Raw genomic sequence first — 57,671 nt, 5'->3', positions numbered from 1 at the left:
CCAGCGATCGCTGAAGCTACTCCGCCAAGTCCAAGATGCCGAAGGAGAATCCACGGTTCTCAACAACATTGGGTTGATCTACGACGACCTGAAACAACCCCAACTCGCCTTAACTTATTACAACCAAGCGCTAGCGATCGCCCAAAAGACTAAAGACCCCGTTGGGGAGGCGACCACGCTGATCAATCTAGGACGGACTCATTACACGCGACAGGATTACGCCAAAGCCGCTAGCTACCAAGCTAAAGCCGCCACTCTAGCGCAGAAAATTGGCAATCAACGCGTTGCAGGCTATGCCCTCGGCAACCTCGGTCGCGCTCAATTGGCTGCCAAGCAATTAACAGCCGCAGAAACCAGCCTGCTTGCTAGTGCTCAAGCATGGGAATCTTTGCGCGCCAGCCTAGGAGATGACGACCGCAATAAAATTTCCCTTTTTGAAGAGCAAACCAGCACCTACCGCCTCTTACAAAAGGCTTTAGCTGCACAGAACAAACCAGAGGCAGCTCTGGAAGCGGCTGAGCGCGGTCGGGCCAGAGCATTTGTGGAACTTTTAGCCGAACGCTTACCTGCTCAAGCGGACGCCGTCGCCAAAATCCAGCCGCCTAATTTGGCTCAAATCCAAGCGATCGCCAAGCAGCACAACACCACGCTGGTCGAGTACTCCGTCATCGACGACGACGAGAGGAATGTGAACGGTGAACCTCTGCGCGAGTCAGAATTATTCATTTGGGTGATTCAACCCAACGGCAAAGTGGACTTTCGTCGGGTGGACTTGAAACCGCTGTGGCAAAAAGGAGTATCTCCAACTTCAACCACCCAACCCCTCAAGGAGTTAGTCGCTCGCAGTCGCAGTTCCATCGGAGTCAGAGGGTTAGTGTTTCAGGAAGATGCCGAGGCGATCGCCCGTGCCACGGCGGATGCGAATGCTGCTGAAGCTGAAAACAAGCGCTTGCAACAACTGCATCAACTGCTGATCGAACCGATCGCCGATTTGCTGCCCAAAGACCCTGATGCTCACGTCACCTTCATTCCCCAGCAGTTTCTCTTTCTCGTCCCTTTTGTCGCTCTACAAGATGCCAACGGCAAATACCTGATCGAAAAACATACTGTTTTGATCGCTCCCTCAATTCAAGTCCTAGACCTCACCCACCAACAACGCCAACGCTTACAGGCGGCAAGGGACAAGAAAACTGATCCACTTTCATCCTTTCTCCCTTCTCCTTCATCCTTAATTGTCGGCAACCCCACCATGCCCAGCATTCGTCCAAAGTTGGGCGAACCTGCCGAGCAACTGGCTAGCCTACCAGGAGCCGAAAAGGAAGCCAAAGCAATCGCCACGCTTCTCCGCACCCAAGCCCTCATCGGGGATCAAGCCACCAAAGCCAAAATTTTGCAGCAACTTCCGCAAGCTCAGATTGTTCACTTAGCGACACATGGCTTGTTAGATGATTTCAAAGGCTTGGGTGTACCGGGAGCGATCGCGTTAGCGCCTTCTGGCCAAGATGACGGCCTCCTCACTGCCAGCGAAATTCTCAATTTGCAGCTCAATGCAGAACTGGTAGTTTTAAGTGCCTGCGACACTGGGCAGGGAAGAATTACAGGCGATGGTGTGGTGGGACTATCCCGCTCCTTAATTTCTGCTGGTGTACCGAGTGTGATCGTGTCGTTGTGGAAGGTGCCCGATGAACCCACTGCTGCCTTAATGACTGAGTTCTATCGGCAACTGCAACGCCAACCCGATAAAGCCCAAGCGCTACGGCAAGCAATGCTCGTGACCAAAGCCAGCTACCCTGACCCGCTAGATTGGGCCGCTTTTACGCTGATGGGTGAGGCTGAATAGATCATGCTGAACCCACTCATGATTCGCCTTTGTAGCATGAGTCTTAGTGCGATCGCTGCCACTTGCTGCTTTGCCTATTCCACCCTAGCCGCCCAAGTTCCACCCACCCAGCCTCCACTAGAACGACCCAACTCAGCGATCGCCCGGATTCTCTCAGGTCATGCAGCCGTAGCCATTAGCGCCGATGGCAAAGTAGTAGCAGGGGTGAGCCATGACAAGCAAATCAAGTTGTGGAACTCGCAAACTCAAGCAGAAATTCGCACCTTAGCAGGGCATCCATTACCCATTCTGGCGATCGCCTTCAGTCCCAATGGTCAAATTCTCGCCAGTGCCAGCCACGACAAAACCATCAAACTTTGGAGCGTACCCACCGGGCAACTGCTACAAACATTGACGGGGCATACCGATTGGGTAGAAGCGATCGCCTTCAGTCCTAATGGTCAAGCGTTAGTGAGTGGTGGTGGCGACAAAACCATTCGAGTTTGGCGTGTGGCTGACGGAGGACAGAAGTTCAAGCTGAAGCGAACTCTGACGGGGCACCAAGACTCGATTTACGCCTTAGCGATTAGTGCTAACGGGCAAACTTTGGCGAGCAGTAGTTGGGATACGATTAAGCTGTGGCAACTGAGCAACGGTCAAGCGCTGCGTAGTTTGACAGATAACGCTTTTGGCATTAATGCCTTAGCCATTAGCGTCGATGGTCAAACACTTGTAACTGGTAATGGCGATCGCACCATCAAAGTCTGGGATTTATCAGCAGGTCAAGTAAGACAAACTTTAATGGGTCATCAATCCGCCATTAGCGCTTTGACGCTGAGCCGCAATGGTCAAACGCTGATTAGCGGCAGCAGCGATAACACGATTAAGTTGTGGCAGTTAACCACCGGACAACTCACCCAAACTCTACCTCGCCAATCCAGTAGTATCGAGGCGATTGCTCTCAGCTCCAATGGTCAAACGTTAGTCAGTGGCGGTTGGGGCGACATCATCAAACTTTGGGATCTCCAAACAGGCCGTGACGTGACTCTTAGTGCCCCCGCTTCCAAAGAACAGAGACAGGCTCTGGGCATTTCATGATTACGCCTTAGAAAGCGATTGCGTATGCGGTGAGGATTGCTGAGATCTGCTAGCGTTCACCCTAATAGGCGAAGCGGAATTTGCCCGAAACAGACCCTAATACTTTAGAAGTAGGGTTTTGATTCCCCAATTAGGCTGTCTATATTTGGGGTATCTTCCGCTTCCATCTGGGTGTAGTAGATCAGTTAAGGTTTTACCAGTTCTTCGGTTCTGCTTTGTACAGCGTTCTAGCGACTGCTCTTGAATGACTGTGTTTTGCCCACAACCTTCAGCCTGGGTTGAGCGAATGCAGTTAGATACGTGTTCAGCGATCCCATTCATCAGCCGCCCTTCCTCAGCCCATGACCTTGAAAAATCGTTTGCGATCGCCCCACCTCGGGGTGAGCTTGTTGCTAGTCGCATTAGTTTTGGCCGCAGTTTTTCCGCCCCAATCTAGCCATGCTGGTGGGATTCCAGACGGCAAAGCCTTACCAATCCTTCCTGCCCCAGATGATACAGGGACGCTCGTCACCCCGGACGGTAGCCGCTTTGATATTACAGGGGGCCAGCGATCGCAAGACGGAGCGAACCTGTTTCACAGCTTTACTCAGTTCATTCTCGAAACAGGCTACACGGCCAATTTCCTCGCTGATCCCGCCACGCAAAACATTTTGGCACGGGTGGTAGGCGGCAACTTGTCGGCGATCGATGGCTTAATTCAAGTTACAGGTGGCAGTCCCAATTTATTTCTCATCAATCCTGCGGGGATCGTCTTTGGTGCCAATGCCAGTCTCAACATTCCTGGCTCTTTCACCGCTACCACTGCCAACGGAATTGGCTTTGGTAAAGAGTGGCTGAACGCTTCTGGCCCTAACAGCTATGAAGGCTTAGTCGGCACACCAGATTTATTCGCCTTCAGCATGAGCCAACCCGCCGGGATCATCAATACCGGGAATCTAGAAGTTGCCGCTGGACAGAATTTAACGTTGCTCGGTGGCACTGTGATTAGCACAGGTCAACTCACCGCTCCCGAAGGACACATCACCGTCGCGGCGGTTCCAGGTAACAGTTTGGTACGGCTGAGCCAAGCCGAAAGTTTGCTGACTCTAGATATTCAGGCGATCGCTCCTGACACCTATCAACCCAACCCCTGGGACTTCCCGATTGTGGATCTCCCCGATCTCCTTACAGGCGGTCTCGGCAAAAATGCTACGAATATCACCACCAACCGAGACGGGCAGCTAGTTTTATCTGGCTCTGGCCTCACCGTTTTGCCAGGAGATGTAGTGGTGCAAAATGCTACGGCTCGGAGTGCCACGCTTGTGGCTGCTGGCAAAGTCACGCTGGGCAATACACCTCTCCCGCTACCTGACAAAGGTGTGCACGACAGTATCGGCAATCCTTTAAGCATTCAGCCTGATGGCAATACCTATCTCGTTACTAGCCCCACTGGCAGCACCTTCTACATTAGAGGCAACATCGAAGTTCTCATTGACCCTGGTGATAGAGTCAGCAACCCTGGAACTGGTGGCAAAATTTCTCCTAACCCTCTTCCAGATATAGACATTCCCTTTCCGATTGATAAAGAGATGGGCATTACATTCCCCCCATCCATCCCAGAAGTTGACCTGCCACCCATTCCAGAAGACCCAGGAGCTAGCCTACCAGCTATTCCAGAAGTTCCAGGGGACCTTCCACTTATCCCCTCCGAGAAACCCACTCAACAAGCTGGGCCAGTACCCCCTGATATTCCGATTAATCCTGAACCAGGCTCACCTGAAGGTATAGGTACACCAGCATTAGGGGTTTCTCCCGATCCTTTACCTGAACCATCAAGTGGAATTCCGCCCTCGCCTCAGCCTGAAACAGGCATTGGAGCCACTACAGGGGTACCGCCTTCACCTCCACCGGAAGTTCCCAGTGCAACGCCTGGAGCTACACCGCAGCCCAAATCGGGCACGATTCGACAGCAAGACATTGCCCTAGCTAGCGATCGCCCCCGCTCCAATCCCCCTCTGGGAACTGCTGTTGGAGGGCAACAAATTGCGATCGCAACTATTACCCAAGACTGCTTGCGAGTTGGGCAAATTGTAGAAAATCAGGGCACGACTTACCGAGTCATCACCGATCAGGGGCGGGTGATCCAGTGCTACCAGCAGCAACTTGCTCTAGCGCAACAGCAAAACCAACCTCAGCAACAACGACAAACCCTGCATAACTTAGGCAGCATCTATTTTATCGTAGGCAACTACGCCCAGTCGATTCAGCGCTATCAGCAGAGTTTGGCGATCGCTCAGCAACTACAGAACCGAGCAGGTGAAGCAGAAGCATTGAGCGGGTTGGGTGCCGCTTACAGTGCTGTGGGTAACTACACGAAGGCGATTCAGTACTACGAGAAAAGTTTAGCGATCAGCCGCACGCTGGATGCTCCAGAACTGCAAGGCATGACCCTGCGGAACTTGGGGATCGCTTATCTCGCCCAAGACAACCTTGCCAAGGCACTGGAATATCCACAGGAAAGTTTAGCGATCGCTCAAAAAGCTCAGGACCGCCGAGGCATTGGTCAATCGTTAGGCAATTTGGGACTGGTTTACTTTACCAAAGGGGATCACGCCAAAGCGATTGAGCATCTGGAGCAACAATTGGCGATCGCGCGTGAGCTGAAAGATCGCCTAGCCGAAGGGCGAGCCTTGGGCAACTTGGGGCTGGCTTACTATGGCCTGGAAAACTACCAACAAGCGGCTGACTATCAACAGCAAAGTTTAGCGATCGCGCAGCAGTTGCAAGACCGTCCTGGAGAAGGCCATGCCTTGAACAATCTAGGTGATGCTTGGTTACGCCTGGGTAAATTGGCTGAAGCAGAGCAAGCGCTTTTTGCAGGGATCAAGGTTTGGGAGTCGCTACGGGCACAACTCGATCAAAACGATGATGCGACGAAGATCTCCATCTTTGAGACTCAAGCAACGACTTACAGCACGCTCCAAGAAGTCTTGATTGCCCAGAATAAGGCGCAGGCAGCATTAGAAGTGGCAGAACGCGGTCGAGCCCGTGCTTTTGTGGAATTGTTGGCAAAGCAGTTGCCCACTCAGGGCAGCAAAAGTTTGGCAGGCGCTGCTAATCTAGAACCTCCCAGCATTGCCCAGATTCAACAAATTGCCCGCGCCCAAAATGCCACCTTGGTTGAATATTCGATTATTCAAGAAGCTTTTCAGGTCGAGGGGCAGCGGCAAATTCAGGACAAAGCTCTCTACATCTGGGTGGTACAGCCCAACGGCGAAGTAACGTTCCGCCAAGTAGACCTCAAACCCCTGTGGCAGCAGCAAAAAACCTCTTTAGATGATTTGGTTGCTAGTACCAGAGCCTCCATCGGGATTGAAGGGCGAGGGCTGGCATTTAACCAAACCACTGAGGCTGTCACCAGTGCCTTGGAGCGACTCCAACGTTACCAAACGCAACAGTCACAACTGAAGCAACTGCATCAACTGTTGATTCAGCCGATCGCGGATCTGTTGCCGAGCGACCCAACTGCTCGTGTGGTCTTCATTCCTCAAGGTTCTCTCTTTTTGGCTCCTTTCCCCGCTTTGCAAGATGCCGCCGGAAAGTATCTGATCGAAAAACATACGATGCTGACGGCCCCAGCAATCGAGGTTTTGGCACTCACCTACCAACAACGGCAACGCCAAGGGATAGCGCAGCCGTCTCAGCCTACCCAGGTTGCCGCCACAACACTACCGCGATCGCCTCAGCAGTCTTTAATTGTGGGCAACCCCACGATGCCCAACTTGCCGAGTGAAAACGGTGAGCGATCGCAACCCCTTTATAGCTTGCCTGGATCTGAGCGGGAAGCCAAGATGATTGCTTCGCTCCTCAACACAGAGGCAATTACGGGCAGTGCGGCAACGAAAGCAACGGTGATGGCAAAGATGGGAGATGCTCAGATTATTCACCTAGCAACTCATGGTTTGTTGGATGATTTCCGAGGGCTAGGCATTCCAGGTGCGATCGCCTTAGCACCGTCAGGTCAGGATGATGGCTTGCTGACGGCAAATGACATTCTCGGCTTGAAGCTGAATGCGGAGTTGGTGGTGCTGAGTGCTTGTGGCACAGGACGCGGCAAGATTACGGGCGATGGGGTAGTAGGGCTATCGCGATCGCTGATTTCAGCGGGGGCTCCCAGTGTGGTGGTGTCGCTGTGGCAGGTGCCCGATCATCCAACGGCGGCTCTGATGACGGAGTTTTACCAAAATCTGCAACGTCAACCGGATAAGGCACAAGCGCTACGGCAGGCGATGCTGGCGATGCTGAAGCAGCACCCAGATCCTAGAGATTGGGCGGCGTTTACTTTGATTGGTGAGGCGGAGTGACAAATTTGTTACTTATGGGTTGAAGTTCTACGGAGTAGGGCAGGATTGAGATGAAGTTTTTTGGGGTGTTCTTCGTTATTTCTAGCTTGGTTTAGGCTTTGAGAACCGAGCCATTGGGGGCGTTTGCCCCCAAACCCCCGCTGAGGGACGGTTGCGTCCCCCAGACCTCCTCCAAAAATGCTTGTTTCTCCCAGTTTTCATCTTGCTTTCCTTCCATCTTGCTCCTCTTGCTCAGTATTGGAAGAGAGGCTGGGGGAGAGGGCTGACCCTACTCACTATCTGAAATTCTCACCATGTCCTATCACCGCCGATCGCTTAGCCTCGTTATTGCTGCTTTATTACTGGCAGGTGGCACGCCGTTAGGCCGTTTCAATCCTTTGGGGGCTCCGGTGGTGTTGGCGCAGTCAGAAACAAGTCAGGCGCAGATTACTGAGGCGGTTTATCTGAATCAGCAGGGGTATGACCAGTTTCGTCAGGGTCAGCCGCAGGAGGCGTTGGTGACGTTGCAAAAGGCGATCACGATTTTTAAGGCGACGGGGGCTAAGGCGGGGGAGGCGCAGAGCCTGAATCACATTGCCAATGTCTACCACTACAGTTTGGGGCAGTACCCGAAGGCGTTGGAGTTCTATCAGCAGGCGCTGAAGTTGCGGCAGCAGATTGGCGATCGCGAGGGGGAATGGGCGACGCTGGATGACATGGGGATGGCTTACGGGGAGCAAGGGCAGTACACCAAGGCACTGGAGTTCTACCAGAAGGCATTAGGGATCATTCGGCAGTTGGGCGATCGCAACAGTGAGAAGCTGCGGCTGAATGAGATTGCTAGTGTTTATTTCCGGTTGGGGCAATATCCGCAAGCGCTGGAAGCCTATCAGCAGGTGCTGAAACTGCAACGGGAGGGGCGCGATCACGAGGGGGAAGGCACAACGCTGGGTAATGTGGGTGTGGTCTATGTGAATCTGGGGCAGTACGCCAAGGCACTAGAAGCTTACCGCCAGGCTTTGACGATTTTTGATTCGCTGCCTGCTTACCAAGGGGCGAAGGCGACGATTCTGAATAATATGGGCGGGCTGTTTTTCAGCATTGGGCAGTACAAGGAAGCGCTGGATTCGACTCAGCAAGCTCTGGCGATTTTCAATAAGTTTAGCGATCGCCCGGATGCAGCCACCGCGTTTACTGAGTTGGGACTGCTATACGAGATCGTGGGGCAATATTCCCAGCCGTTGGAGTTTCAGCAGTCGGGCTTGGCGATGCGGCGGGATATTGGCAATGCTCTCAACCAGGAAGCGATTACCAAGGTGGGCCAAGCTGCGACGCTGAACAATATTGGGCGAGTCTATGTCAGTGTGGGCAAATACGACCAAGCGCTGAAGCTGCATCAACAAGCGCTGGCAATTTATCAAGAACTTGGCGATCGCGCTGGAGAAGCCACGACACAGAATAACTTGGGCCAGGTTTACGACAACCAGAAGCAAACAGATCAAGCGCTGAAGCTTTACCAGCAGGCGTTGCAGCTCTACAAACAGGTAGGCGATCGCACCGGGGAAGGGGTGGCGCTGAGCAACTTGGGCCACGCCTATGAGCAGCAGGGACAGAATGCTCAAGCTTTGAAGTTCTATCAGCAAGCGCTAGCAGTGCATCGGGAGGTGGGCGATCGCGTCAATGAGGGCGTGACGCTGAGCAGTATTGGGCGGATTTTGCATCGTTCCGGGCAACAATCGGAGGCGGAGAAAACGCTGCGACAGGCGATCGCGATTTTGGAATCTTTGCGTCCGGGGCTAACGGATGCGGAGAAGGTCTCGATCTTTGAAACGCAACAGAAAACCTATGGTACATTGCAGCAAACGCTGATCGCCCAGAAGCAAACCAACCCCGCTTTAGAAATTGCTGAACGCAGTCGTGCCCGTGCCTTTGTGGAGTTGCTCGCTCAACGCCTCAGCACCAACTCAACGACAACTCCTGCTCTCAATCCTCCAACTCTGGCGCAGATCAAGCAGATTGCCAAAACTCAAAATTCAACGCTGGTGGAATATGCGATCGTGCAGGATATCGCTCCTTCGCAAGCTCCACAGCTATTCATTTGGGTGATTCAGCCCACGGGAAACATTAGTTTTCGCCAAGTCGAGTTAAAAGGTTTGCCTCAGCCAGGAATTAATGCAGCGGATACTGCTTCCCCCTTGGAAAGTCTAGTCACGCAGGCAAGAGGGGCGATCGGCATCAAGGGTCGAGGATTGGCGTTCCAAGAAGACACGACGACGGTGGCGAGAGCGATCGCCAAGGTGAACAACCAAACCAATCAACCACTGCAACAACTCCACCAATTACTGATTCAGCCGATCACAGATCTCCTGCCTACTGACCCTAACGCCCACGTTACCTTTCTGCCCCAAGAAGCCCTGTTTTTGGTCCCTTTTCCTGCCTTGCAAGCCAGTAACGGTCGCTACTTGATCGAGCAACACACTGTTCTCACCGCACCTTCCATCCAAGTCCTAGACCTGACGCATCAGCAACAGCAACGCCTACAGCAAGCAAACCGCCAGAGAGGAAATCCTACCCTAATTGTTGGTAATCCAACAATGCCTAAGGTCAGCCTACCTCTCGGTGCCACCCCTCAACCGCTCCCCAGCCTCCCTGGGGCGGAGCAAGAAGCCAAGGCGATCGCGGCCCTACTCGAAACTCAAGCGCTAACTGGCAGCCAAGCAACGAAAGCTGCCGTTTTGCAGCAGATGTCTCAAACACGACTGGTTCATTTAGCTACCCACGGGCTATTGGATGACTTCAAAGGTTTGGGGGTCCCGGGTGCGATCGCCTTAGCTCCTTCTGGTCGAGATAACGGCCTCCTGACAGCTAGCGAAATTCTTGACCTGAAGCTCAACACTGATTTAGTGGTTCTCAGTGCTTGCGATACTGGGCGTGGTCGCATTACTGGAGATGGTGTGGTAGGTCTCTCGCGCTCCTTTATTGCCGCTGGTGCCCCCAGCGTCATGGTCTCCCTCTGGCAAGTACCTGATGCGCCTACAGCAACTCTGATGACGCAGTTCTACCAGACACTGCAACAGCAACCAGATAAAGCCCAAGCTCTTCGCCAAGCCATGTTAGCCACGATGAAACAACATCCTGACCCGAAAGATTGGGCAGCCTTTACCTTAATTGGTGAAGCTCAATAGCTCCAATCGTTAACTAGAAGTGTCGATCACGGCGAGTAGGGTTTCGGCTTGAGCGCAAATTTGAGTGTGGCAAGTACCATTGCTGGCGAGGATACCACCCCACTGGCTGACATCTACCTGGTTATACTGCAACAAACTGCCATCAAAGCGAGTGACTTTGCCGCCTGCCTCGGTCAAAATCAATTCTGGAGCCGCTAGATCCCAATCCTTGGGCGCTGATTTACCTGATAGAGAAATATATAAATCTGCTTGCTGCTCCACGATCGCCGCAATTTTGCAGCCAACACTACCGATCGCCCGTTGGTTTTGGCAAGGCAGTTGGCGTAAAAGCTGGACCAACCTTTCCCCACGATGGCTGCCGCTGACAACGACTGACAGATCTTCGATGCGATCGCGCTCAGCCACTCGTAGCTGCGTCACCACACCATCACGAGTTTCTACAAACGTGCCACCACCCAAAGTTGCGTAGTAAAGTTTGCCAAGTTCTGGACAAACTACCACTGCCAATACTGGCCGTCCTGCATGAGCTAAAGCAATGTGAACCGCGTATTCTTCGGTGCGCTTGATAAAGTCTTTCGTACCATCCAGGGGGTCCACAATCCAGACCCAAGTATGCTGCAACCGCTCAGCGGGATTCTGCGCTTTGAAGGTTTCCTCGGTCAGGTAGCCGAACTCGACCGTGCCAAACGCAGCGTGCAGATTATTCAGAATGTAGTGGTTGGTGGCGACATCCGCAGCGGTGACAGGTCCATCCCCCTGGTCTTGAATATTTAAGTCTAGAGCTGACTCCCCCGCAACTGGATGGGGGTGGTAATAGGATTGCAGGATTTCAGCCGCACCCCAGCCAATAGAGCGGGCAATCGCTAAGACAGATTCGACCGGAAAGCCAGCAATGGATTGCAAGTTTGCCACTTAGGATTCCTTCGCCACGTCGATTGCTGCACCTTGAGCCGAAGCGATCCAATAACGACGACAGCTCCACATCAGGGCAGCTCCGACGGCAATGTAAATCAGACCCCGAATTTCAAAACTCACTCCCGCCAGACGTAAGCCTACCCCAATTCCCATCATGGCGAGAATCAGCGCGATCGTTTTGGCTCCAAACATCTGGAAGATGCTTTTAAAGGGGTTTGGCTCCTGTAAACTATCCACGCGATCGATTACCCGATTCGCAGTCCGATCCAGAACCACTTTTCCTTTCAACAAACCGATACTCAAGGCAACCGCTCCCCAGCCTAGATGCTTGGTATCCAGAAAGCCCAGATAGGGCAGGTGAAACCAGAACACCAACCCCATCGTAAACAGACCAATCCCTACCAAAGTCCAGATGCTCGCTGCAATCCAGAGGTGTTGCCTGCGAGTAAGGCCGCCAGTCGTTTCAGTGCTTTCCATAACCTAGATGGGAGTCGCGCAATATCAGCCCTCATTATAGGACGGAGACAGAGTCGCAACGGATCTCTGGTAATGCCTCGTAGCAATTGCGGCAGTTGCCCCAAATAGCACAGCGCCAGAGCTTAGGAATCAGCCTCCTGTCAACTCTGGCGCTGGTGTCTGTGATTGAGCGTTTCAGGGGCTAGGTAAAGCTACTGGCTAGAGTCACTGCTCGAACTGTAGCTGCACCAAGAACTTAACCCGCTCAAAGGTCGAATTTAGCAGCCGCCGATGGCGCTACCGCTGTTGTACTGGCTGCTGGAGCTAGAACTGCTGGGGCCAACTCGATAGATAGAGTTGCTCTGGTTGTCGAGGCTCTGGCTAACTTCTGCGGTCATCTCGTCAGCAGGACGGTTGCGATCGGAACTCATGGAACCGGGCAAAGGACGCATGGTATTGCTGCCACTGTATTGGTTCTCACCCGATTGGTTCATCGCCATGCTGTTATTCATCGGCATGTTGTTGTTATTCAAGCTGTTTGCTGTATAACCACCCGCAGGGCCTGCTGTGGCACCTGCACTAGGGGTAAAGCGGTTAGCTTGATAGTTAGATTGGTAAGACGAGTTGAAGGACTGAGTTGTATTACGCATGTCAGCGCTAGCAACACGCTCGCCATCTAATTCCCGCAAACGCTCCATTGTGTATCCACCTGCGGGGCCATAGGTTGGAGCCACCTCAGCACTTCTATAAGACATGCCTGCAGCAGAGGAATTACCACTCATGTTTGACTGATTTGCTTGCAGATTCTGCGAACCCAGGTAGCTAGAGTTAGCTCGCTCAGACCCACTGTAAGGTGAGCTCATGTTGATGTTGGACTGATCCATCGATTGAGTGCCACTTGCTTGCATTTGCTCCATCGTGGCTCCACCCGTGGGGCTATCGCTAGGAGTAACTTGGCCCGTGCTGGGTACACACTGAGTGGGGCTATTGGAGTTAGCAGGGCTAGATTCCATTTGGGCTACTGCGGGCAATCCCAACAAAGCACTGACGCCAGCCACACCAGCTAGACTAACTACTTTCTTAAATGAGAAAAAATTCTGAGCGCTCATAAATACCTCGGGTTCCCGTAAAGAGATTAGTGATTTCAAAAACTTGGGCTAAAAATGTCAGCTCCTATACAAATTTGAGTGTAGAAGTCTGAGTGGTTTTAATTCTCTGCCACGAGTGGGATCTAACCCGAGCTAAGAGTAAGAGATAGATGGTGAGAAGCCACCAAAGAGCTGCTGAGCGATCGCCCCTAGGCGAGACACACCACAAAACCAACCTACCCAAAGGTAGAACTCCCAGGTAGAACTTCTAGACTAGAAATCCTCACCCTCGCCAGAAGTGCCTTTTCTGAAGGAGCCTGCTACCTTGGAAGGCGGATGGGTCGTCGCTGTAAACAGCACAGGAGAATGATCATGCTGGAGTTGTACCAATTTGAGATGTCGCATTATTGCGAGAAGGTGCGGCTAATCCTGGATTACAAGGGATTGGCCTATCGCAAGATTGAAGTCACCCCTGGCATTGGGCAGTTAGACCTCTACCGAATGTCCGGGCAACGCCAAGTCCCGGTTCTAAAAGATGGCAACGAAGTGATTGCAGATTCAACGGCGATCGCTAAATATCTCGATCGTCAATATCCCGATCGCCCCGTTATCCCCACAGACCCCAAACAAAAAGGGCTGTGCCTCATGCTCGAAGATTGGGCCGATGAGGTCCTAGGTCTGAACGCCCGCAAAGCCATGCTCGCCGCCTTCAGCCAAAGTCCCGACTTCCGCACCGCCGCTCTACCCCCTTCTACGCCTGCCTTATTGAAAAACTTGATCGGCTCAGTTCCTAGCGAAGTGTTAGACGTGCTGAGCTTTGGGGTTGGCATGGGACCCGATGCTTTGCATAGCGCCAAAGCCTCACTCAGGCAAAACCTAGAAGCCCTGACCTTTATCCTGCTCGATCACCCGTATCTAATTTCCGACCAGCCTACCCTAGCGGATTTTGCTGTAGCAGGGCTGAGCATGTACATCAAATTCCCCTCTGGCCCTTACCTCGACATCCCTGAAGGACTCAAAGGTAAAGGAGTCCCTGGAGTTGCAGATATCGGCACCTTCGAGCCTTTCTTCAACTGGCGCGATCGCCTTTACACTGAATACCGCAAATCCTTCACCCCCGCTACCACTTCCTCCAGTAGCACCAGACCCACCTCAATTGACATCGAGTAGCCCCCACCCTTTTACACGTAGAGAAAAACTCAGCACCCTAAACCCCTTCTGGAGGAGGTCTGGAGGACGCAGCCTTCCTTCAGCGGGGGTTTGGGGGCAAGTGTTCCCAAGCTCTTAATTCCACCAGTAGACAAACTCCGCCCAAACTTAAAAATCATTTTTACACCAAGCAACCCCGTACAATCACCCTTCTGAAATAGACAGACTTAGCCTTCAGACAGAGCGATCTGCGCCAATCCAGTCGTTAATCTCGGAATGTTAAAACTTCAGTTTTGTTACCTGATTTTTTTACTAATACCGAGTTCTGTAAAAAACCATGACAAACTTGCGCGATCGAGATAGAGAAATTTACAACCAAGAATTACGCCGAGAAAATCAAATCGCTCGTGAGAATAATAGTGCTGCTAGCGGTTTGATGACAGGAATCCTCTTAACCTCCCTGCTTGGCTTGGGACTCGGTGCTTTCTTCTTATTTAACCGCGGAGCAGACAACTCAGCTCCTGCGGGCAACCAAACGATTATTGAGCGCACCCAAGAAATTCCAGTTCCTCAGCCTCAAGCCCCAGATGTGAAACCACCAGACGTTAATATCACATTGCCTAAAGTAGAAGCGCCACCAGCCCCAGATGTGAACGTCAGCATTCCGAGCCCTGCGGCACCACAAGCTCCTGCTGCGGAAACCACTCCCGCTGATAGTGCCGCTCCTACAGGAGATGCCACTTCTACAGGAGAGACCGCTCCCGCTCAACCGTAACTCAGCTAATGAAGTCCTAAGTAGTTTATGAGATTGGTCGATTAGCGAGGCACGCTCTGGAGGGATGTGCCTCGCTAATCCATTTAGGATGGCTATATAATCTTTTGGTTTTAGTAAAGGTGAAGGGTTTCGTTAGAGATCCTTCACCTTTTTTCATGGATGAAACCAATGACAATCAAAATTTTTCTGAAAAGAGATTTTCTGAGGAGCAACGCAAGATTAAGTGCAGCGATCGCTTAACTGATAAATCCCTCTACAAAAACATTTAAGTATTAGAACCAGAAGCATTGCCATATAACTTTTAAGCCCTAAAATAACTAGAATTAGTATTACTTGAATGAATTAGACCTAAGATAATTCAAAAGGTTGAGGAATTATTGGTCTAAAATCATTTGCCTCCATCAACCCGTCCAGGTGTGAGCAAGGGAGACTAGCGAGTTTATAAATGGATTTAGATAAACCCTTAGGTTCAGTCATTCAAGGCTCCCTTAGCCAAGGACTCGAAGTTCGCTTACACCCAGATGTCTCTGTAGAAGACATGCGAGTGGGCAAATTCTTGGTCGTTCAAGGAGCGCGATCGCGGTTCTTCTGCATGTTGACCGACGTAACCCTTGGAACCGCCAGCACCCGGATTTTCGCTAATCCTCCTGATCCAGGCAATACCTTTCTCCAAGAAGTTCTAGCAGGAACGGGCACGTTCGGCACCATCGACTTAACTCCAATGTTGATGTTTACACCCGAACCAGAAGAGCCTATTAGTTACTCGGCCAGCAGTAAGGCCAAGAAAACTAAAGGCGGCAAAACTGCCCGTGCCGCCGAAGATAAAAGTGACTCTACAGCCAGCTTGCCACTGCTCGCTTCCCTCACGCCTCAAAGCAGCAGCACGATCGAATTAATGCCCGTCAAGACCATTCCCAGCCACTTCAGCCAGGTGCATGAAGCCAGCGAGCGGGATTTTCGAGCCGTTTTTGGTTGGGAAGATGACCCCCATCGACGCAACTTTGCGATCGGGCAACCGATTGATATGGACGTGCCTATCTGCGTCGATTTAGATCGCTTCGTCGAACGTAGTAATGGTGTATTTGGGAAATCAGGGACCGGGAAATCTTTTCTAACTCGGTTGTTACTGTCGGGAATTATCCGCAAACAAGCGGGAGTCAACCTGATTTTTGATATGCACTCGGAGTATGGCTGGGAAGCCGTCCGGGAAGGCAAACAGTTCAGCACCGTGAAAGGGCTCAGGCAACTCTTCCCTGGTCAGGTGCAGATCTACACCCTCGACCCCGAATCCACTAAGCGCCGTGGAGTCCGAGACGCTCAAGATCTCTTTATCAGCTTTGACCAGATTGATGTGGAAGACTTAATGCTGGTACGCGGAGAACTCAACCTCTCGGAAGCCAGCCTAGAAAACGCCATTATTCTCCGCAATGAGTTTGGCAAATCTTGGATTACTCGCCTGCTCTCTATGAGCAACATGGAAATTCAGGAGTTTTGTGAAACCAAGATGGGCAGCAAGTCTTCCATCATGGCATTGCAGCGCAAACTCAACCGTCTAGAAGAACTGAAATATATTCGCAATACCTGCCCGCACAACTACGTGGGTCAAATTCTCGATTCCATTGATGCGGGCAAGCATGTGGTGATTGAGTTTGGCTCGCAGTCAAACATGCTCTCCTATATGTTGGCGACGAATGTAATTGCCCGCCGAATTCACGCTGCTTATGTGCAAAAAGCCGAGAAGTTTTTACAGAGCAAGAACCCCAGCGATCGCCCTCAGCAGTTAGTCATCACAATTGAAGAAGCGCACCGCTTCCTCGACCCTAGCACCGTCAGCCAAACCATCTTCGGCACGATTGCCCGTGAGATGCGGAAATACTTCGTCACCTTGTTGGTAGTAGACCAACGACCTTCAGGGATCGACAACGAAGTCATGTCTCAGATTGGCACCCGCATCACCGCGCTCCTCAACGACGAGAAGGATATTGATGCCATCTTTACCGGAGTGTCGGGGGCGCAAAGCCTCCGTTCCGTATTATCTAAGCTAGACTCAAAACAGCAAGCTCTAATCCTAGGCCATGCAGTGCCGATGCCTGTGGTCATTCGCACTCGCCCTTACGACGAAACCTTTTATGCCGAGATTGGGGATGTACCCTGGGAAGAGATGCCTACAGCGGCAGTCTTCAAAGCCGCAGAGTCTGCCAAAGCGGACTTAGGTTTCTAGTCCTGTGAGATTTTTCGAGCCCAATGGGCAAAAGACCCGGATAGAGGCTACATCTTTGCATTAATCAATGAGGCTTTCTCCCTAAAAAGCCTCTGAATCAGTTCGGTTTTCCCTATGCTAAACGGCCCTTCGGTCAGGGAAAACTGCGCCATTATAGTAGAAGAACTGCTTAGAGCATAGCTACAGAAATGTCACTTCGCTAAAGTTAGAGCTAGAATAGAAAATTTTCCAGTAGATTCTTCGGTTTTGCCTAACGGGATCATACTCTAGGATGAATCTTTTTTGCTTTCCTGGAGTCTAAACTTATAGCACAATCGAGTAAAGTAAACTCATACTGAGTACGACCTTTTAGAGTTTCTTGCCACTACTTAGGTCAAATAATATGGAATCGGGTCCACCTGCATCCTGAAAGTTACGGGCACGAAGTTTTAAGCTAATTCATCACCTGTAGACAGAGGTTAGCTTTATCCTCTGCATTTGGACTTCTCTGACCTAGGCGATTTGAGGTTGGTCGGGGAAGAGCTTGCTTATTGTGTCTGGTTGGCTGCCCGTTCCCACTTCAAGCTTTCAATCGCTCTCTAATGTCGCCCCCACTTCTCTTTAATCTACTTTTACTGAGTTCATCACAGATCCATGCCTACTGCCAATTCTAAAACAAAGACTGCTAATCCCATGTTCACCGTTGACATGGTACGCACCTACCTCCATGAAATTGGACGAGTGCCTCTGCTAACCCATGAACAAGAAATTGTGTTTGGGAAGCAGGTCCAGCAGATGATGTCTCTATTAGAAGCCAAGGAAAAGCTGGCGAAAAAGTTGCGTCATGAGCCAACTCAAGCGGAGTGGGCAGCGCAAGCTAAGCTCAGCGAAGAAGAGTTGACAAAAACTCTGCGTCAGGGCCACCGAGCCAAGCAAAAGATGATTGAAGCGAACCTGCGCTTGGTCGTGGCGATCGCGAAGAAGTACCAGAAGCGCAACCTGGAGTTCCTGGATTTGATCCAAGAAGGCACCCTAGGACTAGAGCGTGGTGTAGAAAAGTTTGACCCGACTCGTGGTTACAAGTTCTCGACCTACGCCTACTGGTGGATTCGCCAAGCCATTACTCGCGCGATCGCTCAGCAAGCTCGGACTATCCGTTTGCCCATCCACATCACCGAGAAGCTGAACAAGATCAAGAAGGTGCAGCGTGAGCTAGCCCAGAAATTAGGTCGGGCTGCTAGCCCTGCTGAGATTGGGGAAGCTCTAGAGCTAGAGCCTGCGCAAATTCGGGAATACCTGACGATGTCTCGTCAACCCGTTTCTTTAGATCTTCGTGTCGGTGACAACCAAGACACCGAACTGCAAGACCTCTTGGAAGACGAAGGGCCATCGCCTGAGCACAATATGACTCAGGAGTTGCTCCGCCAAGACTTGCAAGACTTGTTGGCAGAACTCACCCCGCAACAGCGAGAAGTTTTGACCCTCCGCTTCGGCCTGAATGATGGCAAAGAGTTGTCTCTCGCCAAAGTCGGTGAACGCCTCAACATTAGTCGTGAGCGTGTGCGCCAACTAGAGCACCAAGCCCTCAATCACTTGCGCCGTCGTCAGGAGAGCGTACGTGAGTACTTGGCTAGCTAACCACTCTAAACAGGGATGCTCAAGCGTGTCCCTGTTTTTTTATCTACTTATTTTTATCTATTTAAAGTTCTGAACAAGATATTGAACTTGCGGTCAGGAATCGGGAACTAAACTCTTGTAGAACTGAACAGTAACCTTAGCAACACCCTTTTGGGTGTGTCCTCGCAACTCCCAGAAACCTACCTCTAGATAGCAACTAACTCTCCCATTTGATTGAACAGTTGTACAGGTATTCTGGGTTACGGTGTGAGTATTGAGGTTTGTCGTTGAGTCTTGATGGAGGAAACTACGGTGACCAATCCATGCATCCGTTCTCTCTCGCCGTGGCGTACTCTGCAACGCATCACCCAGCCAGCTTTGGGCATTTTGCTGCTAACGAGTCTCTCAGGTGTTGGGTTACAAGCTGCGAACGCAGCTGAGTCTACCTCTGCGGCTGGGTCGGTACGCCAGCTGGAGCGGCAACCCCTAACTCCAGCACCAACCGCCAAAGCGATCGCCAAGCAAGCAGCTCCTAACAAAAACACTGTTAAAAGCTCTGCGAACAGCAAGAATAGTCCTCTGGCTGACGGTACCTATCTATATGGTGAGGCAGCCGAGCCAGAGCAAGTTGGTAGTGCTTACATGGTGTTTCAGGTAACTAAAGGCAAAGTCGTTGGCGCATTCTACATGCCGCGATCGTCCTTCGATTGTTTCTCTGGCAGTTTTGAGCCAGGCAAATTAGCGTTGAACGTGGTTGATACCTACGAGAAAACCACGCATCCCTTCGCGATCGCCTTGGAGCAAAACAGCACCATTGCTTCCAATAGCAATAAGCCTGCTGTAGCCGAAATTGGCTTGCAAGGCTTCCAGCGCCTAGCTAAGGTCAGCACCAACGACCAGCGCATCTTGGGTATGTGTCAGACCAACTCCCAAAAAAATCAAGCTAAATAGAACATTTGCTCGCTAGCTCAGTGAAGGCTCGGTAGACTGGGGAAAGCCACGCTATCAATCTGGTTATGCCTCGCTTTCTCCACGTTGCCGATGTGCATTTAGGGCTCGATCGCTACGACACTCCCCAGCGCACCAAAGATTTCTTCTTAGCTTTTCGCGATGTGTTGGAGCGTTACGCCATTGATGAGCAAGTTGATTTTGTCTTAATTGCGGGCGACTTGTTTGAGCATCGGCAGGTGTTGCCCGCAGTGCTGAACCAAGCCCAGGTTTGCTTTGAGATGCTGCGAGAAGCGGGTATCCCAGTCTTAGCGATTGAGGGCAACCATGACAACCGCCCCTACGCTACCAAAACCAGTTGGCTGCGCTACATGGCCGACTGGGAGTATGTGATTCTGCTAGAACCCAAGGAAGACGCGGAAGATGGCGAAAACCTCTTTGACCCTTGGACCCCAGAAGCCAAAGCAGGCGGCTATATTGATTTGCCCTGCGGGGTGCGGGTTTTAGGCTCCCGTTGGTATGGCGCGTCCGCTCCCCAAATGATTGAAAAATTGGCCCATAGCATTCAGCAATTGCCACCAGGACCACCACACACCGTCATGATGTTTCATCACGGCATGGATGGCCAGATTGCTCGTTATACTGGGGCGCTGAGGCTAGAAGCTGTAAATCCTTTGCGGGAAGCAGGAGTGGAGTATCTAGCTTTAGGTCATATCCACAAGAACTACGAACTAGAAGGCTGGATTTTTAACCCTGGCTCGATTGAAGCCAATAGCATCGCTGAAAATCTCCAGCAAACCCCTCGTGGTGCCTATCTAGTCGAGATCAACGGGACGGGAATCCGAGCTGAGCTAAAGCAAGATTATTATCAGCGCCGGATGATCCGTCTCAATCTGGAGGCAAATAAGCAGCAAACGCAAGCAGAACTGGAACAAGCAGCGATCGCCCACATCCAAGCCGCCGCGAAATCTGGCAAAACCCAAGCGGCGATCGTGGAATTGCGAATTTACGGTCAGGTCGGCTTCAATCGCTTAGACCTTAATGTGCGCGATTTACGAGATAAGCTGCATCAACTCAGTGAAGCGTTAATCTTTTTACTGAAATACGACGCGATTGGCACTGAATACGAAACGCCAATGATAGGCAACGGCGAGGAACCGCCCCATCGAACTGCAATTGAGCTACAAGCCTACACCGATTTGTTAGCTGCCAATAATGCCTACCAAGATCAAGCAGGAGCGATCGCCAAAGGTTTAGTAGAACTGAAAGACTTAGTGCTCGACAGCCGCCCCGAAACCGAACTCTACGAACTTGCCCAACAACTGTTAACCACTACAACAGACAGTCTAGTGAATGCTCTACAGCGCAATACGCTGCTTGATGCTTCAGAAGTCATCTAAAGTGGCAGCGTGGGTACGCTAAAGACATCCGTTTTGTCTTCAGTTTCAACACTAGGAAAGATATTTATGAACTTTACTCCGCAGCAAGCTTCAGCTGAGGGCTTTATCGTGCCAACTACTGGTTCTGCTACTGCTAGAGCGAATGTGATTGTTCCTGCAAATTATCTACGAATCAAAGACTTCTTACCTATAGAAGAGCGCGATCAGCTCTTCAAATACGTGTTGCAGCAAGAGCCAAATTTTGTGGCAGCCGGAGTTCAAGCAGCAGATCTAACTTATCGACAAGCCAAAGTTCTCTACTCATTTCCACAATTCGCAGATACGATGACATCTTTGGTGGAACTACTCCTGCCCGATGTCTTGAGCCAACTAGGATTACCTTTATTCCCTATCTCTCAAATTGAAGCTCAGTTAACCGCTTATAACGACGGTAATTATTACATTACCCATAACGATAAAGATTCTCCTGAATCTGCAAGCCGACAAATTAGCTACATCTACTACTTGCATCGAAAACCTAAACTATTCTCAGGAGGCGAGTTGCGAATCTATGATTGTAAGTCTGAGGAGAATAAATTTGTCGTAGCCGACTCTTTTCAAACGATTGAGCCGATTGACAATAGCATCGTCTTTTTTCAGAGCGGTTATGCTCATGAAATTCTTCCTGTTCGCTGTCCATCTCAAGTCTTTGCAGATAGCCGATTTACCTTAAATGGTTGGGTACGCAGTGAATCATAGAAGTAGCAATTGATTAAGGTACTTCTCGTTCTACACGGATTAAGTTTTCGGTGACGTTCTCGAAGGTGTCGTCGTGGCTGATGATGAAGAGTTGGCGGAAGGATTTGATGTTGGCGATCGCCTCGGCTAACTGTTCTCGCCGCGCCCGATCCATATTGGTTGTGGGTTCATCAAAGAAGGCAACATCAATATCTGCCAAAACTTTGAGTAGAGCTAGACGCACTGCCAGAGCCGCACACATTTGCTCACCCCCCGACAAGCTTCTGAACGTGCGCCAGTAACCACCTTCCTGGATGCGGATTTCGTAATCGCCTGTCCACTCTAGAGCTACATTTTGGCGATTGATTAGTTCACGGAAAAGTTTGTCCGATTCGCGGGAGATTTCCTCAATGTAGAACTTGGTAATGCGTGGGCCTGCTTGGTTATAGACTTGGCGGGCATCGCTGATAAACTGCTGCACTCGTTGCCGTTTTAACAAATTAACTTGGGCCTGAAGCCGCTGATCCGCGATCGCTTGTAGCTCTGCCAGTTGGTGCTCAATTTGATAGAGGAATTTCTGCTTTTGGGGCAAACCACCCTCAATTTGATCTTTTTGGCTGCGAACAGCGTTGTAAGTGGCTTCTGCTTCTTGTAGATGTCGCGGGTCGTAGGTTTCTGCCAGTTGTGCTAATTGCGCCTGCACGATCGCTTGGTCGGTAGTTAAGGTGCTGAGTTGGGCGATCGCGGCCTCAAAGTTTGCTTCTAAAGTTGGCAGGTGCTCCGCATCTTTTTGATGTTGTAAGTACAGATCTCGCGCCGCTTGATACCTGGCTTTTTGGACTTTTTGCGCTTCTATGTAGTCTGGCAAATCCGCAAATTCTGCCAATTGAGCTTCTAGATGAGTCACTGCTTGAGCAACTTCCATCTGAGCTTGGTGAGCTTGGTTATATTGCATCTGCAATTGGGTTTGCTGCTGTAACTCCTGCTGGCGAAGTTGACTACGACCTCTAGGATTTCCTAGGGCAGCGATCGCCGTGGCCATCTGCGTCTTCTCTTGTTGCAACGTGGCTTGGTTGGCGAGTTGACTTTGGAGGTATTGCAATTTAGCTTGCAATTCTGCTGCGTCATGTTGCAAAGCAGTTTGCTTGCTGAGCAAAGTTTCTAGCCCAGCGAAGTGAGTACGCTGTTGATAGGCTGTTTCCAGTTGGCGCTTCACTTCTGCTAGCTGTTGCTCTAGTTTGCTGGCAGAAACCTGCTCTGATAAATCGCCTAGAATTTGCTGCAAGTTTTCTAAAATTTCATTGTTCAAGTCCACACCCGCCTGAAGCGTCGTCAGGGCAGAGTCTACCGAGGCGGCGAGTAAGGGCACCGATCGCTGAAGTTCCTGTAAACCCGCGATCGCAGTTTGAGCCTCACTTAAGTAGCGATCGCGTTGAGTTTCCCCGTGGGAGACGATCTGGCTGAGGTCAGCTTCAAACTGTTTGGCAGCGGCAATGCGGCTGAGTTGTTCTTGCAGGCGATCGCGCTGTTGCTCCCAGACAGGAATTTGCTCCAACACTGTCTCGAAGCTACTAATCCGGGCAATTTCGGTGCTGAGATGCTCTAGCTCCCCTTGGAGCTTAGCTAATTGCTTGGTAATATTCTGCCGCTCTAGCTCGGCAGTAAACAACTGTTGGAGTTGTTGGGCGATCGCTTCCTGATTTTGCTCTAGCTCAGTCTGTTGTTGAATCAGGGGTTGCAGTTGTTCAATTTCTTGCTGAGCTGCGGTTAGGCTTTCGAGTTGTAGAGTCAGTTTAGTGAGCTTGGCTTGCGAGTTCTCCCAAGTCACTTGATAACCTTGGCGCTGTTTCAGCAGAGCTTGCTGTTGTTTGCTTTGGCGATCTAGGGCTTGCAAGGCAGATTCTGCTTGCAAAAAGATTTGATAACCCGCTCGATTGGCTTCGCAGGTGGCTACTGCTTGCTTCGCTCTCTGGAGCGACTGTTCTAGCAACACATTGGTTTGGCGCTGTCCAGTCAGTTGCGCTTGCAAAGTCGAGAACTGAACTTCGAGTTGCTGGATTTGGTGCGATTGAGCGGTGAGCCGATCTTTTTGATGCTGAAGTTGCTCCAGTTGGATTTGAAGTTGCTGTAAAGCAGTCTTATCCTTGGTTACTTCTTGCTGCAAATCAGCCCGTTGAGTGTGCAGCAGATCCCAATCGCGCAGGTTCTCGGTATAGTACGCGATCGCCCGCTCTAGTTCCTGAACTTGCTGCTGAGCATACTTTTCTAAATCTCTCGATTTCTCAAAAGCTTGTTTGTACTCATCCACGCGCAGGATGCGATCGAAGACTTTGCGCCGCTCGTCTGCTGCTTTCTTAAAGTCTTCAGTAAAGGTGCCTTGCGGAATGCCAATGGTATCGGCAAACAATTTGGGCAAGTCAGTTTCTTTGGCAACGCCCAAATGTTCTTTCAGCCAAGGCAAGACATCACTGACATTCTTCAGGTCTAGCCGTTGGCGAATTTGCGGGTCAAAAATCTCATAGCCCTTGCTGGTACAGCGCTGCACGCGATACGTGCGCCCATCTCCTCTGGAAGTAAAGGTGACGCTGACTTGAGCGCTGGCTGCACCCCGACGGATTAATTCTTCTTTGGTATAGCTGGAGTAATTAAACAGCGCCCAAGCGATCGCCTCTAAAATGCTGGTTTTGCCTGCCCCATTTTCTCCACAAATCGCGTTGGTTCCGGGCTGAAACTCAAAGTAGCGATCGCTGTGAGCTTTAAAGTTTTTGAGACTAATCGAAAGAATTTCCATAAACTCAATTCTAGAGTTTGAATTTCGGCTTGAACTTGCTCACGGGAAATTCAAACTCTAAAATCTAAAATTCGATTCCAGGCTGAGCCTTGATGCCTTGTTCCTTGAAAGGGTGCTTGACTAAAGTCATTTCGGTCACTAGATCGGCCCGCTCAATCAAAGCTGCAGGTGCTCCTCGTCCCGTCAGAATGACGTGAGAATCCTCTGGTTTCTGCTCTAGACCTGCCAACACGTCCTCAACCGCTAAGTAGCCCAGCTTTAGAGCAATGTTGACTTCATCTAGCAGCACCAAGCGAAATTCTGGATTACGGATGTAGGTTAAAGCGGTATTCCAAGCTTCCTGAGCTTTTTGGATGTCGCGCTCGCGGTCTTGCGTTTCCCAGGTAAAGCCTTCCCCCATCGCATGAAATTCCAGTTGCTCACCCCAATGGCTAAAGGCTGCTTTCTCCGCTGGCTCCCAAGCACCTTTAATGAATTGCACGATCGCCACCTTGTAACCGTGACCGAGCGATCGCAGCACCATCCCCAAAGCAGCGGTAGTTTTACCTTTACCATTGCCTGTATTGACCACAATCAAGCCTTTCTCCAGCGATCGCTCAGCTAGGCGCTGTTCTTGCACTTCCTTGCGTCGCTGCATTTTCTGCCGATATTGCTCATCCGTCAGGCCCGCTGCTGCTTCGGGTGAAGCTGAGTCTGTAGCCGCTGAGGTGTCAAGATTTGGATTCATTGAACTAGTTATCCGAAAAGCTCTGTAGCGATCTTAAAGTCTAAGTCGAAGCTCGGTGGAACAGTTGCTAATTCAGAGAACTTAATCGAAATCCCCCAAGTAGCCATCCCAAGGCTGCTCTTCTGAGCCTTCTGCCAAAGCTGCCATATCGCCGTTGTAGTGAGCGTTAATCAACATTGCTTTCTGTTGCAGTCGCTCTGGGACATAACGTAGATCTACAGGCAAGCCGTGGACTACCAAAAACTCAGCCAATTGCTGAGGATGTAGATAAACTCCCTCGGCATGTAGCCGTTTCAGCATGTGACTAAAGCTATGCCAATGCTGCCGAGATGGTGAATCAGAATTGGTGTGTCGCGATGCCGAAGGTAGCGCTGGAGGTATAGGCATGGCATGACCTCAGAAACGGGCTGAGCAGTTAAATATGCTGTATTAGCTTTTTGATGCAGTTTTTTATGGTGTCGTCTCCAGTTTATCTTGTTTCTTCGCCTACATGGCTTGACTAAAATAGAGCAGATATTGTAATGCTCAAGACGAAAAACCGCAAAGGAATGCCCTTAGGAGCGGCATACTCACCTAAGCGGTAGAGAAAGCCGTAAGAACCCTTACTTTGGGGAGGTTTGCTTGGAGAATCCCAGCAATTTCCGTACCTTTATTGAACTGATCTCAAACATGGGTGTTAAACTGTAGCAGTTGGTGTTTGAGGTCGCGTATAAAGCCTTGAAACTCCTTTCCTTGGTCGGGTACCCGTGGAGACCACTTTGGTACCTGGAAATGAAATTGAAGCGGAAACGGCAGTGCGATCCCGCACTATCTTGGGCTGACCGTTGTGAAGCACCCAGTATGAGCTGATCGGCCTGTAACTACCAGGTTCGCGATTGCTAGCAGATACTCTTGCTGATTCAGAGGATAAGCAACCCTATCTCTAGAAATAGTGGCGAACTGGGTCGATCGTGCTCCTTAGGTGGAGTCTTTTTGAATTAAATAGCTGGATTAATGGTTCTGATGTTTTCAGATTTATCAGAGCTTTTAGTCAAGGGATATTTACCTGTACGATGTCCTTTCTCATCTAGCCTGGGGAATTCTGTGCCTAGGTTTGACTGATGCAGCAAGCATAAGTTTTGAGTCTGTAGAGTTCTGCCACTACTGGCTAGAGCAACAGAATCAAATTCTTGGCTGCGTGGGCACTTACTGCCTCAGCGTTGCCAACTTCCTTGACCAATCGGATCACATGACTTTGAAAGTTTCTTTCAAGGTTGCAGATAAGAAAACCTAGTGATGCTTGAGTTTGTTGAATAGTGCTGCATGAGCCTAGACAACAAACAAGCGATCGCATTAGGTAGCTGCGTGTCCATTTCCCCTCTTCTTTATGCTTTTTGTTCTTTTTGGAGCGTACAAATGTCGAAATTGCTCAGCCACAAAATCGCACCCGCCCCCATGCCTGCTGAAATCAGCGTCGTTGATTTAATCGACGGCTATTTCACCGCTTACAACTCCGCTCGCCTGCGCGAGATTTGTCACTTACTGAGCCAAGAAGTGATGCAGGAGGGCGTAACCGTTGGGGTGAGTTTGTCTGGCGCAATGACTCCAGCAGGCTTCGGAGTTTCAGTCCTAGCTCCCCTAATTCGGAATGGTTTTATTGACTGGATGATCAGCACGGGCGCTAACCTCTACCATGACATGCACTATGGTTTGGGGTTGAGCCTCTATTCCAGCAATCCCTTTTTGGATGACGTAAAGCTGCGTCAAGAAGGCCGCATCCGGATTTACGATATTGTCTTTCACTATGATGTGCTACTGGAAACCGACGCCTTCATTCGCGAGATTTTGCGGGCGGAACCGTTCCAGAAGCGGATGGGTACGGCGGAATTTCACCATTTGCTCGGCAAGTATGTCCGAGAAGTAGAGAAGCAACTCGGTGTGCAAAATTCTTGCCTATTGGCAACGGCTTATGAATGCGGCGTTCCCATCTATACCTCCTCTCCCGGAGACAGCTCGATTGGTATGAACGTGGCTGCACTGGCGTTAGAAGGCTCCGAGTTGGTGATTGATCCTTCGTTGGATGTGAATGAAACCGCAGCGATCGCCTATGCAGCGCGCGAATCTGGTGTTGCTGGTGAAGAAGGTAAGAGTGCAGCGGTGATCATCGGCGGTGGCAGTCCCAAGAACTTCCTCTTGCAAACGCAACCTCAACTGCATGAAGTGTTGGGTCTAGAGGAACGAGGTCACGACTACTTTATCCAAATCACGGATGCTCGCCCAGATACAGGTGGGCTTTCCGGGGCTACTCCTAGCGAAGCCGTGAGTTGGGGCAAAGTTGACCCAGATGAGTTGCCCAGCACCATTGTTTGCTACACCGACAGCACGATCGCGCTACCCATCATGACCGCTTATGTGATCAACCAATGTGCGCCTCGTTCCCTGAAGCGGCTCTACGATCGCCGGGAAGAAATGCTGGCGACACTGAAGGCTGACTATTTGGCTGCTAAGGCCGAATCGGCAACGGAGCGATCGCTAGTTGCTGTGGCTGAGACTATCAAGAGCGAAGCAGCCCAGCGCGAACCTGTGGCAACTTATCCTTGCGGCACCCCAATTCGCAAATAAACGTCACTTCTGAGTGAACGTCTTCACTCAAATTAGCTCCCTCTTGCTTCGGCAAGGGGGATTTTTGTTGTCGGGGAAAAAGAGCGATCGTCAACCTTGAAAAATTTCGATCAAGATTCCGTAAATTACCCCTTCTAAATAGAACTAGAAACCGCTAATCTCTCTAGGTTGAATCAGCGCAGTGCACTGGCTGATCAGTAACAAACCTATTGAACTTCGTACCCCTCCTCAACCTGTGCGTAGTAATTTTGATGAACTGAATTCTCACTCCTTAGACCAGCAGGACAGAGGATTGAGCCGCGTTGCCAAACGTCTAGCCCAAAGTCTAGAAAGAGATGCCTTAGTCCAAAAAACAACCGATGAGCTAAGGCAAATGCTCCAAGCTGATCGCGTGGTCTTGTATTACTTTTATCAACGCTGGAAAGGCCAAGTTACCTTCGAGTCCTTGAGCGCTGAGCAGTTGTCGATTTTGGGATCAACTGGCGCTGATGATTGCTTCAACGACGAGTATGCAGCTTTGTACTTAGATGGACGGGTTCGAGCGATCGCCGACATCGAGACAGAACCCATTCAAGAGTGCCACCGGGATTTTCTGCGGAGTCTCCAGGTGCGGGCCAATCTTGTTGTGCCTGTCCTTACCAGTAAAGGCTTGTGGGGCTTGCTGATCGCGCATCATTGCCAAGCGCCCCATCAGTGGTCTGCAGAAGAAATTAAACGGATGCAGCAAAGCGCCACTCGCTTAGCGACGGCTCCAGCCATTCGGGACACTTAGATGGGCAACGGTTCAGTCAACACTTAAACAAAATCAAGATATAGTTCTGCCCAACTGACCCAAGAACGAAGTATCGTTTTTGGAGGAGCCGTCCTGGTGATAGAAAGAGCTATGTCAGAATCCACGATTGAATCCATTCTTCAAGAAAAGCGCTTATTTCAGCCTGCGGCTGAGTTCTCTCAAAAAGCTCAGATCAAGAGTCTGGAAGACTACCAGCAACTCTACGATCGCGCCAAGGCTGACCCAGAAAAGTTTTGGGCCGAGCTAGCCGAACAAGAGTTGCACTGGTTTCAGAAGTGGGATCAAGTGCTGGATTGGCAGCCACCCTTTGCCAAGTGGTTTGTCGGTGGTAAGATCAACATCTCTTACAACTGCCTCGATCGCCACTTGACCACCTGGCGACGCAACAAAGCGGCTTTGATTTGGGAAGGAGAACCGGGAGATTCGCGGACGCTCACCTATGCCCAACTGCATCGTGAGGTGTGCCAGTTTGCTAATGCCTTGAAGCATTTGGGTGTGGAGAAGGGCGATCGTGTGGGCATCTACATGCCGATGATCCCGGAAGCTGCGATCGCAATGTTGGCTTGTGCACGGATTGGTGCGGCACATACGGTTGTGTTTGGTGGTTTTAGCGCTGAGGCATTACGCGATCGCTTAGTCGATGGTCAAGTCAAGGTGGTAGTCACAGCCGATGGCGGTTGGCGTAAAGATGCGATCGTGCCCTTGAAAACGCAAGTGGATAAAGCGTTAGCCGATGGGGCAGCTCCCAGTGTCGAGAATGTGCTGGTGGTGCGGCGGACTGGCCAAGACATCCCCATGCAACTCGGCGGTCGGGATCATTGGTGGCACGAGTTGCAGCCGCAGATGTCGGCTGATTGTCCTGCTGAACCGATGGATAGCGAAGATTTGCTGTTTGTCCTCTACACCTCAGGCAGTACAGGCAAACCCAAAGGCGTGGTGCACACCACAGGTGGCTACAACCTCTACACCCACATGACGACCAAGTGGATCTTTGATCTGCAAGACACAGATGTGTATTGGTGTACCGCTGATGTGGGCTGGATTACCGGACACAGCTACATTGTCTATGGCCCACTTTCCAACGGTGCTACGACCCTGATGTACGAAGGGGCACCCCGCGCCTCGAATCCTGGCTGCTTCTGGGATGTGATTCAAAAGCATGGGGTCAACGTCTTCTACACAGCACCCACCGCAATTCGCGCCTTTATCAAAATGGGCGAAGACATACCGAAAGCGCGAGATCTCTCCTCTTTACGCTTATTGGGCACCGTAGGTGAACCCATCAACCCCGAAGCTTGGATGTGGTACCACCGCGTGATTGGCGGTGAGCGCTGTCCGATTGTGGATACTTGGTGGCAAACCGAAACGGGTGGCATTATGATTACGCCTCTACCGGGTGCGATCGCCACCAAACCTGGTTCTGCGACCCTCCCCTTCCCTGGCATCCTGGCTGATGTGGTGAACCTAGAAGGCGAATCCGTCGGTACTAATCAAGGCGGTTACCTAGCAGTACGGCATCCCTGGCCTGGAATGATGCGGACGGTGTACGGCGATCCCGATCGCTTCCGCAAAACCTACTGGGAACACATACCCCCCAAAGATGGGAAGTACGTCTACTTTGCGGGCGATGGTGCCCGACGAGACGAAGATGGCTACTACTGGGTGATGGGCCGTGTGGATGACGTAATCAACGTAGCGGGGCATCGTTTAGGCACAATGGAGATTGAATCGGCATTGGTCTCCCACCCTGCTGTAGCGGAAGCTGCGGTGGTCGGCAAACCCGATGAAGTCAAAGGGGAAGATATTGTGGCTTTCGTCACGCTAGAAGGGGGGCACACGGGCAGTGATGCTCTGAAAGCAGAACTAAAGCAACACGTGGGCCAAGAAATCGGCGCGATCGCCCGTCCCGGAGATATCCGATTTGCCGATGCTCTACCCAAAACGCGCTCGGGCAAAATTATGCGACGGCTGCTGCGGGATCTTGCCAGTGGTAATGCTGTGTCAGGAGATACTTCTACTCTGGAAGATCGCAATGTTCTAGAAGCCCTACGTGACGAAGGTTAACTAGGTAGAACTCTCACCAAACCCCTCCCCGGCGCGGAGAGGGACTTTGAATTTGGCTCCCCTTCCCTCGTAGGGAGGGGGCAGGGGGTTAAGTCCAAATTTCAAACTCGCTGGGCAATCACGGCATAAAAGGGATCGCCCCCTGCAACGCCAAGCATTTGCAAGAAGCTGGGCACTTGGGCTCGCTGTGCGATCGCTTCAGGTGCAGAAAATCCAGGTACTGCTGTGAAGTAACGTTTGACCAGTTCTACTCGATATTCCTCCGAGTTATCTCGCCAAGCCTGAATCGCTTTCTGGTAAAACATGCGGTTAGAAAAACTGACGATCGCAATGCCTCCGGGCTTCAAAACGCGATTAATTTCGCTGAAGATCGCTTCGGGATACTGCAAATACTGCACTGAGACGGTATTTAGCACCGCATCAAAGGATTGATCGGGTAGCGGTAGTTTCGGCTCCTGGTTGAGGTCTTGGGTAAAGTAGTGATTCAGGCGCGGATTGCGGGCTAACTCTTCCGCGTTGAGTCCATGCGCCTCGACGTGAGCAAATTCGATCTCATCCGGTAGATGGGAAACCCAACTGCTCATCAAGTCCAAGATGCGTGTCTGAGGCTTCAACCGTTTGCGATACAAATCGGTGAGTTGCTGAATGAATCCTTCGTCTACGTGAGTGACAAAGCGGGGCAGACCATAAAATACCGTGTCTTCGGTGGGGTCTAGCTTGGTGCGATCGCTGGGTTGTAGGGGCATGATGTCGGCGGGAATAGTCTCTACTTCCCAAATTTTAATGAAGAAACTTAACGCGAGACGGTCGCTGCCAAAACTTGCTCCGCCACTTGGATTTGAGTCGCACTAAATCCAGCTTCTTGGAGATAGCTCAAAAAGGTACGATCGCCATAGTTTCCATCTAGCGCCAAGGCTTGCTCGTAAGCTTTGGTCGCTGCCGCGCGATCGCCGCCATCCCAATTAATAATTGCCAGTGCTACCCACGGATGCGGATTGTTGGGCTCCAAGTCAGCAGCCCGACGTGCGGCTAAGCTAGCCCAACCATACTCTCGCAGACGGTGAGCCGCCAGACTGAGGTTGTAGTAAGGAATTTCGTTATTGGGTTCTAGCCAAGCGGCCCAAGAGTGAGTGATGACAGTGGAACTTAGGTCTCCCTGCACCAAATAGACAATGCCTAAAGCATTGAGCGCTGGAACCGACTGAGGATCGCGATACAGCACCTGAAACAGCGATTCCACTGCCGCAGCTTCTTGACCTGCCAAATGTTGAGTCCAGCCTAGAGTGATGCGTCCATGCAAATTGTTGGGTTCTAGTTCTACCGCTTGCTGAAGTGCGGCGATCGCTTCTGAATAACGTGCTTGTGCCCGATAAGTGAGACCTAATTGACGATATTCACTCGCAGAGGGAGCGGCTGCTACTGATGTCGCTAACCACAAGCTACTGCTAATGACCAACCCAAAAATCAAACTATTTCGCACTATTACCAGCCACAACAATTAAGCAAGTTTTGATGATTTTGGGTCACAAAAACTAAGTAAAAGTAATTTTTTAGCACTTATATTTTAGTGGCCTAACTGATGAGCTGCTGCTCTGCAGCAGTGAGTCCATAAAGGTCGTAGACGAATTGGTCGATTTGGCGTTCCAAAGTGTAGATACCCTCCTGCAAATCGTGGCGATATTCAGCAGCTTCGGCTGTGACTAACTGCTGCTGAAGAGATGACAAATGCTGCGCTAGCAAGACTAAATGTTGATTTGGTTGCGTGAATAATGAGTCGTGAGTAAGACAAATAGGCAGCGATCGCAACTGTTGCGGTCCAATTCGCAAATAGCCCCCTTTGAGGCAGTCTCCTCCATACAAGTTGCGGTAGTAAAAGCTGATAAATTTGCTGTTTAACAGCGCTAAGAGGTAATGCAAATTCAGCGAGGTGAGGATAATCACAGTTGATTTTCCCGCTACGAAATCTCCTGCGACATCCACCACACATTCCAAGACTTGAGTCATGCTAGCCACAATAATCTTGGGTTGGCGAGCTTGCCGTTGTCGTTTGGGCGACAAGTGAGAGTGCTGCGTCGCTGGGATGATGGGATAGCGATAAGCATGGCCCAAATAGCGCAAGCACTTCTGCCCCCAGAGGTCGCAGTAACGGTCAATCGTGCCGCTGTTAATCAGCTTTAAATCGGTCGCTTGGGGGCAAGCTTCATTGGCAATCAAAGACTGCATAGCGTAGGCTTCTCCTACGGTTGCGGCTCCCAAAACTTCTGCCACCGTTGAGAGGGGTGGAAACTGGGACTGCAAGCGATCGCACAACTCAGTTTGATGCAAACTAGAACCGAGCCGCCAAGGTTTGCCTGCGGGCATAAAGTAGCGCTGGTAATCCAACCATTGCTGAGTTGAACCAGCGATCGCACTATTAGCGGCTACTTCCATGCGTTCGTATTGCACCTGTGAAGTTAATTCCGGCAGTCGTTTGCAGGCCGTATAAACAATGGGATAAACCGCGACCGGGAAAATTGCCACCCTGGAATAGTCGCGAATGGTCAACAGTTGATTCTGCACGGTTAAAATTTGCCGAGCTTGGGCGGCGTAACTTGCAGAGCCCAGTTTATTCGGCACAATCAAACTGGTTAAACCGTGGGGCTTGCAGAGGGCGATCGCCTGCTCAATAAATACGCAGAACAAGTCCCAATTGCCAGCAGCAGCTTGATAGTGTTGCGTACAGTAATGCCGCCACTGGGGCAGGTGCTCGGTCATCCACTCCGAATCGACATAGGGAGGGTTGCCAATTACCACATCAAACCCTCCTGCCTGCATCACCTCCGGAAACTCTTCTTGCCAGTTAAAAGCCTGGCTGGAGTTGATTGGAAATGATGAAGGGGAGCGATCGCCCAATTCCTCACCAATTATGGCGTTGCCACACTTAAGGTTGTTCTCCAAATCAATTAGAACTCTTGTTCCCCCCAAGTTTGGGGGGCTAGGGGGGCCAGCTATTTTCAATAAACACCACCGAGCCTGCTCAACTGCTTGGGCATCAATATCCACCCCATAAATGTGCTCCCCGAGAATCCGCCACCGTTCTGCGATCGCCAGATTCCAAGTGCCATCACTGGCTTGTTGCAGCGGCAATTCCGTGACGGGTGCCTCTCTGCTTTCGTAGGCAGCAATATAGCGATCGCGGTACCAAGCCAACAAGTAAGCGTAAGCTCGCAATAAGAAAATGCCTTCGCCGCAGGCTAGGTCGAGAATTCGGAGCTTGCCCGACAATTGTTGAGGCGTTTTACCCGCTAACAGCCGCCCAACTGTGTTTTCCACCATGTAATCCACTACTGCCGGGGGTGTGTAGCAAACCCCAATCGGTAGTGGTGATTCCTGAGTACGATCCGGGAAAATAGAGTCAGAAGGAACTGGTGGGGGAGGTTTGCGGTTGAGCATGGTGGGCTGTTGCCTGCAAGGTTCGCCGACCGATTTCTTGGCTAATCGCGGTTAAAGATTCATTCAAGCCACTCCGAAACAAGTTGTAGAACAGTCCCTTTGGGGTGCCTGTACCGGGTTCCGCCGTAATGTCTTGCGTCAGCAAAACTTGAGTGACAGGAGCCCCTGGATGGGTAGCAACGGGATCAATTTGCCAATATCCTTGAAGCGTTTTCACATCTCCTTCGAGCAACCGAAAATCAATTCGTTTTTTTGCGGTCTCAATATTCTCGGTGCGGAAGCGCGATCGCCTACTGACCAGAAACACTTGACGCACATCCACTTGCTCCACCACTTTGCGGTTGCCCTGCGCCTCGATCAGACGACTAGAAACCACGTTGGGAAGAAATTTGGACAAATTGGTATAGTCGGTTAACACTGACCAAACTACATCTGGAGAGGCTTTGACCAGAACTTTAGCCACATAGCGACCGCGATCGCCTGTCACTACTACCTTGCCGCTGCGTAACGCCACTCGTTCTGCCACGGGCAGCCGCTCCAGGGAACTATTAAATAGCTCGGCCCTAGCTGCTAAGGGAGATGTAACAGTCAGCAATAGGGCCGTTGTCAGCCCGCCGAACCGCAGCAAAGTTTTAGTTCGTACAGATACCCACCGAGTACGAGCATTCGCTAAAACACGATTTGTAGAGAGGGCAGGCATAGAGCAGAAGGCAATTGGCAATTTGTCTTTGACCATAGCCTGTTAACCCGCTGAATGCCACCAGCACCCCGAAAGTCTTTAGCTTGCCGAATCCAGTGCTAAGCTCAGGGCCAACTGTAGTTCTGGTCGGGGTTTGGCATCCATCGGCAATGGTTCTGGTTCCGCTTGCACCCCTGGGCAATAGCGAGCATAGGTGCAGCGATCGCAATGCCCGCCAGTTGTAGGTTCCCAGGCTGCATCCGTTCGTAAGCGTAGCGCTAAATCACCAATGGCAGACTCAACTCGTTGCCTATGTTCTGGAGTCACTTCAAAGCTAATGTTCTCGCCTGTGCGGAGATAAATTAAGCTCAAGCGGCGCAGCGTTTGCGGATAAGTTTGCTCTAAAGCCAAGTAGTACAGCCCAATTTGCAGATTCATCTCTGCTGGGTCTAACAGCTTGGTGTCTTTGTTGGATTTGTAGTCGATCAGTTCCAACCCATCAGCTAAATAATCGAGGCGATCGTAGCGTCCTGCCAAAGTAAATTCTAGATTCTCGACTTGGAGCGATCCTTGAATTTTACCTTCCACAGCTACTGGACGCGCGATCGCAGTTTGGCTAGCCATAAAGCGCTCGTGATAGCGCTGCAACATCACCTGTCCATCGGTCACCTGAGTAGGGCTGAGTCCTTGAGTGTGCTGGCTCCAGCAGTATTCCACCCAATCGAGTCCGGGAATCGGGTCTTGATAGTGCCAATCGCGGTAGATCTGCGCTAAAGCCTCGTGTAGCGCTGTACCGAGAGACGCAGACCCAAAAAAAGCAGCCGTTTTAATCCCTCGTTCGTAACGAAAATAGTAGGACTGGGCACAGCGATGGTAGGTTTGCAGCTTGGCGGCAGAAAGGTGGTAAGCCATGAATGACAGAAATGCGAGTGAGGATGGAGCGCCTACAGATGATTCTAGGAGGACTCCCCTGCCAGTTGCAGAATTCGTTGCCAATGTTCAGGCGAAACGGGCACCACCGAAAGCCGACTAATCCGCAATAAATCAAAGCCTTCAAAGCTGCTGTCTTGCTTAATTTGCGCCAAAGTCACAGGTTGCGGCAGCGATCGCACGGCTTTCACATCCACCACGGCTCGTTTCGGGTCAGCTAAGGCGGGGTCTGCATAAGGCTCACTCACTACTTCGGCAATGCCCGCTACGCGGCGCTCGTCGCCTGTGTGGTAAATCAGCGCTAAGTCTCCCGGCTGCATGGTGCGGATATGCTTCAACGCTAAATTATTGTTCACCCCATCCCAAATCGTGCGGCCATCTCGCTCCAAGTCTGCATAGCTATAAACGTCCGGTTCACTCTTCAACAACCAATAAGCCATCGCGATCGCTTTCCTCTGTTACCCAGTCTGTAAGTTTCTAAAAATGTAACCAATCAGACTTTGTACCACTGGGGATGACAGATTAGGAACATCAAAGCCATTTATTCCCATACTTGCGATCGTGAGGAGAAACTATTTTATGTACCAAGCCCAGATATCCCAGCGTCCGTCCCGTTCCTGGCAGCGCTGGACAGCCTTACCAATCGCCCTAGGAATACTGAGCCTCACTTTTGCCAACCCTGTTCTCGCTCAAGAGAGAGCCGCAGAGAGAATGCTAAGAACCCTCACCGTCACTGGCCGTGGCATCGAAACAATTCCTACCACCTTGACTCAAGTTGAGCTAGGCGTAGAAGTGCAAGGCAAAACCGCGGAAGCTGTGCAGCAAGAAGCTGCCAAGCGCTCCTCGGCAGTCGTGGCGTTGCTCAAGGCACGCAATGTGGAGAAACTACAGACCACAGGTATTACCCTCAACCCCAACTACAGTTACGAGAACAACACCCAACGCTTAGTCGGCTACATCGCCACCAATACGGTTAGCTTCCGCGTCGATACCCAACGCGCAGGCACCATTATTGATGACGCAGTCAAAGCAGGAGCGACGCGAGTCAATGGTGTCAGTTTTGTGGCTCCAGATCCAGCGATCGCCGCCGCCCAGAAACAAGCGCTACGCGAAGCCACCCAGGATGCCCAACAGCAAGCCAACGCTGTTTTGGAAGCGCTCAACTTCACGGCCCAGGAAATCGTCAGTATCCAGGTCAACGGAGCCAGCACTCCCCCCCCTCGCCCCGTCATGGCCTTCTCTAAATTGCAGCGAGCTGAAATGGCTGATACGCCTGTAGTGGGTGGCGAGCAAGAAATTGATGCCAGCGTCACCCTAGAGATTCGGTATTAGGGGCACCTCTCGTGGGTGACCTCCTAGGGGCTTCTGAGCGAATGCCCCAACATAAAAGGGCAGGTACAAGACCTGCCCCTACCCATCACAATCACAAGCTCAGGCGCTAGCCTCAGGCAACTTCGCTAAAACTCATCATCGCCGCCGTAATTGTTCATAGAACCAGCGTCATTGTCTCGCTTGGACCCTAGCAGTTCTAGGCGATCGACGCGAATTACAGGCTTAGAACGTGTTGCACCTGTATTGCGATCTTGCCAAGACTCAAACTTGAGCGCCCCGCTCACGCCGATCAAGCTGCCTTTACGCACATAGTCAGCCGCTACTTGTGCTGTTTTGCCCCACAACTCCAAATTGAACCAGTCTGGCTGGTCATTATTACGGGTCCGTCGGTCCACTGCTAGGGTCAAATTACAAACTACGCTACCCGATTCAAAAAATTTGACATCTGGATCTCCGCCTACCCGACCGACCAAAGTGACAACGTTAAGACTCATAGGATTATAATTACAACGATTAGTACAAGCGTACCTATAGTATATCGAATGTTTTCTAGCTGCGATCGCAGCTTTCTGGTTGATGACTGGTTTTGCGATCGCGCTCTTTCTAGTAGCTGAACAAGTGGTTCAAAAATTTTAGCGCTTTTACTAATCTTGAGCCTCAATTTATCACCCAATAAAGGTTGTAGATTTGTTAGTGAGAGCACAAATAGTCGTTAAGATAAAAGTTATCAAGATCAGATAAATTCAAAATTCATCCTGATTTCAGCCTCCACTCCTAGGAATGTGACTAAAGATTCGTCAAACTTAGCGTAATTAATGGGATTTACAGTTAACCTGAATCTAACTAGACTCAGGATAAAAAACGTAATAAAATCCACCTCGGCTACATTGTATTCAGGCGCAGCAGCATTTCGTTTAGGGGCGTAGAAACTAGTGGGTCTTTTCAGTCGTTTTTCCTTATCTCGGGACATGGGTATCGACCTCGGTACCGCGAACACACTAGTTTATGTATCAGGTAAAGGCATCGTTCTCCAAGAACCTTCAGTGGTGGCGATTGACCAAGATGACCGGATTCCTTTGGCGGTCGGGGAAGATGCCAAAAAGATGCTGGGACGGACCCCTGGGAATGTAGTTGCTCTGCGTCCCCTGCGGGATGGTGTGATTGCTGACTTCGACACCGCAGAACTGATGTTGAAGCATTTTATTCGGCGGGTGCATGAAGGTCGCACGCTGGTTTCACCCCGGATCGTCATTGGCATTCCTAGTGGGGTTACAGGGGTAGAACGTCGGGCGGTCATGGAAGCAGCTTCTCAAGCGGGTGCCCGTGAAGTTTACCTGATTGATGAGCCAGTTGCCGCCGCGATCGGAGCGGGACTGCCTGTGGCAGAACCTACCGGTAACATGATTATCGATATTGGTGGCGGCACCACTGAAGTCGCAGTTTTAAGCTTACAAGGAACAGTTCTGAGTGAATCTGTTCGAGTCGCGGGTGATGAGCTGAGTGAATCAATCACTCAGTACATGAAGAAAGTGCACAACTTGGTGATTGGAGAACGCACAGCCGAGGAGATTAAGATCCGCATCGGTTCTGCTTACCCTACCAACGAAGTTGATGAAGCCATGATGGAAGTTCGAGGTCTGCATTTACTCTCTGGATTGCCTCGCACCGTTACGATCAAGGGGCCAGAAATTCGCGAAAGTATGTCTGAGCCTCTCTTAGTGATTGTTGAGGCTGTTAAGCGTACCTTAGAGCGCACTCCCCCTGAACTAGCAGCGGATATCATTGACCGCGGGATCATGTTGGCTGGAGGAGGTGCCCTATTAAAAGGCATTGATACCCTGATTAGTCACGAAACTGGAATTGTAGTTCACGTCGCTGCCGATCCCCTGAGCTGTGTCGTATTAGGCACAGGTCGGGTGTTAGAGAACTTCAAGCAGCTAGAACGAGTATTCAGCGGTCGCTCTCGCCATATGTAACAGCATCAAATTGACGTGTTTCCGGACTGGCTGGTGTCTCAGCCCAGTGACTTTAAGCGATCGCGCACTTCCCTAGTTTGGAGAGCGATATTGCTCTGCCTTAGTCTACTTGGGTCTCCTGGGATTGAGTTCTTCAGGCCCTAGACTCAATTTGAGCAAACCACTAGGCCCAGCGTTGCTCTGCAAATCTTACGAGGCCCTTAAATCTGCCATCACTGCTGGGCGATCGCATTTGTTAGCCTTCCTTGGCCTTAAGCACTAGCCTGCCTTCAGCCAAGGAAACCATTTCAGCAAGCTAAGGATTCATAGAAAGTAAGTTCAAACCAAGATAGTTTAGATTGCATGTATACACTGCGTCGCTGGTGGGATCGATATGGCGTAAGAATGTTGCTGGTGGGTCTTACCCTCGGTACAGCTTGGGTAGTGCGAGAAACCCAGGGAGCGGCAATTCTAGAAGTTTATCAAGGTCTGACTCGCCCTTTCCAAGGCGCTCCGAACCCCGAAGAGCAAATCGCCAACGCGCGGGTTCTAGAACTCCAGCAACGCTTGGTGGAGCTAGAAAGCCAAAATCAAAAGCTTCAAGATTTACTCGGTTATGCCTCTGCTACACCTCAAAAGGGAATTGCTGCTCCGGTAATTGGGCGTAGCGCCGACCATTGGTGGCAACAAGTTACCTTGGGTCGGGGTAGCAAAGATGGCCTACAGGTAGGGCATGTGGTCGCTGGGCCTGGAGGCTTGGTCGGTCGGATCGTCAGCAGCACTCCTCATACTAGTCGCGTTCTGCTCATTAGTGATCCCACTAGCCGAGTCGGGGTGGTTGTAAGTCGCAGCCGCTACACGGGTTTCATGCGAGGCCAAGCAGGTAACCGAGCAGTGATGGAATTCTTTGATAAAGTTCCAGATGTGCGGCGTGGCGATGTGATTTCTACTTCCACATTCAGTCAGCTTTTTCCATCCGGTATGCCAGTGGGGCGAGTTGAGTCAGTCAACCTGAATAAAAGCCCTGCGCCTGAAGCAGTGATTGAGCTATCTGCCCCTATCAGTTACTTGGAATGGGTGATCGTTTACCCCACCCAAGCCGAAGTTCAAAATTCTACGCCCGCAACTCCAAAGTCGAATATCCCATGAGGAATGATTCCTTCAAAAACCTGTTGAAAGGTTCTGCTTATCATCGCTCGCTCTTAAATTGGACTGTAACAGTTGTCTCTGTGCTTTTATGCCTACTGGCTCTACCTCTACGCTTTCCAGGTCTGGAACTAGCAGGCATTGGTCCTAACTGGCTGCTAATCTGGGTAGTGGCTTGGAGCGTTAAGCGGACTGTGTTTCAAGGAGCGATCGCTGGATTAGTCTTAGGGCTCCTGCAAGATGGTATGACGGCTCCTCATCCCACTCATGTTTTAAGTTTGATAGTAGTGGGTGTGTTAACGGCTCGTCTACAGAAGCAGCGATACATCGAAGAAGACTTTATCTCTGTGGCACTGATTGTTTTTGGTATGGCTGTCTTAGCAGAAACTGTGATTGCCATTCAATTTAGTCTGCAAAAGTTTGATGGCGCATCGGTTCAAGCCATGCGGACACTGGCCGAAATCTGGACATACCACCAGCGCACTGCTTTGAGTTCAGCAATTTTGAGTAGTCTTTGGGCTCCCGTCGTTTACTTCCCTCTCAACCGCTGGTGGGAGCATATGGGTCTGCTAGAACAACCTTAAACCTACAATTCTCATCTTGTATGATTTCAGGCTTGGACTAGATGGTAGCAAGTCACGACATGCTGCACCGCAGATACGAGATCGCTGAGGATACAGGTGGGTTGCAATCGCTCTAAATAACGTCTGCTGCGAATCCCACAAGTCAAGGCGATCGTGGGAATCTCTAACGCTTGGCCAGCCAAAATATCGGCCTCGGTATCTCCAATCATCCAGGATGACTGACCCAAGTCACCGCGCAACCCTTGCTCCAGCGCAGCTTTGACTAACAATTGAGTTTTGTAGTCAGCGTAGTTTTGGTAAGCCGCTTGGTCGTTATCAGCGCCATAAATACCGCTAAACAAATCTGCCAAACCATATTCTTGCAAGATCTGAGTCGCTTGCTGTTGGCATCGTAGCGTCACTAAAACCAGCCTGATACCTTTTGTATGCAGTAGTTTGAGCGCCCAGCGCACTCCTGGCTGCAGCCGATCCTTCTGAAGCAGGGTCGGCTGATTTACGATTTGGCCAACTCGCTGTAAGAACACATCAATTTGTGATTGCTGAACGAGTCCAGAGCGCATTGCGATCTCTACATCTGGCACTCGATCTTGTTTCATCTGCCAGAACTGTTCTTTACTGAGCAGCTGAATGGGTAAGGTAGTTCCTTGAGCTTGGTAAGTCGCTTGAGTGTCGGCGAGTCCTAGTTGGTAGGTGCTGTAGTAGCGCTCTGAAACATCAATAATGGGACCATCAAAGTCGCAAAATACTGTCAGCCCTGATGAAGATGGAACGGAAAGCCCTGTTTGACTCCGATATAACTCGTAGAGATGCAAACTTGCGGGTACAACACCTGTCATAAAGGTTACCTGAGGGCTACAAGCCGATACACTTCTTCACTTTAGTTGATTAAAACATAAGTTGTCATGCCTTTTAGGCTGCTTCTGCTATCAAAAAAATTTATACATGGAATAACAAGGCAACGAAAGGTTAGCAAAATTAACCTTCGTCTATTTTTGTTGATACGCGCAATTATTTTGTATCCTACTATACTTTTCATCAATGAGCTGAGTTTGCAATTTAGGGGATCGCGTTTTTTACCAGCTCAGGTACAGCTTTTCGACCTTAAGCACCTTGTTATCTACTAAATAATTCAGGCACCTATAGCTAAAACCGTAAGCCCAATCCACAAAACTTCCTCAGCTATTTAGCCAAGGAAGTATGCCATCAAAATAGAGTTAGTCAAGTAGGCGCTGTGTAGCTACGCAAATTAATCCAGTCTATTGAACAGCGGGTACGAGAGGCAGATCAGCCGCTTGTTCTAGATTACTCATATTACCTAAGTTCACCTTACCCTGCGTCAGGAAACGGAATGTCTCCTGGTAAAGACTTTGCCAGAAACGATTACTCATGTTCTGGCTTACCTCAGTGGGGTCCACCATTGGGTGAGGCACTAAGTCTTGAGCTGGGTATAGGTAAGAGTAATGCCCTTGGTGATTACCACCGATTTCCCGAAAGAAAGTTTGATTCGTCTTCACATCAGCCGCATCCTCGTTCTCAGTCAGCACTAAGAAGGTGGGAATATTTTGTAAGGTACGAGTTTGCTTGGAGTTCAGGACAAAGGAGCTGCCAAAGCGATCGGCTGCCGTTAGCGCTCCCACAGGGAATTGCAGATCAGGGTCCCAACCTAGTTCTTTGATATCCAGCGGACCTGCCATATTTACATATTGCCGATGTTCTTCTCCATCAACTTTGAGGAGAGGGGCATAAGCCACAACGCGATCGATGCGATCGGGACGAGCTGCAGCAAGACCTAGAGCGACAGCACCCCCAACTGACAAACCCACCGTATAAACCGGGCCTGGGAGTGCATCCAATTCAGCCAATCGAGCTTTTGCTTCGCTCAAGTATTCTAGGTGAGAGGAGATAAAGTAGCGCTCAAAGTCGGGATCATCTGGCCGACTAATAGCTTGCATCATATCTAGTAGGCGAGGCTCAATGGCTAGCAACCTCGCTAATAAAGCGATACGTTGGGTCGCACTGGGGCGGCGATCGCTGGGGTTAGCCGATAGATTAGCAAAATAGTTTTGTAAAACAGGGTCTTGCTGAACTTTCCGGCGTAAAGGCTCAGCAAGCTCAGGCTTGAGATCAACTTGGGGCCAATGTTTGTTGGGCAGCGCAAAGGCATGACCGGCTAGGGTTGCTTGATAAACATTGAACCCATTCTGGAATAAGTATTCAGCCAAGCGCCACATTTGATGGGGTTTTGCACTGAAACCATGAAACATCAGGATAGTGCCATGAACAGTTTGCCCAGGTTCGTGAAAGAGGTAGTAGGGGTAGGCACCCGAACGACGATCTGGGTTGGCATCAATAGTGGCAACGTAAGCGGCGATCGCTTGCTTCGTTTGGGCTAGTTGTTCCGCACTGGGGGTGGTACTGGTCTGCAAAGCGGGATTCATAAGGGTGATCCTAGAGGGTAGAACAGGGTCATTGAATAAGCCTCAACTAAGACTCAAACATAGACCTTTACACCGAGGCAAAAGCTTGAATGGTCAGGATAGCGTTGTTGAATACCACATAACTCTATTGAGTCATTCCGCATCTAATATTCTTTATAAAAAACTTTTCCTGTGACTGGGGCGATCTAGTTAGGCATCTAGTTAGACGATCGATCTAGGCGATTTATGGGGCAATCTTATGGAGCCATTTATAGGGCAATTTAGAGGGGCGATCGCGGCTTCTGTTACAAATTCTTCTACTTGCAAATTCTCCCACCCACTTTTAAATCCAAGCACTAGAATCGATCTACTGACGTGCTGCTCGCATGTAGCACTGTTTCCATTCAGGCAAGCTTGAAACTTGGCTCTGTCAGAGCCCCCTCTTTATGAAACGGTCAATTCAATGCCCATCGTGTCTGACACCCCTGGGTACTCTCAACTATGACAGCATTCCTCAGTTGAGATGCACCTCCTGCCAACGCAAATATGGTGTGGTTTACGGCAAGCTCTCTCAACGGAGTTCTATGCGAGAGGTGCTGCTTTACCTCACCGCTAAGCTGCCTAGGTTCTATAAACGGCACTATGAATTCCGCATTATTACGCCAAGCAGAAGTCTTCAAGTCTTGAAGTTTTCCGTTCCAGGAGCAGAGGATGGGATTCCGGTGCGTCGGGGCGATATGATTTCGCTGCTCTATACCACCCAAGGCTATGTCCTGAAAAAGTTAATCGCAATTACCAACCATACGACAGGTAGCGATTATCTTTTACCCTCACCTGTGCCTAGCCCTGGTTATTTAGTGGCCACTCGTGGCACCGTCTCCGCCACGGTGTTTTTGTCTTTGCTGTTGACTGGGGCCAATATCTTCCTGCTATCAATGCTGAGTGCAGCTAGTCTCTTACTCTACGCGAAGCTTGCTCATACGGCTCAGCTAACAAGTCCTCCGCTGCAAATGAATGTGCAGGAGGAGTCACGCTTACTCGCCGATCAGAAACTCCTTACTCAGAAATACAGCTTAGAGCAGCGTTTGGGCGAACTAAAGCATGAGTCTGCTGCGAACCAGGCGCTGATCAGCCAACTGGACTCGCTCAAACGTAAAATGTTGCAGTTTGATGACAAGCTTTATGCCAACCGGATTCGTCGCACCACGAGTGCCGTAGGCATCTTGAGCAAGCAGATGAGTAATAACCAGCGGCTGGTTAGTGAGTACTCACGCATGATCAAGATGATTGAGATTGAAGTGGAGACGGCACAAATTGCCGACCAGCTCCCTGACGCCGAGAACTTTACTAAAACGATTCTGCGTAAGTTAGCAGAACTGAAGCACGTCGAAGAATACAACCAAAACTTAAGATTTCAGCTAGAAGCCAATGAAGAAGTTAGACGGATGCAAGCTTAAGCTTTGACTGACTCAGATAAGTCACGCCATAAGCCCCAACTAACTGCGTGAGGCAAATGCACCCTAAATTTAGGGCAAAGTCATTTCAAAGGCAGCTTGATTATCAAAAATTGGAAAAACTTTGTCGAGCTGAGTCAGCTCAAAAATGATGCGGACCGAAGGTGAAATTGAGCATAGAACTAGCTGACGGCCCAAACGCTGGGCAAAGCTAAGCGCTCCGACTAACACCATTAGTCCAGAACTATCTAGAGAATCCACTTGAGCCATGTCCACTAATATGTCTTGTGCAGGGGTCGAAGCAACTTTATGCTTCAACTGGTTCTGCAAATCAGTGGCATTGACTCCATTGAGATGACCAGAAACTTGAAAAACTTCAAATTGGGGGCGGGAAGGTGCGTATTGCATCATAAACCCAAGTGCAGGGGGAAATTGCTTAGATGCTCCCAACCATAAACGCTATGGGCTTTGGAGTAGCTAGATATAACCAGCGGTTTACCTAATCTTTAGGTTACTAGCTCGAATGGTTTAACTCCTCTTCGTACTATCTCTCACTCGTTTTAAGGAATCGAGCTGGCACTAAAAAAATTCGAACCCCTGGCAAGGAGTCCGAACTTTTAGATTTAATCCAGTTTTAGGAGACGCTTAAACAAAGAGGTGAAGCAGTAGACACACCAAAACTAAACATCCCCCTGTTAGGTAAAACCGTGACACAATTTGGTTTTCTGACCAACCGGAAAGCTCTAGATGGTGATGTAGGGGGGCCATTTTGAATAGGCGCTTGCCGACTCCGTCAGGCCCTTTAGTCGCCTTGAAATAGCTGACTTGCGCGATTACTGATAGGGTTTCTGCTAGGAAAAGGCCCCCGAGTATTAGCAGTGCCCATAGAGTATTGGTGATTAGAGCGATCGCAGCTAAGGCTCCCCCTAAGGCCAAGGAACCCGTGTCTCCCATGAAGACGCGAGCGGGGTTCCGGTTATGCATTAAGAAGCCCAGACAGCCACCACTGAGGCAACCACAAAATAACATTAATTCGGGATGAGTTGGTGCAACCAAAGCACCTAGACCCAAGAGAGCGATCGCTCCGGTGCCGCCTGCCAGGCCATCAAGACCATCGGTGAGGTTGGTGGCATTGCTCTCGGACACCAACACAAACCAAGCCAAGGGCCAAAATAGCAATCCTAAAGGCAGTGCCAGTCCAAAGGGAAGAGCCACCGTGGTAATGCTTTCACCTTGAGTCAGCATCAGCCAAAGACAGAACAGCCCGCCAAACAGCACTTGCAGGGCGAGCTTCATTCGGGGCGAGATGCCTTTATTGGACTTGCGGCGTAATACTTGCCAGTCGTCTAACCAACCGATGAAACCGTAGCCGAGTGTCAGGGCTGAGACTGCTACTACATTGGCATTAAATCCAGACCAGAGCAGCGCGATCGCCACCGCCGCAGGCACAAAGAAAATACCACCCATCGTTGGGGTGCCTGCCTTCTTTAAGTGGCCTTGGGGTCCGTCTTCCCGAATAAATTGCCCGGTTTTCAGCGCCCGGAGCAAGGGTACAGCCCAATAACCTAATGCGGCGGTTACTAGGCCACAAATCCACAACGGCAAAGTCAACGAAAGCCCTTGCCAGAGGGGACGGTTGGCAAACCAATCTAGCGCTGAGGCGGCAAAGCTCAGTCCTGTCCACAGCGTTAGCAGCAGCATCGTCCCAGTCAGCTTGATGGATCGGTCAGAAAATAGTTTTGCGTCCACTGGATTGTCATCTCACTTCACACCACACATGCCAAAGATTTCGAGCTGATCTTTGGAAATTCAGGACAAAATTTTACCCATTTGGGCGATTGCCAAACATAGAGCGATACCAACTCGCTCTATTCATCTAGATCGAGGGCATCGTCGTCATCGTCATCGGTGTCATAGGTGCCATCATCAACCGCCATAAGCTCGGCGATTTCTTCCTCATTATCGGAGTAGTCGAAATCTTGACTATCGCGAGCCAACAGACGACCATTTGCCTCCAGCCAGTCTAAAATTGAAGACTCTTGCTGTAATGGAATGATGGGAGCGCGTTCGCTACGAGCGTGCTGCCGCAAAGAAGGGTTGTACATGCTAAGGTTCGGCCTAGAGTAGCTACTTTTTTATTCTGACGAACGGAGATGCCCAGAGTCTACCACCGAGTGGTGAATTTCGTGAAGACATCTCTAGCGGATATTTGGGTTGAAGTCAAGAAAGGCCTCAAAAGATTTGTAAAGTTGCTCTAACACTTATCAAGTTGCTGTAACACGATCAAGATCAGACCAGCTAGTAGAGGTCAGCTCCGATGTTAGGCAAGGCAGAATTATTAGAAGCGATCGCAGGGAAGAATCGAGGTTTGCTCGCGACAGAGCGTGATCAACTGGCTATATTAGCAGCGATCGCTCAATTGGAAGACCGCAATCCTACCCCACGACCGACGGAAGCCAGTGATCTTTTAGACGGCAACTGGCGTTTACTCTACACAACCAGTCGCGGTCTACTCAATATTGATCAATTTCCTTTGCTGAAGTTAGGTCAAATTTACCAATACATTCGGGCTGCCGAAGCCAAAATCTATAACTTAGCGGAAGTGCATGGCTTGCCCTATCTAGAAGGGTTGGTCAGTGTTGCAGCCCGCTTCCAAGCGGTTTCAGAGCGACGAGTCGAGGTAAAGTTTGAGCGCTCTGTGTTGGGTTTGCAGCGGCTGCTCGGCTATCAGTGGCCATCTCAATTTGTGCAACGGCTGGAGTCTGGGGAAAAATTCTTCGCGATCGACTTTAGTATTGCAGACCGAGATCAGCAAGGCTGGCTAGATATTACTTATCTCGATGCCGACTTACGCATTGGGCGGGGCAATGAAGGCAGCGTTTTCGTCTTGACCAAAGTGCGAGAGTAACCATGCAGAGCCATTGGGAGACCAACTTCGACATTGCCAATAATGTTGCGGTTAATGGGGCGATCGCTGACAGCGCCGAGCCTAGGTTGCGGCTGTCTCAGGGGCAATTGAACCTGCTAGAGAGTTGCCCCCGGAAGTTTCAACATATTTATCTAGAGCAACTCGGCTCACCCTCCACCCCAGAACAACAAGCCCATCAGGCATGGGGCAGCCGTTTTCACCTATTGATGCAGCAGCGGGAACTGGGATTACCCATCGATGCCCTCATGGCAGAAGATGCTCAGATGCAGCGCTGCATCAATACCTTGCTAGCCGCAGTTCCAGAAATTGTCGGGCTGGCTACTCCTTCAGATGCTATTTGGCGACAAAGTGAGCACCGTCGGACTTGCAGTGTGCAAGGGTATCCGATCACGGTGATTTATGACTTGGTCATGCTGGAGGAGCAACAAGCCAGAATTCTAGACTGGAAAACTTACCCTCGTCCGCCGCAGCAAAACTGGCTCGCGCACAATTGGCAAACTCGTCTATATCCATTTGTGCTGGCAGAAACTAGTGCCTATCTACCAGAACAAATTTCTTTGACTTACTGGTTCGTGCAAGCTCAGGATGACCCAACGAAGGCCCCGTTACCCCAAAACCTCACCTTCCCCTACAGTTCCACCTGGCATGAGCAGACACGGCAAGAGTTGACGCAACTGCTACAGCAACTCACAGACTGGCTTGAACAATATCAGCAGGGCGAACCGTTTCCCCAAGTCAACGTAGCTATAGAACGCTGTGACGATTGCCAGTTTTCGGGCCGCTGTCAGCGTCACTCTAGTGATTTGGAAGTCGCTCCGGTAGCAGATTGGTTAGCAAACCTCGACCGCATTGATGAAGTGATGCTCTGAAGCGACAAATATCAATGATATCGCCGCCATGCAGCAATACTGCACTCCCACTCCGGTTTCTACGACTAGCGGAATAGATGGGTAATCGTTAGACTGGCTTCATACCAGAGAGAGAAGATTTTTCTACCACTCCTCCGGATTCTTACGATGAAAGATTTTGGGCGAATCCTGGTTGAGAAGACTGAGGCCATAGTTGAGCAGTGGGTAGAAGCAGTGCATCAAGATCAGCACATTGAAAGTGCAGATGACCTCTCTCCGACAGCGATTCGCAATCATATTCCTCACGTCTTGGCCGCAATGGCTACTGTACTTTGTGAATCTCAGGACAGTAATGTGCAGGAGCTAGTGGCTGCCAGTCTTAATCATGGGATTTGGCGGGCGGAGCAGGGATTTGACCCCAGAGAAATTGCGCGGGAATATTGCCTGCTGCGCTCAGAAATTTTCACAGCATTACAGACTGAGTTACTACAGGCAGAGCCCGCCGCCATCATTCGAGCGTTTCGGCTGATTGACGTGGTGGTGGATGAGGCGATCGCTCAATGCTTCAAGAGTTATGTAGAAGAGCGACTCCGAGAATTGGACCAACTGCAAAGCCAGCTTGCCCTCACCAATCAAGAGTTAACCCGCTTGGTTCGCACCAGCCAAGAGAATCTTTCTTTATTAGCCCACGAACTCAAAACGCCGCTCAATTCCATCATTGGCTACTCAGAACTCTTTTTGCGTCAGCAGCAGCGGCAACAACTTGAAGTAAAAGATAACTTTCCGAGTATCGAGAATATTGAGCGGGTGCTACGGCATGGCCGCGGTCTATTGCGCTTGATCAATAATGTTTTAGAGCTATCGCGTTACGAAGCAGGCAACATGCAGCTTCAGCTGACTGAAATTGATGTGCGCTTAGTCGTCAATAGCGTGATGGAAATGCTAGAACCCGTAGCGCTAGCAAAAGGACTGATCCTAGACATCGATTACGATGCGGCTCCTGCCAAGATCGCAACCGATCCTCTCCGCTTGCAGCAGGTCATTACTAACTTGATTAGTAACGCGATTCGCTATACCGATACAGGGACAGTTCATGTCCAGTGTCACAGCTTACCCGATCAACGCTGGTCGATCGCGATCGCTGATACAGGGCTGGGCATTAGTTCTGAAGACCAAGTACGAGTCTTTGATCCTTACTTTCGAGTCAACGATCATTCCCCCTCGGTATTGCCCGAGAGTACTGGCCTAGGCTTAGCCATCGTGGCGCGATTGGTGCAGTTGTTGCAGGGTCAAATTCAACTGGTGTCGGAGTTGCATGTAGGCTCTACCTTCACCGTCGTTTTTCCGCAACATATTTCAGCCGCCAATCCGTCTATCGGCCTTACCAGCTTGGTCAGGTAAGCTTTAATGCTGAAGAGGTAGCCAATCAAAGGCAGCAAAATTCTTTCCCTCGTACGAGGCGAGAGTCAACGCGGGCTGGTTAAGCTACTTCTAATCAGCAGGCGATCGCAGCCAAACGGCAAGCAGCAATATGGTGGACTTTGGGCAACTACTGACCGACAAGATAGAGATCATTGAGCAAAATTGGGTGAGTGCGGTACGGCAGGATAGCCAGATCGAGATCGCTCAGGAGCTGACTTACAAAGCCCTGCGCAATAGCTTCCCCAAAGTTTTGCAGGCAATGGCTAGCATTTTGTCGAATGACGGAGAAGGAGACCTACAAAAGCTAGTCGAAAGCAGTTTAGAACATGGCATCGTCCGCGCCGAGCAAGGATTTGACCCAGCCGAAATCGCCCGTGAGTACCGTCTACTACGCGCCGTGATCTTTGAAACTTTGGAAACCGGATTGTTGCAAAGTTCACCCAAAGAACTACTGCGAGCTGTGCGTTTGATTGATACGGTAATTGATGAAGCGATCGCTCGTTGTTTTAAGAGTTATACCCACGGACGGCTGAAAGAACTAGAGCAACTACAGACGCAACTGAAGCTCACCAATCAAGAGTTAACTCGTTTAGTGCGGGCCAGCAAAGAGAATTTGTCGCACCTAGCCCATGAACTCAAAACTCCCTTAACTTCCATCATTGGCTACTCGGATCTGTTTTTACGTAAACACCGACAGCCAGAGGAAGATAAAGATAACTATCAAGAGTTGGAGCACATTGAGCGCATTCTCCGCAGCGGTCGGCAGTTGCTCCACTTGATTAACGATGCTTTAGAAATTTCTCGGTATGATGCTGGCAGGATGAAGCTGCACCCAGCACCAATTCAAATACGAGGCATTATTCAGCAGACTTTAGAAATTGTTGAACCTTTAGCTCGCAGCAAAGACTTGCAGTTAGTAGTTGACTGCGATCGCGCTCCTGAAGAAGTTGTTACTGACGCTTTACGCTTGCAGCAGGTGTTGATGAATCTGCTCAGTAACGCCATTCGCTATACCGAGACAGGCTCGATTCATATCACCTGTGAAACCCAACCCAACCAAACTTGGGCGATCGCGATTAGCGATACAGGAGTTGGGATTGAGCCTGACAATCAAACTCAGGTTTTTGATCCCTATTTTCGAGTCATGCCCAATAACCAATCCTATCTGTCGAATAGTACAGGCTTAGGACTGGCGATCGTGGCACGATTAGTTAAACTGCTGCAAGGTGAGGTCGAGTTGGCCTCTCAAGTGGGAGTTGGCTCTACCTTCACGGTGACTTTGCCACTGGAGGTTAAACCTGCTGAAGGGATGCTGCCTCAGGAATTGTCTCTCCAGAGCGAGTAAGTGGCCGGACTATCCAGGCAGAGGTGAGGTCTTCGAGGACTTCGTGGTGATGGGTTAGCGCTAGTTCATCGGTCATTAGGACTTGTAGCGTGGGTAGATAAGCGCCTTGCTCCGAGATTTGATGACCATAGCCCACTAATTTGCCCAACTGCCCAGTCATTTGATGTTGTACGGAATCGCCAATCGTAAACATAGCTAATTCAACTCCTGCTCTAATCTTGAGTGAAGTAGTGATCGAGGAAGTTCAACACATAATTCCGGAGGTCAAAATACTCGCGAGAGTTACGCATTGCAGCGCGATCGCGGGGATGAGGAAAGGGGACATCTAAAATTTCACCAATCTTGGCCGCAGGGCCATTGGTCATCATGACGATGCGATCAGACATATAAAGCGCCTCATCGACATCGTGGGTAATCATCATTACGGCCTGCCGTTGGTTCTCCCAAATATCCAGCACTTGCCGTTGCAACTTGCCTCGCGTCAAGGCATCCAGCGCCCCAAACGGTTCATCCATCAGCAGCATCTTGGGCCGAATCGCGAGCGCCCGCGCAATCCCGACTCGTTGCTTCATCCCACCCGAAATTTCGTCTGGATATTTGTCGGCGGCAGCAGTAAGATTCACCATCGCCAAATGTTCATTGACGATCTGCTGTTTCTCACGAGCAGGGACGCGCTTTAGCACCTCATCTACTGCTAAGCGAATGTTTTCCCGGACTGTCAGCCACGGCAACAAAGAGTAGTGTTGGAATACCATCATCCGCTCGGCTCCTGGCTTGCGGATTTCTCTGCCTTCTAGCCTAACAGACCCACCACTGGCCGTTTCTAAACCCGCAACAATCTTCAACAAGGTTGATTTACCGCAACCCGAGTGACCAATGACAGAGATGAATTCATTTTCACCAATGGTCAAGTCAATACCATCTAAAACGACAGACTCGCCCCCACCCGCTGTGGGATAAGCTTTGACCAAGTTCTCAATTACCAAGAAACCACCCGGATGAGTTGGGGTGCGACTATCAGACTCAGCAAACTGGCTAGTGGATTTGACCATGATTAACTCCGAAGCGGCTACGAGGTAAGGAACAAAACCTTAAGAGAGGAAAAATCGTTGGGGTGCGTTAGCGCGAATAGCAAAACTGTTGAGATAACCCACGGGATCGCTGGGGTCAAATCCCTTCTTATCAATAAATACTTCCGGTGACTCGACTTTGTAATCTTCTTGGGGAGAGGCGATCCCCATTTCAGCAGCAATCTCACGATATAAATCAGCTCGCCAACCTTGGGTGGCCAGTTCTTCGGCGTTCTTAGGAAATTCTTTGATTTGTCCCCAACGCGCTGCCTGTGTCATCAGCCAAATACTACGCGATCGCCACGGGAAGGTAGAGTGTTCGTTGGGTTGCTTGGGGATGTTGTCAGGGATATCAAAGAAAATCGTGGTATCGAGTGAACGATCAATTCGCTCTTTGCCATCAAAGCCGCCGTAGTTATACTCCCCGATGATCGCGGGACGGGTGAATTTGGGTTTCGCTCCCGTAAACGATCGCTCGGAAATGAGTTGAGCAACTTCAGCCCGATTTTCCGGTTTGCTGCAATACTGGCAAGCCTCAATCATGGCTTTGACTAAAGATCTGTAGGTTTTGGGATTTTCGTTGATGAACGATTCCATCACACCCAACAAGCGATCGGGGTGTCCCAACCAGATCTCCTTTCCCTGAGCAAACGTAAATCCAATGCCCTCCTTTCCTTTACCCAAAGGGCTAATGGCACGGCTATTCCACGGCTCCGCCACCATGTAGGCTTGCATTGCCCCAATCCGCACATTGCTCACCATCTGCGGTGGTGGAATAATGATGACGCGAAATTCCTTTAGCGGGTCTATTCCTGCGGCGGCGGCCAGATAGCGGACAAAGTATTCATAAATGGCAGAACTGAGCACCACTGCCCAAACTCGCTGCTCGGAGGGTTGATTTTCAAAATAGTTTCTGAAGTCACGACCAAAGGCTTCTAGGTCACCGTTGTAGTCTCGCCAGGGCCGAATGCCTGCATCCCACATTTTGCGATTCATGGTCATGGCGTTTCCGTGGCGATGAATCGTCATCGCGGCACAGAGTGGTGCATGTCTGGCTCCCTCAGCGCCAATCCGGGCGTTAGTTACGGCTCCAGAAACCACGGGAGCGGCATCGGTACGGCCAAATATGATGCCATCGCGAGAAGTTGCCCAACTGGCTTCTCGGTTGAGTTTTACGTTGAGACCATACTTCCGGAAAAAGCCTTTTTTCCAGGCGATCGCAAACGGCGCGCAGTCATTCACGGGCACATAGCCCACCGTGAGATCCGGTTTCTCCAGATCTTCTGGCCTGACTACCTGTTTGATAGCTAAAGCTTCTTCGGTTAAACCTTTAGCGCTGCGATCGCCACTAATGCTACAGGAGGCAAGAGTCGTGCCTACCGCAGCAGATCCCATCCCCTTAAGAAAATCTCGTCGGGTCCATTGATGCTCAAATGTATCGCTCATAGTCGAAAAAGTTTTTAGCGATTAGGTCAGAGGCTATTTGACGACTGCTTGTCACCACTCAAATCGCCCCCTAGCCCCCAATTCTGGGGGAATTGGTGAGGGTCTAGAAATTAGTGCCCGGTGTAGTGCGATGGGTGACCAGCTGTTCTACCTTGCTAACGGCGTAGTCGAGCAACAATCCTGTGACACCAATGACCAAAATCGCGAGGAAGACTGAGTTCAAGTTTAGGCGGTTCCACTCATCCCAGACGAAAAAGCCAATCCCAATACCACCTGTGAGCATTTCTACAGCTACAATCACTAGCCAGGCGATACCCAAACTGATCCGTAGGCCAGTAAAAATATAGGGTAGACTCGCAGGCCAAATGATTTTAGTAATGCGCCGCCAACGAGGCATTTCTAAGACTCGTGCCACATCAATGTAGTCTTGGGACACGCTAGAAACACCCAACGCAGTATTAATAATTGTTGGCCATAAAGAGGTAATAAAAATGACGAAAATAGCAGAAGGATCAGCCAAGTTAAAGATAGCTAAGGCGATCGGCAACCAAGCAAGCGGTGAGACAGGTTTAAAGATTTGAATCACCGGATTGAGCGCCATCATAGCGGGCTTAGACATACCCACCAAAAAACCAATTGGAATCGCTACGATCGCTGCCAAGAAAAACCCTAGGATCACTCGGCGTAGGCTAGCTAGGAGCAACCAACCAATGCCCAAGTCACCTGGGCCGCGCCGATAAAATGGATGCAAAATGTAATCCAAATTAGCGACTAAAGCTTCTGGCGGGGTCGGCATTAAGTCAGGATTAAAGATGGCTGCCAACCACCACAGCAAGATAATGCCTAAAAACCCGAGGGCGGGGAGTAGCACCGTATCTCGGATCAAAAATGGCTTGGTTCGTCGCCAAGCTACCTGTCCTGCAACTGCAATTGCAGCAAGATTGAGTTGAAGCATTGATTTATCTCAGAGTCGAGGCGGGTACAAGTAAGTCGTCGCTATACCAACCAAGGACACTGCAAAGACCAGAATGAAAATGCTGATCTTCAGTCTCCTCCCAATGCCGACGGAGTTAGCTGACGGGCTAGGACTGAGAGATGTCCCCCCTGGCTGCTTTTTAGAAATAAAGCTTGCTCAAGATAAGCCCCAAATTTTGGTTCCTCCGCTCCAGTTCTTAACTCTAAAGCTTTCGGCTTTAAATAAAGCGATCGCACTTTTAGACGCTGGATTAGGCTAACTTACTTATTGAATTCCCCGCAGTCTATCACTAGTTTTTGCGATCGGCAATCATTCTTGAGATGGAAGCAAAAAATTGTTACTAAATCATTGACTTCTAAGGCTAAGAGCGACTTTCAGGACTCAGTTAGAGGTTAATTAAGATAGTAGTAAAAGCTACAGTCAACTAAATATAAAACTAATTTTTCTACAATTAAGAACGAGTAATTCTATTAAGAATTAACTCCCTAACTCTAGGTTTAGTAATTCCTACCACGCTTTTTATTTATAGTAATTTGAGAGCATTTAGACAAAATTTCCGTCGAGGATCAAGAGCGATCGCGTGAGTTCTGGCCCCGGTTCCTTGTTATGCTGAAACACTGGACTCGCTATTGATCGAAACCATGCCTGCGCTGACTAACCCGTCGATTACTGCTTTTCCTCTCGCCGCTGTTGTGGGCCAAGAAGCCATCAAGATGGCGTTGTTACTAGCTGCCGTTGACCCTGGCTTGGGTGGCGTAGTGATTGCAGGTCGTCGCGGCACCGCCAAGTCAGTTATGGCGCGGGCAATTCACGCCCTGTTACCCCCCATTGAAATCGTCAAAGGCTCCGCTTGCAACTGCGACCCCAACAATCCCCGCGAGTGGGATGACCAACTGCTGCTTGAGGCTGCCAACGGTCAAATGCCTGTAATTGGGGGTCAGCCTCTCCCCTTCACCGAAGTTATTCCTTCACCCTTTATTCAGATTCCGCTAGGTGTGACTGAAGACCGCTTGCTCGGTTCGGTTGATGTCAGCCAGTCAATCAAGCGTGGGGAAACCGTTTTTCAGCCCGGATTGTTGGCTGAAGCGCATCGTGGCGTGATGTATGTCGATGAAATTAACCTCCTAGACGACCAAATTGCCAATCTTCTGTTAGGCACCCTGACCGAAGGGCGCAACCAAGTGGAGCGGGAAGGCATTAGTTTCCAGCACCCCTGCAAGCCGTTGCTGATTGCCACCTACAACCCCGAAGAAGGTTCGCTACGAGAGCACTTGCTGGATAGAATTGCGATCGCCCTCTCTGCGGATGCCGTTTTAGGGATTGATGAGCGGGTGCAAGCGGTAGACCAAGCTACTCAGTACGCTAACTCTCCCCAATCTTTCTTAGAGCAGTACGACGAAGATTTAGACGGCCTCAAAACTCAAATTGTCTTGGCTCGCGAGTGGCTAAAAGATATCCAAATTCAGCCAGAACAAATTGCCTACCTCGTCAATGAAGCGCTACGGGGCGGGGTGCAAGGCCACCGGGCAGAACTGTTTGCCGTGCGAGTTGCCAAAGCTCATGCAGCATTAGAAGGACGAGCCAGCGTCAATGCCGAGGATTTGCGGCGAGCTGTAGAACTGGTGATTGTGCCCCGATCCACAGTCGTTCAAACCCCGCCCGAAGAGCCACCTGCGCCCCCACCGCCACCGCCCCAACAAAATCAAGACGAACCGCAGGACGAATCTGAGCAAGACCAGGACGACCAGGAAGAAAAAGAAGAGCAGGACGAACCAGAGCAAGAGCAAGAACCGCCCAACGTTCCGGAAGAGTTTATCTTTGACCCCGAAGGCGTGATTCTTGACCCATCTGTGCTCTACTTTGCTCAGATGGCGGCTAATCGGCAGGGTAAGTCGGGTGCTCGGACAATTATCTTCTCGGAAGATCGGGGCCGCTACATCAAACCGATGTTGCCGAGAGGCCAAGTCCGACGGATTGCAGTAGATGCCACGCTACGCGCTGCCGCCCCTTACCAGAAAGCCCGTCGTCAACGGCAACCTGATCGTCGGGTAATTGTGGAGCAACCCGATATTCGGGCTAAGCGCTTAGCTCGGAAGGCTGGAGCCTTAGTTGTGTTCGTGGTTGATGCTTCTGGCTCAATGGCGCTGAACCGCATGCAGTCGGCTAAAGGTGCTGTCTTGCAGTTGTTGACCGAAGCCTACCAAAACCGTGATCAAATTGCCCTGATCCCCTTCCGAGGCGAACAGGCAGAAGTGCTCCTACCTCCCACTCGCTCGATCGCGGCTGCTAGAAAACGGCTCGATCGCATGCCTTGCGGGGGCGGTTCTCCTTTGGCGCATGGCCTGACCCAAGCTGTCCGAGTCGGCATGAATGCCCAACAGTCGGGAGATATTGGCCAAGTGGTGATTGTGGCGATTACGGATGGTCGGGGCAATGTATCACTGGCGCGATCGCTGGGTGAACCGATTCAAGAGGGCGAAAAGCCCGATATTAAAGGAGAATTGCTAGAAATCGCTGGAAAGATTCGCGGCCTGCGAATTCAACTGCTGGTGATCGACACAGAAAGCAAGTTCATCTCGACAGGCTTTGCTAAAGAGCTAGCCAAGCACGCAGGCGGCAAATACTACCATCTCCCCAAAGCGACCGATCGCGCCATTGCCTCGATGGCCAGAAATGCGATCGCCGATGTCAGAACCCGCTAAGCCAGAAAACCAAGCAGCAACAAAAATGCCAGATTGATTAAGTTCAATCTGGCAGATGCAGGAGGATCTGATGTAGGAAAATCTATGGCTAACTTAGATGGCTAATCTGAGATTAGCTAAATTCTAGGGGTCAGTTTGCAATTCTTGAGGCTGGAGATAAGCCACCATCTGCTGGATGCCTCTCTGGATGCGACGAGTCACTGTCATCGGGCTGACCTCGATTCGTTCTGCAACTTCTTTGCGGGACAAGTCGCTGAAGTAAACAAGCTCGATCGCGGCTCTTGTCTTGTCTTCTAGCTGGCTCAGCGCTCTCTGCAACTGCTGACGGTCTTCTTCGAG

At 50.5% G+C, this 57,671-nt stretch carries 48 protein-coding genes and 1 riboswitch (1 of these 49 running past the window's edge); of the genes, 24 read left to right on the top strand and 24 right to left on the bottom strand.

The window, feature by feature from the left end:
- From H6F90_RS00890 to H6F90_RS00880, 3 genes are all read left to right on the top strand, one after another.
- Nucleotides 1-1,840, top strand: partial view of a CHAT domain-containing protein gene (locus tag H6F90_RS00890; protein ID WP_190549388.1) — the 3' portion only. The gene continues 1,433 nt to the left of window position 1, outside the view; only the last 1,840 of its 3,273 coding nucleotides appear in the window; its start codon lies beyond the left edge, outside the window; it ends in the stop codon at nucleotides 1,838-1,840.
- 3 nt (nucleotides 1,841-1,843) lie between these two features.
- Nucleotides 1,844-2,917 carry a WD40 repeat domain-containing protein gene (locus tag H6F90_RS00885; protein ID WP_190549386.1) on the top strand — a complete coding sequence of 358 codons (1,074 nt, stop codon included), beginning with the start codon at nucleotides 1,844-1,846 and terminating at the stop codon, nucleotides 2,915-2,917.
- Between the two features lie 341 nt (nucleotides 2,918-3,258).
- Entirely contained in the window at nucleotides 3,259-7,260 is a 4,002-nt protein-coding gene (locus H6F90_RS00880; protein ID WP_190549383.1) for a CHAT domain-containing protein, read from the top strand.
- A gap of 91 nt (nucleotides 7,261-7,351) precedes the next feature.
- On the opposite strand, the gene H6F90_RS31010 is transcribed toward H6F90_RS00880, so the two are convergent.
- Nucleotides 7,352-7,477 (bottom strand): hypothetical protein, encoded by a 126-nt coding sequence (locus tag H6F90_RS31010; RefSeq protein ID WP_255524951.1) that lies wholly within the window; start codon nucleotides 7,475-7,477, stop codon nucleotides 7,352-7,354.
- A gap of 76 nt (nucleotides 7,478-7,553) precedes the next feature.
- On the opposite strand from H6F90_RS31010, the gene H6F90_RS00875 reads away from it, so the two are divergent.
- The gene (locus tag H6F90_RS00875) at nucleotides 7,554-10,424 is read left to right on the top strand and encodes a tetratricopeptide repeat protein (protein WP_190549381.1); all 2,871 of its coding nucleotides are present in this window, start codon (nucleotides 7,554-7,556) and stop codon (nucleotides 10,422-10,424) included.
- Between the two features lie 9 nt (nucleotides 10,425-10,433).
- Here H6F90_RS00875 and H6F90_RS00870 read toward each other — a convergent pair whose 3' ends face one another.
- From H6F90_RS00870 to H6F90_RS00860, 3 genes are all read right to left on the bottom strand, one after another.
- A complete protein-coding gene (locus H6F90_RS00870; protein ID WP_370587910.1) occupies nucleotides 10,434-11,336 on the bottom strand; it encodes a 3'(2'),5'-bisphosphate nucleotidase CysQ in 903 nt (300 codons plus the stop codon).
- Nucleotides 11,337-11,816, bottom strand: coding sequence for a hypothetical protein (locus H6F90_RS00865; protein WP_190549379.1), 480 nt, complete (start codon nucleotides 11,814-11,816; stop codon nucleotides 11,337-11,339).
- 257 nt (nucleotides 11,817-12,073) lie between these two features.
- Nucleotides 12,074-12,904 carry a hypothetical protein gene (locus H6F90_RS00860; protein WP_190549377.1) on the bottom strand — a complete coding sequence of 277 codons (831 nt, stop codon included), beginning with the start codon at nucleotides 12,902-12,904 and terminating at the stop codon, nucleotides 12,074-12,076.
- A 351-nt stretch (nucleotides 12,905-13,255) separates the two neighbouring features.
- Here H6F90_RS00860 and H6F90_RS00855 point away from each other — a divergent pair, with 351 nt between their 5' ends.
- The 7 genes from H6F90_RS00855 to H6F90_RS00825 all read left to right on the top strand — a co-directional run bounded on the left by H6F90_RS00855 (nucleotide 13,256) and on the right by H6F90_RS00825 (nucleotide 21,710).
- Nucleotides 13,256-14,053, top strand: a complete 798-nt coding sequence (locus H6F90_RS00855) for a glutathione S-transferase family protein (protein WP_190549375.1) — start codon at nucleotides 13,256-13,258, stop codon at nucleotides 14,051-14,053.
- Nucleotides 14,054-14,369: 316 nt separating this feature from the next.
- On the top strand, nucleotides 14,370-14,807 hold the full coding sequence (locus H6F90_RS00850) for a hypothetical protein (RefSeq protein ID WP_190432548.1): 438 nt from the start codon (nucleotides 14,370-14,372) through the stop codon (nucleotides 14,805-14,807).
- A 445-nt stretch (nucleotides 14,808-15,252) separates the two neighbouring features.
- A complete protein-coding gene (locus H6F90_RS00845; protein ID WP_190549373.1) occupies nucleotides 15,253-17,028 on the top strand; it encodes an ATP-binding protein in 1,776 nt (591 codons plus the stop codon).
- A 633-nt stretch (nucleotides 17,029-17,661) separates the two neighbouring features.
- Entirely contained in the window at nucleotides 17,662-18,645 is a 984-nt protein-coding gene (locus tag H6F90_RS00840; RefSeq protein WP_190432542.1) for an RNA polymerase sigma factor, RpoD/SigA family, read from the top strand.
- A gap of 291 nt (nucleotides 18,646-18,936) precedes the next feature.
- On the top strand, nucleotides 18,937-19,575 hold the full coding sequence (locus H6F90_RS00835; protein ID WP_190549371.1) for a hypothetical protein: 639 nt from the start codon (nucleotides 18,937-18,939) through the stop codon (nucleotides 19,573-19,575).
- Between the two features lie 65 nt (nucleotides 19,576-19,640).
- A complete protein-coding gene (locus H6F90_RS00830) occupies nucleotides 19,641-20,972 on the top strand; it encodes a DNA repair exonuclease (protein WP_190549369.1) in 1,332 nt (443 codons plus the stop codon).
- A gap of 66 nt (nucleotides 20,973-21,038) precedes the next feature.
- Nucleotides 21,039-21,710 (top strand): 2OG-Fe(II) oxygenase, encoded by a 672-nt coding sequence (locus H6F90_RS00825; RefSeq protein ID WP_190549366.1) that lies wholly within the window; start codon nucleotides 21,039-21,041, stop codon nucleotides 21,708-21,710.
- Between the two features lie 13 nt (nucleotides 21,711-21,723).
- Here H6F90_RS00825 and H6F90_RS00820 read toward each other — a convergent pair whose 3' ends face one another.
- The 3 genes from H6F90_RS00820 to H6F90_RS00810 all read right to left on the bottom strand — a co-directional run bounded on the left by H6F90_RS00820 (nucleotide 21,724) and on the right by H6F90_RS00810 (nucleotide 25,594).
- Nucleotides 21,724-24,480, bottom strand: a complete 2,757-nt coding sequence (locus tag H6F90_RS00820) for an AAA family ATPase (protein ID WP_190549364.1) — start codon at nucleotides 24,478-24,480, stop codon at nucleotides 21,724-21,726.
- Nucleotides 24,481-24,544: 64 nt separating this feature from the next.
- Entirely contained in the window at nucleotides 24,545-25,207 is a 663-nt protein-coding gene (gene cobO, locus H6F90_RS00815) for a cob(I)yrinic acid a,c-diamide adenosyltransferase (protein WP_190549362.1), read from the bottom strand.
- Nucleotides 25,208-25,288: 81 nt separating this feature from the next.
- Nucleotides 25,289-25,594: a hypothetical protein gene (locus H6F90_RS00810; protein ID WP_190549361.1), complete on the bottom strand. Its 306-nt coding sequence runs from the start codon at nucleotides 25,592-25,594 to the stop codon at nucleotides 25,289-25,291.
- A 1,008-nt stretch (nucleotides 25,595-26,602) separates the two neighbouring features.
- Here H6F90_RS00810 and speY point away from each other — a divergent pair.
- The 3 genes from speY (at nucleotide 26,603) to acs (ending at nucleotide 30,665) form a co-directional block, all read left to right on the top strand.
- Nucleotides 26,603-27,808, top strand: a complete 1,206-nt coding sequence (gene speY, locus H6F90_RS00805) for a deoxyhypusine synthase (protein ID WP_190549359.1) — start codon at nucleotides 26,603-26,605, stop codon at nucleotides 27,806-27,808.
- 235 nt (nucleotides 27,809-28,043) lie between these two features.
- On the top strand, nucleotides 28,044-28,580 hold the full coding sequence (locus H6F90_RS00800) for a GAF domain-containing protein (RefSeq protein ID WP_190549357.1): 537 nt from the start codon (nucleotides 28,044-28,046) through the stop codon (nucleotides 28,578-28,580).
- Nucleotides 28,581-28,691: 111 nt separating this feature from the next.
- Nucleotides 28,692-30,665, top strand: coding sequence for an acetate--CoA ligase (acs, locus tag H6F90_RS00795; RefSeq protein WP_190549355.1), 1,974 nt, complete (start codon nucleotides 28,692-28,694; stop codon nucleotides 30,663-30,665).
- 101 nt (nucleotides 30,666-30,766) lie between these two features.
- Here the strand turns inward: acs and H6F90_RS00790 are convergent, their stop codons facing one another.
- The 6 genes from H6F90_RS00790 to H6F90_RS00765 form a co-directional block, all read right to left on the bottom strand.
- Nucleotides 30,767-31,411, bottom strand: a complete 645-nt coding sequence (locus H6F90_RS00790; protein WP_190549353.1) for a class I SAM-dependent methyltransferase — start codon at nucleotides 31,409-31,411, stop codon at nucleotides 30,767-30,769.
- A 47-nt stretch (nucleotides 31,412-31,458) separates the two neighbouring features.
- Nucleotides 31,459-32,145 (bottom strand): tetratricopeptide repeat protein, encoded by a 687-nt coding sequence (locus H6F90_RS00785; RefSeq protein WP_370587909.1) that lies wholly within the window; start codon nucleotides 32,143-32,145, stop codon nucleotides 31,459-31,461.
- A gap of 92 nt (nucleotides 32,146-32,237) precedes the next feature.
- On the bottom strand, nucleotides 32,238-34,097 hold the full coding sequence (locus H6F90_RS00780) for a TaqI-like C-terminal specificity domain-containing protein (protein ID WP_190549351.1): 1,860 nt from the start codon (nucleotides 34,095-34,097) through the stop codon (nucleotides 32,238-32,240).
- Nucleotides 34,060-34,833: an SRPBCC family protein gene (locus tag H6F90_RS00775; RefSeq protein ID WP_242024259.1), complete on the bottom strand. Its 774-nt coding sequence runs from the start codon at nucleotides 34,831-34,833 to the stop codon at nucleotides 34,060-34,062. The genes H6F90_RS00780 and H6F90_RS00775 overlap by 38 nt, the downstream gene beginning before the upstream one ends.
- 42 nt (nucleotides 34,834-34,875) lie before the next feature.
- Nucleotides 34,876-35,688: a PD-(D/E)XK nuclease family protein gene (locus H6F90_RS00770; RefSeq protein ID WP_190549349.1), complete on the bottom strand. Its 813-nt coding sequence runs from the start codon at nucleotides 35,686-35,688 to the stop codon at nucleotides 34,876-34,878.
- 44 nt (nucleotides 35,689-35,732) lie between these two features.
- Nucleotides 35,733-36,146, bottom strand: a complete 414-nt coding sequence (locus tag H6F90_RS00765; RefSeq protein ID WP_190549347.1) for an EVE domain-containing protein — start codon at nucleotides 36,144-36,146, stop codon at nucleotides 35,733-35,735.
- A 139-nt stretch (nucleotides 36,147-36,285) separates the two neighbouring features.
- On the opposite strand from H6F90_RS00765, the gene H6F90_RS00760 reads away from it, so the two are divergent.
- On the top strand, nucleotides 36,286-37,038 hold the full coding sequence (locus tag H6F90_RS00760; protein WP_190549344.1) for an SIMPL domain-containing protein: 753 nt from the start codon (nucleotides 36,286-36,288) through the stop codon (nucleotides 37,036-37,038).
- Between the two features lie 125 nt (nucleotides 37,039-37,163).
- Here H6F90_RS00760 and H6F90_RS00755 read toward each other — a convergent pair whose 3' ends face one another.
- A complete protein-coding gene (locus tag H6F90_RS00755) occupies nucleotides 37,164-37,532 on the bottom strand; it encodes a single-stranded DNA-binding protein (protein WP_190432524.1) in 369 nt (122 codons plus the stop codon).
- A gap of 474 nt (nucleotides 37,533-38,006) precedes the next feature.
- Here H6F90_RS00755 and H6F90_RS00750 point away from each other — a divergent pair, with 474 nt between their 5' ends.
- From H6F90_RS00750 to mreD, 3 genes are all read left to right on the top strand, one after another.
- Nucleotides 38,007-39,014: a rod shape-determining protein gene (locus tag H6F90_RS00750; RefSeq protein WP_190432522.1), complete on the top strand. Its 1,008-nt coding sequence runs from the start codon at nucleotides 38,007-38,009 to the stop codon at nucleotides 39,012-39,014.
- A gap of 342 nt (nucleotides 39,015-39,356) precedes the next feature.
- On the top strand, nucleotides 39,357-40,142 hold the full coding sequence (gene mreC, locus H6F90_RS00745) for a rod shape-determining protein MreC (RefSeq protein ID WP_190549342.1): 786 nt from the start codon (nucleotides 39,357-39,359) through the stop codon (nucleotides 40,140-40,142).
- On the top strand, nucleotides 40,139-40,723 hold the full coding sequence (gene mreD / locus H6F90_RS00740; RefSeq protein WP_190432518.1) for a rod shape-determining protein MreD: 585 nt from the start codon (nucleotides 40,139-40,141) through the stop codon (nucleotides 40,721-40,723). Before mreC ends, mreD begins: the two co-directional genes overlap by 4 nt.
- A 26-nt stretch (nucleotides 40,724-40,749) precedes the next feature.
- On the opposite strand, the gene H6F90_RS00735 is transcribed toward mreD, so the two are convergent.
- Nucleotides 40,750-41,559, bottom strand: a complete 810-nt coding sequence (locus tag H6F90_RS00735; protein ID WP_190549340.1) for an HAD family hydrolase — start codon at nucleotides 41,557-41,559, stop codon at nucleotides 40,750-40,752.
- 420 nt (nucleotides 41,560-41,979) lie between these two features.
- Complete coding sequence (locus H6F90_RS00730; protein WP_190549338.1) at nucleotides 41,980-43,161, bottom strand: alpha/beta hydrolase; 1,182 nt, start codon at nucleotides 43,159-43,161, stop codon at nucleotides 41,980-41,982.
- Between the two features lie 425 nt (nucleotides 43,162-43,586).
- Between H6F90_RS00730 and H6F90_RS00725 the strand changes: the two genes are divergently transcribed.
- The gene (locus H6F90_RS00725; protein ID WP_190432514.1) at nucleotides 43,587-44,597 is read left to right on the top strand and encodes a hypothetical protein; all 1,011 of its coding nucleotides are present in this window, start codon (nucleotides 43,587-43,589) and stop codon (nucleotides 44,595-44,597) included.
- 69 nt (nucleotides 44,598-44,666) lie between these two features.
- Here H6F90_RS00725 and H6F90_RS00720 read toward each other — a convergent pair whose 3' ends face one another.
- The 3 genes from H6F90_RS00720 to H6F90_RS00710 form a co-directional block, all read right to left on the bottom strand.
- A complete protein-coding gene (locus tag H6F90_RS00720) occupies nucleotides 44,667-45,005 on the bottom strand; it encodes an STAS domain-containing protein (protein ID WP_242024258.1) in 339 nt (112 codons plus the stop codon).
- Between the two features lie 234 nt (nucleotides 45,006-45,239).
- Nucleotides 45,240-46,343, bottom strand: coding sequence for a phospho-N-acetylmuramoyl-pentapeptide-transferase (gene mraY, locus H6F90_RS00715; RefSeq protein WP_190549336.1), 1,104 nt, complete (start codon nucleotides 46,341-46,343; stop codon nucleotides 45,240-45,242).
- Between the two features lie 119 nt (nucleotides 46,344-46,462).
- Nucleotides 46,463-46,699: a DUF3134 domain-containing protein gene (locus H6F90_RS00710; RefSeq protein WP_190432510.1), complete on the bottom strand. Its 237-nt coding sequence runs from the start codon at nucleotides 46,697-46,699 to the stop codon at nucleotides 46,463-46,465.
- Nucleotides 46,700-46,911: 212 nt separating this feature from the next.
- Between H6F90_RS00710 and H6F90_RS00705 the strand changes: the two genes are divergently transcribed.
- The 4 genes from H6F90_RS00705 (at nucleotide 46,912) to H6F90_RS00690 (ending at nucleotide 51,138) form a co-directional block, all read left to right on the top strand.
- Nucleotides 46,912-47,502 (top strand): PAP/fibrillin family protein, encoded by a 591-nt coding sequence (locus H6F90_RS00705; RefSeq protein ID WP_190549334.1) that lies wholly within the window; start codon nucleotides 46,912-46,914, stop codon nucleotides 47,500-47,502.
- Nucleotides 47,503-47,504: 2 nt separating this feature from the next.
- Nucleotides 47,505-48,392, top strand: a complete 888-nt coding sequence (locus H6F90_RS00700; protein ID WP_190549332.1) for a PD-(D/E)XK nuclease family protein — start codon at nucleotides 47,505-47,507, stop codon at nucleotides 48,390-48,392.
- 147 nt (nucleotides 48,393-48,539) lie between these two features.
- Complete coding sequence (locus H6F90_RS00695; protein WP_190549330.1) at nucleotides 48,540-49,772, top strand: HAMP domain-containing sensor histidine kinase; 1,233 nt, start codon at nucleotides 48,540-48,542, stop codon at nucleotides 49,770-49,772.
- Nucleotides 49,773-49,902: 130 nt separating this feature from the next.
- Entirely contained in the window at nucleotides 49,903-51,138 is a 1,236-nt protein-coding gene (locus H6F90_RS00690) for a HAMP domain-containing sensor histidine kinase (protein ID WP_190549328.1), read from the top strand.
- On the opposite strand, the gene H6F90_RS00685 is transcribed toward H6F90_RS00690, so the two are convergent.
- The 4 genes from H6F90_RS00685 to ntrB form a co-directional block, all read right to left on the bottom strand.
- Nucleotides 51,086-51,331, bottom strand: a complete 246-nt coding sequence (locus tag H6F90_RS00685; protein WP_190549326.1) for a hypothetical protein — start codon at nucleotides 51,329-51,331, stop codon at nucleotides 51,086-51,088. The genes H6F90_RS00690 and H6F90_RS00685 overlap by 53 nt on opposite strands.
- A gap of 19 nt (nucleotides 51,332-51,350) precedes the next feature.
- On the bottom strand, nucleotides 51,351-52,190 hold the full coding sequence (locus H6F90_RS00680) for an ABC transporter ATP-binding protein (protein ID WP_190549324.1): 840 nt from the start codon (nucleotides 52,188-52,190) through the stop codon (nucleotides 51,351-51,353).
- Between the two features lie 39 nt (nucleotides 52,191-52,229).
- Nucleotides 52,230-53,654, bottom strand: coding sequence for an ABC transporter substrate-binding protein (locus H6F90_RS00675; RefSeq protein WP_190549322.1), 1,425 nt, complete (start codon nucleotides 53,652-53,654; stop codon nucleotides 52,230-52,232).
- Between the two features lie 103 nt (nucleotides 53,655-53,757).
- The gene (gene ntrB / locus H6F90_RS00670) at nucleotides 53,758-54,609 is read right to left on the bottom strand and encodes a nitrate ABC transporter permease (protein ID WP_190549320.1); all 852 of its coding nucleotides are present in this window, start codon (nucleotides 54,607-54,609) and stop codon (nucleotides 53,758-53,760) included.
- A gap of 89 nt (nucleotides 54,610-54,698) precedes the next feature.
- Nucleotides 54,699-54,857, bottom strand: a riboswitch (cyclic di-AMP (ydaO/yuaA leader).
- A 414-nt stretch (nucleotides 54,858-55,271) separates the two neighbouring features.
- Between ntrB and bchD the strand changes: the two genes are divergently transcribed.
- A complete protein-coding gene (gene bchD, locus H6F90_RS00660; RefSeq protein WP_190549316.1) occupies nucleotides 55,272-57,332 on the top strand; it encodes a magnesium chelatase ATPase subunit D in 2,061 nt (686 codons plus the stop codon).
- A 123-nt stretch (nucleotides 57,333-57,455) separates the two neighbouring features.
- Here the strand turns inward: bchD and H6F90_RS00655 are convergent.
- Nucleotides 57,456-57,671: sigma-70 family RNA polymerase sigma factor (locus H6F90_RS00655; RefSeq protein ID WP_190549314.1), on the bottom strand; the 216-nt coding region annotated here is incomplete at its 5' end.

The sequence above is a fragment of the Trichocoleus sp. FACHB-591 genome, assembly GCF_014695845.1.
In the GTDB taxonomy this organism is placed as follows: Bacteria; Cyanobacteriota; Cyanobacteriia; order FACHB-46; family FACHB-46; genus Trichocoleus.
Note: the sequence above shows the minus strand (reverse complement) of the source record. Positions and strands in the feature narration are given on the sequence as shown.

What these genes read in the sequence shown, in the direction of transcription:
- H6F90_RS31010 (WP_255524951.1), bottom strand. Translation starts at nt 7,477, where the DNA reads ATGGAAGGAAAGCAAGATGAAAACTGGGAGAAACAAGCATTTTTGGAG.
- H6F90_RS00690 (WP_190549328.1), top strand. Translation starts at nt 49,903, where the DNA reads ATGGTGGACTTTGGGCAACTACTGACCGACAAGATAGAGATCATTGAG.
- H6F90_RS00705 (WP_190549334.1), top strand. Translation starts at nt 46,912, where the DNA reads ATGTTAGGCAAGGCAGAATTATTAGAAGCGATCGCAGGGAAGAATCGA.
- H6F90_RS00775 (WP_242024259.1), bottom strand. Translation starts at nt 34,833, where the DNA reads ATGGTCAAAGACAAATTGCCAATTGCCTTCTGCTCTATGCCTGCCCTC.
- H6F90_RS00750 (WP_190432522.1), top strand. Translation starts at nt 38,007, where the DNA reads ATGGGTATCGACCTCGGTACCGCGAACACACTAGTTTATGTATCAGGT.
- H6F90_RS00780 (WP_190549351.1), bottom strand. Translation starts at nt 34,097, where the DNA reads ATGCTCAACCGCAAACCTCCCCCACCAGTTCCTTCTGACTCTATTTTC.
- H6F90_RS00700 (WP_190549332.1), top strand. Translation starts at nt 47,505, where the DNA reads ATGCAGAGCCATTGGGAGACCAACTTCGACATTGCCAATAATGTTGCG.
- H6F90_RS00765 (WP_190549347.1), bottom strand. Translation starts at nt 36,146, where the DNA reads ATGGCTTATTGGTTGTTGAAGAGTGAACCGGACGTTTATAGCTATGCA.
- H6F90_RS00880 (WP_190549383.1), top strand. Translation starts at nt 3,259, where the DNA reads ATGACCTTGAAAAATCGTTTGCGATCGCCCCACCTCGGGGTGAGCTTG.
- H6F90_RS00865 (WP_190549379.1), bottom strand. Translation starts at nt 11,816, where the DNA reads ATGGAAAGCACTGAAACGACTGGCGGCCTTACTCGCAGGCAACACCTC.
- acs (WP_190549355.1), top strand. Translation starts at nt 28,692, where the DNA reads ATGTCAGAATCCACGATTGAATCCATTCTTCAAGAAAAGCGCTTATTT.
- H6F90_RS00675 (WP_190549322.1), bottom strand. Translation starts at nt 53,654, where the DNA reads ATGAGCGATACATTTGAGCATCAATGGACCCGACGAGATTTTCTTAAG.
- speY (WP_190549359.1), top strand. Translation starts at nt 26,603, where the DNA reads ATGTCGAAATTGCTCAGCCACAAAATCGCACCCGCCCCCATGCCTGCT.
- H6F90_RS00830 (WP_190549369.1), top strand. Translation starts at nt 19,641, where the DNA reads ATGCCTCGCTTTCTCCACGTTGCCGATGTGCATTTAGGGCTCGATCGC.
- cobO (WP_190549362.1), bottom strand. Translation starts at nt 25,207, where the DNA reads ATGAATCCAAATCTTGACACCTCAGCGGCTACAGACTCAGCTTCACCC.
- H6F90_RS00710 (WP_190432510.1), bottom strand. Translation starts at nt 46,699, where the DNA reads ATGTACAACCCTTCTTTGCGGCAGCACGCTCGTAGCGAACGCGCTCCC.
- H6F90_RS00725 (WP_190432514.1), top strand. Translation starts at nt 43,587, where the DNA reads ATGAAACGGTCAATTCAATGCCCATCGTGTCTGACACCCCTGGGTACT.
- H6F90_RS00730 (WP_190549338.1), bottom strand. Translation starts at nt 43,161, where the DNA reads ATGAATCCCGCTTTGCAGACCAGTACCACCCCCAGTGCGGAACAACTA.
- H6F90_RS00845 (WP_190549373.1), top strand. Translation starts at nt 15,253, where the DNA reads ATGGATTTAGATAAACCCTTAGGTTCAGTCATTCAAGGCTCCCTTAGC.
- H6F90_RS00790 (WP_190549353.1), bottom strand. Translation starts at nt 31,411, where the DNA reads ATGCCCCTACAACCCAGCGATCGCACCAAGCTAGACCCCACCGAAGAC.
- H6F90_RS00735 (WP_190549340.1), bottom strand. Translation starts at nt 41,559, where the DNA reads ATGACAGGTGTTGTACCCGCAAGTTTGCATCTCTACGAGTTATATCGG.
- H6F90_RS00680 (WP_190549324.1), bottom strand. Translation starts at nt 52,190, where the DNA reads ATGGTCAAATCCACTAGCCAGTTTGCTGAGTCTGATAGTCGCACCCCA.
- mreD (WP_190432518.1), top strand. Translation starts at nt 40,139, where the DNA reads ATGAGGAATGATTCCTTCAAAAACCTGTTGAAAGGTTCTGCTTATCAT.
- ntrB (WP_190549320.1), bottom strand. Translation starts at nt 54,609, where the DNA reads ATGCTTCAACTCAATCTTGCTGCAATTGCAGTTGCAGGACAGGTAGCT.
- H6F90_RS00840 (WP_190432542.1), top strand. Translation starts at nt 17,662, where the DNA reads ATGCCTACTGCCAATTCTAAAACAAAGACTGCTAATCCCATGTTCACC.
- H6F90_RS00760 (WP_190549344.1), top strand. Translation starts at nt 36,286, where the DNA reads ATGTACCAAGCCCAGATATCCCAGCGTCCGTCCCGTTCCTGGCAGCGC.
- H6F90_RS00820 (WP_190549364.1), bottom strand. Translation starts at nt 24,480, where the DNA reads ATGGAAATTCTTTCGATTAGTCTCAAAAACTTTAAAGCTCACAGCGAT.
- H6F90_RS00810 (WP_190549361.1), bottom strand. Translation starts at nt 25,594, where the DNA reads ATGCCTATACCTCCAGCGCTACCTTCGGCATCGCGACACACCAATTCT.
- H6F90_RS00755 (WP_190432524.1), bottom strand. Translation starts at nt 37,532, where the DNA reads ATGAGTCTTAACGTTGTCACTTTGGTCGGTCGGGTAGGCGGAGATCCA.
- mreC (WP_190549342.1), top strand. Translation starts at nt 39,357, where the DNA reads ATGTATACACTGCGTCGCTGGTGGGATCGATATGGCGTAAGAATGTTG.
- H6F90_RS00695 (WP_190549330.1), top strand. Translation starts at nt 48,540, where the DNA reads ATGAAAGATTTTGGGCGAATCCTGGTTGAGAAGACTGAGGCCATAGTT.
- H6F90_RS00825 (WP_190549366.1), top strand. Translation starts at nt 21,039, where the DNA reads ATGAACTTTACTCCGCAGCAAGCTTCAGCTGAGGGCTTTATCGTGCCA.
- bchD (WP_190549316.1), top strand. Translation starts at nt 55,272, where the DNA reads ATGCCTGCGCTGACTAACCCGTCGATTACTGCTTTTCCTCTCGCCGCT.
- H6F90_RS00885 (WP_190549386.1), top strand. Translation starts at nt 1,844, where the DNA reads ATGCTGAACCCACTCATGATTCGCCTTTGTAGCATGAGTCTTAGTGCG.
- H6F90_RS00875 (WP_190549381.1), top strand. Translation starts at nt 7,554, where the DNA reads ATGTCCTATCACCGCCGATCGCTTAGCCTCGTTATTGCTGCTTTATTA.
- H6F90_RS00860 (WP_190549377.1), bottom strand. Translation starts at nt 12,904, where the DNA reads ATGAGCGCTCAGAATTTTTTCTCATTTAAGAAAGTAGTTAGTCTAGCT.
- H6F90_RS00850 (WP_190432548.1), top strand. Translation starts at nt 14,370, where the DNA reads ATGACAAACTTGCGCGATCGAGATAGAGAAATTTACAACCAAGAATTA.
- H6F90_RS00720 (WP_242024258.1), bottom strand. Translation starts at nt 45,005, where the DNA reads ATGATGCAATACGCACCTTCCCGCCCCCAATTTGAAGTTTTTCAAGTT.
- H6F90_RS00770 (WP_190549349.1), bottom strand. Translation starts at nt 35,688, where the DNA reads ATGGCTTACCACCTTTCTGCCGCCAAGCTGCAAACCTACCATCGCTGT.
- H6F90_RS00685 (WP_190549326.1), bottom strand. Translation starts at nt 51,331, where the DNA reads ATGTTTACGATTGGCGATTCCGTACAACATCAAATGACTGGGCAGTTG.
- H6F90_RS00855 (WP_190549375.1), top strand. Translation starts at nt 13,256, where the DNA reads ATGCTGGAGTTGTACCAATTTGAGATGTCGCATTATTGCGAGAAGGTG.